This window comes from Candidatus Aramenus sp. CH1, assembly GCA_022678445.1.
Lineage (GTDB): Archaea > Thermoproteota > Thermoprotei_A > Sulfolobales > Sulfolobaceae > Aramenus.
Map to the genome: position 1 here is coordinate 111,254 of JALBWU010000002.1, position 56,825 is coordinate 168,078.

General features: G+C 49.8%; 56 protein-coding genes and 1 pseudogene. 29 read left to right on the forward strand and 28 right to left on the reverse strand.

What is annotated here, in order from left to right:
* Positions 1–17: 17 nt before the first annotated feature.
* Positions 18–356 carry a DUF2173 family protein gene (locus tag MPF33_02225; protein ID MCI2414062.1) on the forward strand — a complete coding sequence of 113 codons (339 nt, stop codon included), beginning with the start codon at positions 18–20 and terminating at the stop codon, positions 354–356.
* A gap of 19 nt (positions 357–375) precedes the next feature.
* Here MPF33_02225 and MPF33_02230 read toward each other — a convergent pair whose 3' ends face one another.
* The 4 genes from MPF33_02230 to MPF33_02245 all read right to left on the reverse strand — a co-directional run bounded on the left by MPF33_02230 (position 376) and on the right by MPF33_02245 (position 4,757).
* On the reverse strand, positions 376–1,467 hold the full coding sequence (locus tag MPF33_02230; GenBank protein MCI2414063.1) for an S-methyl-5-thioribose-1-phosphate isomerase: 1,092 nt from the start codon (positions 1,465–1,467) through the stop codon (positions 376–378).
* Positions 1,468–1,616: 149 nt separating this feature from the next.
* A complete protein-coding gene (locus MPF33_02235) occupies positions 1,617–3,179 on the reverse strand; it encodes an APC family permease (protein ID MCI2414064.1) in 1,563 nt (520 codons plus the stop codon).
* Between the two features lie 356 nt (positions 3,180–3,535).
* Entirely contained in the window at positions 3,536–3,715 is a 180-nt protein-coding gene (locus MPF33_02240) for a hypothetical protein (GenBank protein MCI2414065.1), read from the reverse strand.
* Positions 3,716–3,758: 43 nt separating this feature from the next.
* On the reverse strand, positions 3,759–4,757 hold the full coding sequence (locus MPF33_02245) for a hypothetical protein (GenBank protein ID MCI2414066.1): 999 nt from the start codon (positions 4,755–4,757) through the stop codon (positions 3,759–3,761).
* A 417-nt stretch (positions 4,758–5,174) separates the two neighbouring features.
* On the opposite strand from MPF33_02245, the gene MPF33_02250 reads away from it, so the two are divergent.
* From MPF33_02250 to MPF33_02285, 8 genes are all read left to right on the forward strand, one after another.
* Complete coding sequence (locus MPF33_02250) at positions 5,175–5,453, forward strand: helix-turn-helix domain-containing protein (GenBank protein ID MCI2414067.1); 279 nt, start codon at positions 5,175–5,177, stop codon at positions 5,451–5,453.
* Positions 5,450–6,310 (forward strand): hypothetical protein, encoded by an 861-nt coding sequence (locus tag MPF33_02255; protein ID MCI2414068.1) that lies wholly within the window; start codon positions 5,450–5,452, stop codon positions 6,308–6,310. Before MPF33_02250 ends, MPF33_02255 begins: the two co-directional genes overlap by 4 nt.
* A gap of 67 nt (positions 6,311–6,377) precedes the next feature.
* Positions 6,378–7,295, forward strand: a complete 918-nt coding sequence (locus MPF33_02260) for an ABC transporter ATP-binding protein (protein ID MCI2414069.1) — start codon at positions 6,378–6,380, stop codon at positions 7,293–7,295.
* Positions 7,282–8,064 carry an ABC transporter permease subunit gene (locus tag MPF33_02265; protein ID MCI2414070.1) on the forward strand — a complete coding sequence of 261 codons (783 nt, stop codon included), beginning with the start codon at positions 7,282–7,284 and terminating at the stop codon, positions 8,062–8,064. The genes MPF33_02260 and MPF33_02265 overlap by 14 nt, the downstream gene beginning before the upstream one ends.
* Before the next feature lie 44 nt (positions 8,065–8,108).
* Positions 8,109–8,330, forward strand: a complete 222-nt coding sequence (locus MPF33_02270; GenBank protein ID MCI2414071.1) for a hypothetical protein — start codon at positions 8,109–8,111, stop codon at positions 8,328–8,330.
* A 271-nt stretch (positions 8,331–8,601) separates the two neighbouring features.
* Positions 8,602–10,569: a hypothetical protein gene (locus MPF33_02275; GenBank protein ID MCI2414072.1), complete on the forward strand. Its 1,968-nt coding sequence runs from the start codon at positions 8,602–8,604 to the stop codon at positions 10,567–10,569.
* A gap of 6 nt (positions 10,570–10,575) precedes the next feature.
* The gene (locus MPF33_02280) at positions 10,576–11,085 is read left to right on the forward strand and encodes a hypothetical protein (protein ID MCI2414073.1); all 510 of its coding nucleotides are present in this window, start codon (positions 10,576–10,578) and stop codon (positions 11,083–11,085) included.
* Between the two features lie 451 nt (positions 11,086–11,536).
* A complete protein-coding gene (locus MPF33_02285) occupies positions 11,537–12,685 on the forward strand; it encodes a hypothetical protein (protein MCI2414074.1) in 1,149 nt (382 codons plus the stop codon).
* Here MPF33_02285 and MPF33_02290 read toward each other — a convergent pair.
* From MPF33_02290 to MPF33_02310, 5 genes are read right to left on the reverse strand one after another with little or no spacing between them, the layout of a single operon-like run.
* The gene (locus tag MPF33_02290; GenBank protein MCI2414075.1) at positions 12,682–13,206 is read right to left on the reverse strand and encodes a hypothetical protein; all 525 of its coding nucleotides are present in this window, start codon (positions 13,204–13,206) and stop codon (positions 12,682–12,684) included. The genes MPF33_02285 and MPF33_02290 overlap by 4 nt on opposite strands.
* Positions 13,203–13,910, reverse strand: a complete 708-nt coding sequence (locus tag MPF33_02295; protein MCI2414076.1) for a hypothetical protein — start codon at positions 13,908–13,910, stop codon at positions 13,203–13,205. The genes MPF33_02290 and MPF33_02295 overlap by 4 nt, the downstream gene beginning before the upstream one ends.
* Position 13,911: 1 nt before the next feature.
* Complete coding sequence (locus MPF33_02300; GenBank protein MCI2414077.1) at positions 13,912–14,766, reverse strand: ABC transporter ATP-binding protein; 855 nt, start codon at positions 14,764–14,766, stop codon at positions 13,912–13,914.
* A 42-nt stretch (positions 14,767–14,808) separates the two neighbouring features.
* Positions 14,809–15,150 (reverse strand): hypothetical protein, encoded by a 342-nt coding sequence (locus MPF33_02305; protein MCI2414078.1) that lies wholly within the window; start codon positions 15,148–15,150, stop codon positions 14,809–14,811.
* A gap of 56 nt (positions 15,151–15,206) precedes the next feature.
* Entirely contained in the window at positions 15,207–16,667 is a 1,461-nt protein-coding gene (locus MPF33_02310; protein MCI2414079.1) for an MFS transporter, read from the reverse strand.
* A 177-nt stretch (positions 16,668–16,844) separates the two neighbouring features.
* Between MPF33_02310 and bluB the strand changes: the two genes are divergently transcribed.
* The gene (gene bluB / locus MPF33_02315) at positions 16,845–17,525 is read left to right on the forward strand and encodes a 5,6-dimethylbenzimidazole synthase (GenBank protein MCI2414080.1); all 681 of its coding nucleotides are present in this window, start codon (positions 16,845–16,847) and stop codon (positions 17,523–17,525) included.
* Here bluB and MPF33_02320 read toward each other — a convergent pair.
* The 4 genes from MPF33_02320 to MPF33_02335 all read right to left on the reverse strand — a co-directional run bounded on the left by MPF33_02320 (position 17,522) and on the right by MPF33_02335 (position 23,668).
* Positions 17,522–18,352 (reverse strand): MBL fold metallo-hydrolase, encoded by an 831-nt coding sequence (locus MPF33_02320; GenBank protein MCI2414081.1) that lies wholly within the window; start codon positions 18,350–18,352, stop codon positions 17,522–17,524. The genes bluB and MPF33_02320 overlap by 4 nt on opposite strands.
* A 41-nt stretch (positions 18,353–18,393) precedes the next feature.
* On the reverse strand, positions 18,394–19,347 hold the full coding sequence (locus tag MPF33_02325) for a hypothetical protein (protein ID MCI2414082.1): 954 nt from the start codon (positions 19,345–19,347) through the stop codon (positions 18,394–18,396).
* 204 nt (positions 19,348–19,551) lie between these two features.
* Positions 19,552–22,356, reverse strand: coding sequence for a DEAD/DEAH box helicase (locus MPF33_02330; GenBank protein MCI2414083.1), 2,805 nt, complete (start codon positions 22,354–22,356; stop codon positions 19,552–19,554).
* 64 nt (positions 22,357–22,420) lie between these two features.
* The gene (locus MPF33_02335; protein ID MCI2414084.1) at positions 22,421–23,668 is read right to left on the reverse strand and encodes a PQQ-binding-like beta-propeller repeat protein; all 1,248 of its coding nucleotides are present in this window, start codon (positions 23,666–23,668) and stop codon (positions 22,421–22,423) included.
* 260 nt (positions 23,669–23,928) lie between these two features.
* Between MPF33_02335 and MPF33_02340 the strand changes: the two genes are divergently transcribed.
* Positions 23,929–25,503: a hypothetical protein gene (locus MPF33_02340; protein ID MCI2414085.1), complete on the forward strand. Its 1,575-nt coding sequence runs from the start codon at positions 23,929–23,931 to the stop codon at positions 25,501–25,503.
* Positions 25,504–25,551: 48 nt separating this feature from the next.
* On the opposite strand, the gene MPF33_02345 is transcribed toward MPF33_02340, so the two are convergent.
* On the reverse strand, positions 25,552–25,806 hold the full coding sequence (locus tag MPF33_02345; GenBank protein ID MCI2414086.1) for a sulfurtransferase TusA family protein: 255 nt from the start codon (positions 25,804–25,806) through the stop codon (positions 25,552–25,554).
* Positions 25,807–26,037: 231 nt separating this feature from the next.
* Here MPF33_02345 and MPF33_02350 point away from each other — a divergent pair, with 231 nt between their 5' ends.
* From MPF33_02350 to MPF33_02360, 3 genes and pseudogenes are all read left to right on the forward strand, one after another.
* Positions 26,038–26,415 carry a hypothetical protein gene (locus tag MPF33_02350; GenBank protein MCI2414087.1) on the forward strand — a complete coding sequence of 126 codons (378 nt, stop codon included), beginning with the start codon at positions 26,038–26,040 and terminating at the stop codon, positions 26,413–26,415.
* A 108-nt stretch (positions 26,416–26,523) separates the two neighbouring features.
* Positions 26,524–26,849 (forward strand): annotated as a pseudogene (locus MPF33_02355) (transposase).
* Positions 26,850–26,981: 132 nt separating this feature from the next.
* Positions 26,982–27,242, forward strand: a complete 261-nt coding sequence (locus MPF33_02360) for a transposase (GenBank protein ID MCI2414088.1) — start codon at positions 26,982–26,984, stop codon at positions 27,240–27,242.
* A gap of 80 nt (positions 27,243–27,322) precedes the next feature.
* Here the strand turns inward: MPF33_02360 and MPF33_02365 are convergent, their stop codons facing one another.
* From MPF33_02365 to MPF33_02375, 3 genes are all read right to left on the reverse strand, one after another.
* Positions 27,323–28,051 (reverse strand): glycosyltransferase, encoded by a 729-nt coding sequence (locus tag MPF33_02365; GenBank protein ID MCI2414089.1) that lies wholly within the window; start codon positions 28,049–28,051, stop codon positions 27,323–27,325.
* Between the two features lie 104 nt (positions 28,052–28,155).
* Positions 28,156–29,154 (reverse strand): hypothetical protein, encoded by a 999-nt coding sequence (locus tag MPF33_02370; protein ID MCI2414090.1) that lies wholly within the window; start codon positions 29,152–29,154, stop codon positions 28,156–28,158.
* 43 nt (positions 29,155–29,197) lie between these two features.
* A complete protein-coding gene (locus tag MPF33_02375; GenBank protein ID MCI2414091.1) occupies positions 29,198–30,244 on the reverse strand; it encodes a glycosyltransferase family 4 protein in 1,047 nt (348 codons plus the stop codon).
* A 95-nt stretch (positions 30,245–30,339) separates the two neighbouring features.
* Here MPF33_02375 and MPF33_02380 point away from each other — a divergent pair, with 95 nt between their 5' ends.
* Positions 30,340–30,750, forward strand: a complete 411-nt coding sequence (locus MPF33_02380) for a hypothetical protein (GenBank protein MCI2414092.1) — start codon at positions 30,340–30,342, stop codon at positions 30,748–30,750.
* A gap of 39 nt (positions 30,751–30,789) precedes the next feature.
* Here MPF33_02380 and MPF33_02385 read toward each other — a convergent pair whose 3' ends face one another.
* From MPF33_02385 to MPF33_02395, 3 genes are all read right to left on the reverse strand, one after another.
* Positions 30,790–31,710: a thiamine pyrophosphate-dependent enzyme gene (locus MPF33_02385; GenBank protein ID MCI2414093.1), complete on the reverse strand. Its 921-nt coding sequence runs from the start codon at positions 31,708–31,710 to the stop codon at positions 30,790–30,792.
* Positions 31,697–33,586: a 2-oxoacid:acceptor oxidoreductase subunit alpha gene (locus tag MPF33_02390; GenBank protein MCI2414094.1), complete on the reverse strand. Its 1,890-nt coding sequence runs from the start codon at positions 33,584–33,586 to the stop codon at positions 31,697–31,699. The genes MPF33_02385 and MPF33_02390 overlap by 14 nt, the downstream gene beginning before the upstream one ends.
* Positions 33,587–33,679: 93 nt before the next feature.
* Positions 33,680–33,883 carry a hypothetical protein gene (locus tag MPF33_02395; protein MCI2414095.1) on the reverse strand — a complete coding sequence of 68 codons (204 nt, stop codon included), beginning with the start codon at positions 33,881–33,883 and terminating at the stop codon, positions 33,680–33,682.
* A 65-nt stretch (positions 33,884–33,948) separates the two neighbouring features.
* Here MPF33_02395 and crn1 point away from each other — a divergent pair, with 65 nt between their 5' ends.
* Positions 33,949–34,539 (forward strand): CRISPR-associated ring nuclease Crn1, encoded by a 591-nt coding sequence (gene crn1, locus MPF33_02400; GenBank protein MCI2414096.1) that lies wholly within the window; start codon positions 33,949–33,951, stop codon positions 34,537–34,539.
* Here the strand turns inward: crn1 and MPF33_02405 are convergent.
* Positions 34,532–36,073 (reverse strand): 4-hydroxyphenylacetate 3-hydroxylase family protein, encoded by a 1,542-nt coding sequence (locus MPF33_02405; GenBank protein ID MCI2414097.1) that lies wholly within the window; start codon positions 36,071–36,073, stop codon positions 34,532–34,534. The genes crn1 and MPF33_02405 overlap by 8 nt on opposite strands.
* A gap of 168 nt (positions 36,074–36,241) precedes the next feature.
* On the opposite strand from MPF33_02405, the gene MPF33_02410 reads away from it, so the two are divergent.
* Genes MPF33_02410 through MPF33_02420 form a run of 3 tightly spaced genes read left to right on the forward strand, consistent with a single transcriptional unit; the run spans position 36,242 to position 39,690 of the window.
* The gene (locus MPF33_02410) at positions 36,242–37,528 is read left to right on the forward strand and encodes a glutamine synthetase family protein (GenBank protein MCI2414098.1); all 1,287 of its coding nucleotides are present in this window, start codon (positions 36,242–36,244) and stop codon (positions 37,526–37,528) included.
* 40 nt (positions 37,529–37,568) lie between these two features.
* On the forward strand, positions 37,569–38,582 hold the full coding sequence (locus MPF33_02415; protein ID MCI2414099.1) for an amidohydrolase family protein: 1,014 nt from the start codon (positions 37,569–37,571) through the stop codon (positions 38,580–38,582).
* Between the two features lies 1 nt (position 38,583).
* A complete protein-coding gene (locus MPF33_02420) occupies positions 38,584–39,690 on the forward strand; it encodes an ArgE/DapE family deacylase (protein MCI2414100.1) in 1,107 nt (368 codons plus the stop codon).
* On the opposite strand, the gene MPF33_02425 is transcribed toward MPF33_02420, so the two are convergent.
* Positions 39,676–40,986: an APC family permease gene (locus tag MPF33_02425; GenBank protein MCI2414101.1), complete on the reverse strand. Its 1,311-nt coding sequence runs from the start codon at positions 40,984–40,986 to the stop codon at positions 39,676–39,678. The genes MPF33_02420 and MPF33_02425 overlap by 15 nt on opposite strands.
* Before the next feature lie 608 nt (positions 40,987–41,594).
* Here MPF33_02425 and MPF33_02430 point away from each other — a divergent pair.
* Positions 41,595–41,894 carry a transposase gene (locus MPF33_02430; GenBank protein MCI2414102.1) on the forward strand — a complete coding sequence of 100 codons (300 nt, stop codon included), beginning with the start codon at positions 41,595–41,597 and terminating at the stop codon, positions 41,892–41,894.
* Between the two features lie 83 nt (positions 41,895–41,977).
* A complete protein-coding gene (locus MPF33_02435) occupies positions 41,978–42,403 on the forward strand; it encodes a PaaI family thioesterase (GenBank protein MCI2414103.1) in 426 nt (141 codons plus the stop codon).
* Between the two features lie 37 nt (positions 42,404–42,440).
* On the opposite strand, the gene MPF33_02440 is transcribed toward MPF33_02435, so the two are convergent.
* Both MPF33_02440 and MPF33_02445 read right to left on the reverse strand, forming a co-directional pair.
* Entirely contained in the window at positions 42,441–43,247 is an 807-nt protein-coding gene (locus MPF33_02440; protein ID MCI2414104.1) for a hypothetical protein, read from the reverse strand.
* Between the two features lie 47 nt (positions 43,248–43,294).
* Entirely contained in the window at positions 43,295–43,948 is a 654-nt protein-coding gene (locus tag MPF33_02445; GenBank protein ID MCI2414105.1) for a DUF72 domain-containing protein, read from the reverse strand.
* A 74-nt stretch (positions 43,949–44,022) separates the two neighbouring features.
* Between MPF33_02445 and MPF33_02450 the strand changes: the two genes are divergently transcribed.
* Positions 44,023–45,354: a hypothetical protein gene (locus MPF33_02450; GenBank protein MCI2414106.1), complete on the forward strand. Its 1,332-nt coding sequence runs from the start codon at positions 44,023–44,025 to the stop codon at positions 45,352–45,354.
* A gap of 60 nt (positions 45,355–45,414) precedes the next feature.
* On the forward strand, positions 45,415–45,921 hold the full coding sequence (locus MPF33_02455) for a hypothetical protein (protein MCI2414107.1): 507 nt from the start codon (positions 45,415–45,417) through the stop codon (positions 45,919–45,921).
* A 1-nt stretch (position 45,922) separates the two neighbouring features.
* Here MPF33_02455 and MPF33_02460 read toward each other — a convergent pair whose 3' ends face one another.
* Positions 45,923–47,116 (reverse strand): radical SAM protein, encoded by a 1,194-nt coding sequence (locus MPF33_02460; protein ID MCI2414108.1) that lies wholly within the window; start codon positions 47,114–47,116, stop codon positions 45,923–45,925.
* Positions 47,117–47,431: 315 nt separating this feature from the next.
* Between MPF33_02460 and MPF33_02465 the strand changes: the two genes are divergently transcribed.
* Positions 47,432–48,004, forward strand: a complete 573-nt coding sequence (locus MPF33_02465; protein ID MCI2414109.1) for a zinc-ribbon domain-containing protein — start codon at positions 47,432–47,434, stop codon at positions 48,002–48,004.
* On the opposite strand, the gene MPF33_02470 is transcribed toward MPF33_02465, so the two are convergent.
* Both MPF33_02470 and MPF33_02475 read right to left on the reverse strand, forming a co-directional pair.
* A complete protein-coding gene (locus tag MPF33_02470) occupies positions 47,989–49,113 on the reverse strand; it encodes a hypothetical protein (GenBank protein ID MCI2414110.1) in 1,125 nt (374 codons plus the stop codon). The genes MPF33_02465 and MPF33_02470 overlap by 16 nt on opposite strands.
* A gap of 27 nt (positions 49,114–49,140) precedes the next feature.
* Entirely contained in the window at positions 49,141–49,743 is a 603-nt protein-coding gene (locus MPF33_02475; protein ID MCI2414111.1) for a YkgJ family cysteine cluster protein, read from the reverse strand.
* Between the two features lie 449 nt (positions 49,744–50,192).
* Between MPF33_02475 and MPF33_02480 the strand changes: the two genes are divergently transcribed.
* The 5 genes from MPF33_02480 (at position 50,193) to MPF33_02500 (ending at position 55,742) form a co-directional block, all read left to right on the forward strand.
* Positions 50,193–51,056 (forward strand): xanthine dehydrogenase family protein subunit M, encoded by an 864-nt coding sequence (locus tag MPF33_02480; GenBank protein MCI2414112.1) that lies wholly within the window; start codon positions 50,193–50,195, stop codon positions 51,054–51,056.
* Positions 51,040–51,525, forward strand: coding sequence for a (2Fe-2S)-binding protein (locus MPF33_02485; GenBank protein ID MCI2414113.1), 486 nt, complete (start codon positions 51,040–51,042; stop codon positions 51,523–51,525). Before MPF33_02480 ends, MPF33_02485 begins: the two co-directional genes overlap by 17 nt.
* A 2-nt stretch (positions 51,526–51,527) precedes the next feature.
* Positions 51,528–53,777, forward strand: a complete 2,250-nt coding sequence (locus MPF33_02490) for a xanthine dehydrogenase family protein molybdopterin-binding subunit (GenBank protein ID MCI2414114.1) — start codon at positions 51,528–51,530, stop codon at positions 53,775–53,777.
* Positions 53,778–54,246: 469 nt separating this feature from the next.
* Positions 54,247–54,987 carry a hypothetical protein gene (locus MPF33_02495; GenBank protein MCI2414115.1) on the forward strand — a complete coding sequence of 247 codons (741 nt, stop codon included), beginning with the start codon at positions 54,247–54,249 and terminating at the stop codon, positions 54,985–54,987.
* Complete coding sequence (locus MPF33_02500; GenBank protein ID MCI2414116.1) at positions 54,984–55,742, forward strand: FprA family A-type flavoprotein; 759 nt, start codon at positions 54,984–54,986, stop codon at positions 55,740–55,742. Before MPF33_02495 ends, MPF33_02500 begins: the two co-directional genes overlap by 4 nt.
* Before the next feature lie 145 nt (positions 55,743–55,887).
* Here MPF33_02500 and MPF33_02505 read toward each other — a convergent pair whose 3' ends face one another.
* On the reverse strand, positions 55,888–56,643 hold the full coding sequence (locus MPF33_02505) for a sulfite exporter TauE/SafE family protein (protein ID MCI2414117.1): 756 nt from the start codon (positions 56,641–56,643) through the stop codon (positions 55,888–55,890).
* Positions 56,644–56,825 lie beyond the last annotated feature (182 nt).

Genomic DNA, 56,825 nt, shown 5'->3' on the forward strand with positions numbered 1-56,825 from the left:
GTATACTTAGACCTAAAATGGCGTCCAAGCTAGACCGCCTAATGCAACTAAAGGGAGCTATAGCGGCAGGAGAGTTCACAGCAGACGGGAAGCTAGTGGAGTACAAGGGACAACTGAGCAAGGAATTGGCAGAGATGGTTGCCATGATGTGCGCCGCCAACAGCCTAATGGGGAAGATGCAAGCAGAGGGCTTCACTAAGTTCAGCGGAATGAAGTGGACCCCGTTCCACGGCTGGGCAGTGGCTGCAGGAGACTACGCCGTGTGCGTCATGGGCAACTACGGGGTTTTCGTGGAACTGGAGAAGGCAGACTTCAACGAGATTTTCAAGACGTTAATGGTAGTGGCGAGAAGCTAAGAGAAGCTAAAAACCTTTTTTACCTTTCCACTACCTTTCTGACGTTTTTGTCGAAGGGCGAGTAGATTATCCCCTTTTCCGTTATTATGGCGGTAACGTACTTCGGAGGGGTAACGTCAAACACCGGGTTGTAAACTTTCACCCCCTCTGGCGCTATTGGCACTCCCCTCACAGTCCTGACCTCGTTTGGATCCCTTTCCTCTATTACCACATCCTCTACCCTGCTCTTTAAGTCGAACGTGCTGGTGGGAGCAAGGGCATAGAAGGGTATTCCCAGTTCGTGGGCTATGACCGCCTCTTTGAATGTACCTATCTTGTTGAATACGTGGCCGTCGGCCAGTATCCTGTCCGCCCCCACCATCACGCTGTTCACCATCCCCTTGTACATGACTAGGCCCACCGCGGTGTCCGCGATCAGCGTTACCGGGATACCCTCGGCCATCAGTTCGTACACAGTGAGTCTGCTACCCTGGAGCCACGGCCTGGTCTCAGGGGCTATTACCGAGACCTTCATACCTAGGGCGTGAGCTACCTTCACGGGGGCTAGCGCGGTGCCCAAACCCGTGCCAGTAGCTAGACCTCCTGCGTTGCACTGGGTCAATATGGTATCCCCCTCGTTTACCTTCTCCAGACCGTAGAGTCCCATCTGCAACTCTGCCTCGTACTCCTCGTCGTATATTTTCTTAGCCTCGGCCTTCATGAGGTCCATGAGTTCCCTTACGTTCTTGACCAACCCGTTCTCAACGGCATTCCTAGCTACGTTTAACATGCGGGAAGTGGCCCAGCTCAAGTTGACCGCAGTGGGTCTCGCCCTGTCTAAGGTCGCCTTGGCCCTCGACAGGGAAGAAAGTGCCTCCTCTAGGGTAGAGGAGTTGAGTAATGCCGTAACCATACCGTAAGCCCCAGTGATGCCTATCGCCGGCGCCCCCCTAACCTTCATCTGCCTTATTGCGTCAGCCACTTCCTCTGGCGTTCTGGTCTCTACGAACGCCTTCTCAAAGGGCAAGGCTGACTGATCCAGGAGGACAAGAACGTTCCTCTGGTCGTCCCAGTTCAAAGGTACAAGCTTTGGTCTGTACATTTCCTTTAATTCCTTGAGTGATATCTTCATGTGGAAAGATTAACGAGAGTAGGTAAAAATCTTTCCGAGCACAAAAGCACGGTAAATGAGGTGCTTGGATAATATAACCTTCTCTCCAGAACTGAACGAGATAAAAGCGGGGGATTAATTGAAAAACGGGTTCCCTTGAAACATTTTTACTACTTAACTTCTTGTCTCCTTTCCTCTTCAACTATGTTGACAGTCTTCCCTATCTTGTTCCTTATTTCCGGCTTCTTCTTCCATGTCCACAGCGAGTAGGCTATCGTGAAGGCTAAGTACACCGTGGAGGCAATGACTGCCTGCGTGTACGGGAAGACTGGAGGCCACACGCTGGTGTACAGCACGAAGGCGAATATGCCGGTGGCTACGGTTGGGAAGGCGTAGTGCTGAATTAGGTGGATGGCGCCTTGTTCAGTCCAAAGTGCCCTCTCCTTTAGCCTGTAGAAAAGCACCGACACCGAGGTGTTCATGGTCACGTGGGTCACCACTAGCCCCACTAGGGCCATTGTGGTCAAGAATCCGAACGCATTCTCTAGGGCGTTGATTACTTGGGTTGAAGTCGCTGGTAGGCTGAGCATCTGAACTGGGCTTACGCCAGAGAAGTAGCCTGCTATGAAGCCCGCTATTACCGCAATTACGGTGGAAGACACTCCGACGAACGCCAATGCCTTAGTGGGCGTGACGAACTTCCTGTCCACGTACGCAAAGAACTTGGGGAGCACCCCGTCCCTAGCCATGGCAAAGTAGACCCTACCTGCGTTGGACTGCATTGCGACGCTGTCGGAGAACGCCGAGTTGAAGGCAAAGAGAGCCAGCAGGAGCCCTCCAGCGATACCCATGTACTCGGTGTACACTATTATCCCTGGAATACCGCTGTTGGTGAAGCTCATCATGTTGTCCACTCCCCAGCCCACGGTTAGCGCGTAGGCTACCTCGGTCAGCACTGCCCCGACTATGAACACCCCCATCATCAGTGCCTTCCTTATGGACTTAGAGTGTTTCGCCTCTTCCCCTAGGGGCGCTGAACCGCCATAGCCTATGAAGCTTGTTATCCCAAATATCATGCCCAAGCCCAGCGCTGCCAGGGGCCCTCCCAACGGGGCGAACTGGCTACCGTACACTTGGTTCCACGCGAACGGGTTGAAGACGTTGATTGTGTTATCAGGGGCCTTCAGGATAACTATCAAGCTAGTCGCGGCCAAGAAGGCAACTTCTGCGAGCGCCGCGTACCTAATGTACTTCATCTGGGGCCTTATGCCGACCATCGCCAACGCTATCGGCGCCATTATGAACACTACAATAAGCGGTATCCATACCCAGCCAGGGAGGGAGATGCCCCAGAAGTGGTTGAGCACGCCGGGTAGTACTATCCCTCCCACGTAGATGGGTATAGCTGCTGTACTCACTATCTGGTACATCGGGTACATTAGTCCAACTACCATTGCAGCCCTTGGGCCAAAGGCAGTAGCCACGTAACCATAGTAGCCCCCAGCGCTAGCGTGTCTCTTGGCTAGGTGGTATAGGGTGTTGACCTCAAGGTACATCACTGCCATAGCCAGCAGGAACGCCAACGGCGTCAGCACGAACGCGGCGGCAGCAGCTGACGTTATGAACGCCACTGTGTCGCAAGCTGGAGCCATTGCGGCTATCTCTTGTCCTAGGGCCTCCAACGTCCCGACTACTCCCTTTTTGAGCCTTGGAACCTCTTGCTGATCGCTCATATATTTAGGGTAACCCTAATAATATAAAAATTTGTCGCTAGCGGAGTCTAAGCAAACAGAGACTATGGAGAATTGGCTGTGCCGTAAAGCTCGAAAGTTTGCCGTTAAGTTTATACATAACGGTGTTCTCTCGGAGTGGAAAACTCAGCTGTACCAACCCTACTCTTTGAAATAAGAAATGTTACAGAAGCTAAGGTCTTTGGGTCAGGAAGCCTATAATGTTAAAGAAAGAGGGTTAGAAGAATAGCCTTATTCTCAAGCCCTTATATTATGGAGATTGCTCACTATTACGTACTTATCTTATCATAAATTGATACTATTAGTTGACAAAGATTAAAGTTACATTAAACGTGCTATTATTTTCTTAATTTTAACTTACCAACGAACAGTAGCACCTTCTTTCCCATTAACTCGGTTTCAATAGCGTAAAATGGTCTCATTTCGATTAGCCTTTCTCCCTGGATTTCAACCCTCTTAACCTTAATCTCTTTAGATCTGTACCCCTTTTCTTTTAGTTTATCAATAATATTTTGCATGTTATTATATGTGTGTATGAAGGTTTTAAAAAACTTTTTTCCTTTAGAAAACTTCTCTCGCGGTCTGGATCAGCCGATAGGAAGATACGTGTAGTTGCGACGCCAGGGCTTGTATGCCAAGCTTAGTGCCTATCACGTTTAGTCCACCTAAGTATGCACCGTAGACGTCGCTGGGGGGAGGCATGGCCCCAGCCATGAAGCCGAAGTCGGTAGCTAAGGAAGTGGAGTTTGCGTAGTAAACTTGTACCGCCTTGTCTCCAGCTAGGAAGAAGAACGGGGCCGCAAACTGGGGGTTCTCTATCGTAAACGCAGTGGCATTAACGCTGTGTACCTCGACTCCAGCTGAGGGTAAAACGTTGTTAGTCTCAGTAGAAAAGCTGTCTATGCTGAGCGAGACACCGCTGACCAGGGTGTAAGGCCATACGAACCCCAAGACATCTGTGGCCACGACCATGACGCCGCTCACTTTCATTTGGACGCCGTTATTGCTTACGGTAGCTATGGTCACCCCGTTGAGCTGTATTACCCATTGCCCGTTGCTGTAGAAAACGGTCTCGTTTATGGGGGAGGACGCACTTAGGGTAAGCCCTCCGTATATGACGTAGATTACTCCGTAATAGATTGGCGCGTTTGGCACAAACCACACATTGACGTCTGGGACCACTGTACCGTTACCCAAGTTGGCCGCGCCGTCCTGTATCCACATCCAGTTTACGGGTAGCGTAACTGGCGGAGGAATGAAGTAGTTGAAGTATGGACTCACCAAGCTGACGTTTAGGTAACCAGACACGTTGACTGGGACGTTAAGCATGTACGCTACCGTGTAGTTTCCGTCAGACACTCCGGAGAACCCCCTTGTCCATAGGGCAGTGTAATTTGAGAGCCCCGTGACCGTGGAGTAGCCTCCCACCGCCCAGTCGTAAGTCATACTTGAGGTGGCGGGAACGCTCAGGAACTCCGAGGAGGAGGCGAAGATCCCGTCCTCGAACATTTCCCTACTCCATACAGCTTGAGCTAAGTAGACGACTAGCGTACTCGACACTAACAACAGTACAATAAGGGCTTTTAGAAAGACATTTCCGCGCTTCCTTGGTTTTCCAGACATTACGTTATATAAAACGATGTTATATTTAAATTTTATGTAAATAGATAAGATATAAACATTGAAAATATCGATTTTTTCTATCATGGGAAAAACCATGGCAGAAAGTAGCCTCAGTCTCCTAATACAACTAATAGAACAACTACTAAATACGATATTAGGACTCCTAGAGACCCTGCTCCAGGCCCTAATCCAAGTCTTCGCAGTGTAAAAGGCATAAGGTTTTTCTTCTTTTTATTCAACTTCTTTTTAATTCCCAAAGTATTTCTGATTGTCTTTAGTTATCTGAAAATATACAGTTTTCTACGTTATTAAAAGTTTTTATATCGGTCATATTGAATGTAGAGTAGATGCCAGATGAAATGTAAGTTCTGCGGGTCATCTAACGTCATAAAGTACGGAAAGCTGAAGACTGGCAAGCAAGTTTACTTCTGCAAGGCCTGCAGGAGGTACTGGGTCGAGAACGCAGTTTTCCACAAGTACCCTGAGTCTGTTAGGTCAAAGGCCTTAAGCCTTTTCCTGCAGGGCGTGCCAGTCAGGGAGATCTCGAAGGAGTTCCTCATCCCACGCTCCACGATATACAAGTGGATAGAGAAGTACTGTAAGGGGGACGGGGAAAAAGGGGGTTTACAGTGAAGAGATGGCTCCTTTCCCTCACTCTCCTATTACTTCTCACCCTCCCCCTCCTCGGAGTGAGGCATTCTGCAGGTCTACCAAGTGGATCGGAACTGACCTATCAGGTCTCCTTTTCCCTCAACGCATTAGTTGTAAGTCAACAGGGAACTGGGGTTGTGACCCAGCATGTCTTAGGGGGCACCAACTTCACTTTACTGTTTAGTACCTTTGGTTACGGGAGTATTTACTCGCTAGCGAGCAAGGACAACGTTAACCTAACGTCTTACTTCTTGATGGAAATGTATAACGGGACTTACAATAAGAGCGTTGGACTGGGTAACGGTTTCCCCATGCTCTCCTCTAGCGAGCTGGAGTCCTTAAAGACAGGCAACTTCCAGGAAAACGGCTCTGAGGCAACTGTGGTTGCGTGTAATTACACCACCTCCAAAGGTACCTTCCCCGTCTACAAGATCACGTTAGTAAAGAGCGAGGCCTTGGGGACAGGGAACATAACGCTCTGGGTTAACGCTTCCAACGGCGTAATCATGCAGGAGTACATCGAGGTCTCCACTTTTCTGGGCTCTGCTACCATAACCGCGAAGCTGGTGAACTGGAGCATACCACAACCCAACGCCTCCCAAGTGAGCTCTAGCACTACAGTTTCGAACACGACCTTCACTACGTCCAGCGCCACCATGACCTCTACGACCTATACGCATATCCCAGTCACGACTTCCAGTGGTCCCCGGCCAACCTCCTCCACCACCGAAAGCAGTGGCTCTGCTACTACCTCAATTCACAGCGTTCCTATCTATGTACCAATAGCAGTAGTCGCCGTCGTAGTTGTCCTATCTGTGTTCCTCCTAAGGAGGAAGTGACTCGATCGCCCTAGGGAGTTCTGACACCGGTGAAAAGGTTTTTATGCAGTAGGTGACAGTACAGGGTATGTCCTTCTCTGTAGAGGTAGACAGCGTGACGAAAAGACTTGGGAAGTCCGTTGTCCTCGACGGCGTCTCCTTAACTGTTGACAAATCTGGATGTTACGCGGTCCTTGGTCCAAATGGCGCAGGGAAGACTACCCTTTTCAGAATACTGACGACTCTGATTTACCCGGACAAGGGAAAGGTCCTGATCAACGGAGAGGACGCGTTCAAGGACAAGGAGAAGGCGTTAGGGAACTTGGGGGCCCTAGTCAGCGTCCCAGAGCCTCCGGACTTCATGAAGGTCGGGGAATTCATAGAGTTCTCCGCAAAACTGAGGGGAAGGAAGGCAAAGCTCAACGAGCTAAACGAGAAATTAGACCTTCCCGACCTAAACAGGAGGTGCGGTAAGCTTTCCAAGGGACAAAAAAGGAGGGTGTTCTTGGCAGCGTTGATAGCCCAAGACCCGGACATAATAGTTTTGGATGAACCCACTGACGGTCTAGACCCCATTGAGATCTTCAAGGTAAAGGGCGTCATTAGGGAGTTGAAGAGGGACAAGATCATTCTCTACTCTTCTCACATCATGTCGGAGGTTGTGGACATATGCGACTACGTCTTTATCATGAATAAGGGTAAAATAGTCTATAAAAGCACAATAACTAACCTAGAGAGAATGTTTAGGCCCACCTCGTTGAGGGTAGAGTTAGAGTACCATATATCAATCGACGAGCTGAAGGCCACACTTAACGGCCTTGTCAAGTCGATAAAGGAGGACGGCGACAGGAGGTATGAGGTCGAGTTCGATGGAAACTCAGAGACGAGGCAGAAGATATTGAAGATCCTAGTGGACAACTTTCAAGTTAGGAGCTTCTACGACTCCACCTCCTCGCTTGAGAGCGCCTTTGTGAAGGTTTTGGGTGTCTTTAATGGCGGGAGTTAAAGACCTCTTCTACTATAACCTGTTGTTTTACGCAAGGACGAGGAGGTTCCAAATAATGTTGCCCCTTTCAGTGGTCGTGGCGTTCCTCAACACAATCTTAGTCGTCTTCAAGGTAGTCTCTAAGCCCCCCTCCCCTTACTTGTTTACGGAGGCGAACCTGGGTTATTCCGAGATACTGTTCATCCTAATTGCTTCCATGTTTGCAGGAGACCTCGTCTCAAGGGACTTCTCTAAGGAGGGGCTGTTTATCCTCACCCAACCCTTTGAGAGGTGGAAGGTGTTTGCGGTGAAGCTCATAGCCTCGGCGTTTGCCTCAATAGCGGTAGCTTTAGCCTATTTGGCCGGTTCCTTTGCCTCCACTTACGCCCTGTACAAGTTCGTGGTACCTACGTGGTCCGAGATAATTGGGATCTCTATCCTGGCAGTGGTTTCCCTTGTCTGCTTCGTCTCTTTTTTCAGCGCGTTGGTGAAGAGCCCAACGATCTCAATAACGGTATCCATATTTATCCTCCTTATAGCGTTCCCCTTAGTGCAGTCGATCATGGGCGACGTAAACAGGGAACCCTTCTTCCTAGTCACTTACGCCCTAGAGGTGATCACTAACTTAGCCCAAAGCACATATCCACCGCATGCGGTGCCCGTGGCGGGAGACAGCGTCACTTACAATCCGACAGTTCCGGAAAGCGTGGCGATATTCCTAGCCTACTTGGCGTTAGGCGCCCTCGCGTCGTTGGTAATTTACAAAAAGAAGGAACTAGCAGAGGCTTAAAACGTTTTTATACTTGAAGATGAAGTATATTTGGGTAGGTGTTCGTGAAGATAAATCTAGCCTCCCTGCTGGAAAGTAAGGGGATTAACGCAGAGGAAATAGACGCTAAAAGGCTTGTCATAGAGACCAACGACGGTAGAGTGATCTATGCTGAGGAGCCATCCATAGCTAAGACGAGGTTTTTCGGAATGGACGTACTGTTAGTTCTTGCTGACCTAGACGAGGGAAAGAAAGAGAAGCAGGAACAAGCAAATAGCTCAAAATAATTTAACTACTATGTCTTCTTTTTATAAAGAATATTCTATTCCCTATTCGCTTTTGATAATCTCTAGGATATAAACATGAAGAAGATATAAGTTTTTAAAAAGTATACATTAGATTATTTGTTTAGAAAAATTGAGATATATAAGATTTATTTAATGTAAAATGCCGAAATAAGGCGTAAGCGGTAAACCCCGATAAATACAAGGGTGATAGGTTTTTAAAAAAAGTTTTTATATAGAGAGTTTGATCATAAAAATATAAGGAGGTGTCAATATGAACGTTGGACTGAAGGGTTCTTGGAGGAGTGGTCACTCCAAGAGGGAAGGTATTAGTTCGGTTGTGGGAATGTTGATCGTTCTCATTATCCTCATAGCTGTCCTCATTCCGTTTACTTATCTCGTGCTCTCCCTTCCTTCCTCCCAGTCGACTGCAGCAGACAACGCCCAAGCAATTAACTCCGTAGCAACGTCCCAAAAGAACGAAGTGGTTGTAATAGAGTCGAGTGAACAGTTGAGCACTGCAAGCTTCTTGGCGACGAATCACCCCGTGTACTACGGGTTAGTTTACTCTCGGGAGGGAGGGATCTTGTACGTATTACTGTTACAGAACGCGGTGCCCTCCCCACCTCTTGAGATTAAAACAATCCTAGGGTACAACGGTGCTAGGTGGGTAGTTGTTAAGTCGTTAAACGAGGTGGTAAACGAGACAACCGCTGATCACACCTTTAACGGGTTTAAGGCAGCTGCAATTAATGTAGGATCAGATTACGAGGAGCTGATGGTGGAGACAAACTTCGGGAACTTAATCCCCGTGACTCCGTATGAGAGCATACCCTTGCCGTTAGCCAAGGAGACCGCAGGGATAGTGTACTTACAGCCCAAAAACTTCATCGTGGTCCAACAGCCAAAATTAGTACTACTAAGCCAAATACCTGGGATTAGCTCGAATAAGTTGGAGGATGGTGTTAGCTTGGTGTACTTGGCTAAACAAATAGGCAACTCCTTTACTGTTTCATGTGCTGAGATAGTGGGCTTGAATGGAGAATTCCACTACGTGGGATATTACCAAGGGGTCATAAGTAGCAATCCTCTTTCTTTTTCCCTTTACTACTTTAACGGCACGTTGGACGGTAGCTGGCAGGTTCCTCCATACGAGAATATTATATCTCCTAATGGATCCTACAACGGTTCGATAACTCTACCGGCACCATTCTTCGAAACTCCTATTAATGTGAGTGTGAAGGGGTACGTTAATGCAGTAGTCAACGGTTCCAATGTGACACTAACCGACTTCTTAGGTAACGTGACCTTGAGCAATAAAACAGTACTAGTATTCAATGGAAGTAATAAGATACTAGAAATCTTTCCTAATGGTACAAATTCAACTTTAACTTATCGCGGTAGCTACGAGATAAACGCTACAAACATGACCTCCATTGAGGGGAAGGGTCTCATAACGTTTACAAACTCTCAAGTTCCAGTCTATTCTTTTGGCTTATATTTAGGCGAGGAATACGTCACTGCTATGATCTCTGGCTACCTAAATGGCTCCATAACGATAAGTAACAATAACAACTTCATTTACCCGTATGGTGAGGGCGAATTCAACGGTCCTTTCGAAATTCAGACGAACTCCGTGTTTGCCGCCGCCGGTTTTTCCGAGTTTAGCGGGATCATAAACGCTACTATGTCCCCAGACTACATACCCTTTGGATATTCAGCCACCCTCTCCTTGTTCATCAACTCCACGTCAGAGAATAATGGCTACATTAAGAGCTACAATGGTTTGGAACCGTGGGTTGAGGAGCCCCTAGTTATCAGGTTCAACTTCGCTATAGCTAACCCGTCTAACTACTCTCTAAAGGTCTACTATGGATACCTCTTCTTTAAGGAGCAGTTTGTACTCGACTTCCTGATGTCCTCCGGGAGTAAAACTGGACAGGAGTCCGGCTACTTCTTAGGAGATGTCCAGTTTAACTTGCCCAATGGTCCGCTTCTGATACCTCCTAGCGGGTTAGTCAATGAAACTGTGCAGATAGCTGTACCGCTCCAGATCAATTTCTTCAACCCACAAGCGTATTCCGCCTTCAACGAAAGCATCAATAATGAGAACCAGTTCGTAATCTACCCGCAATACGAGGAACTAACCATAGAGTTCTACACCAATGTCGGCTACCTGGCCTCGTCCACTTTCTACATACCGGTGCAGCAGCCTATAACAGTCCAAGCCCAGCAGGGGTGAAAGTACATGGAGAGCGCGATCTCCACGTTCATACTGGCCATCGCTACTGTCGTAATAGGTGTAGTACTATTCGGCTTAATCTCCAGTTACGTAGCAGTCCAAGCTACCACAACTAACGAGATAAAGGAGGCTCAAGCCCTAGCGTCGACCCTCCAGATTAGGGAACAGATATCCTACGGTGAGGCTATCGTAGTTCCCTACCTTCCTGGGTACAGCAGGCTGATCTACGTAGTCGCATTTAATGTGCCACAGAATTTGACGACAGCGGAGTCCCTAAGCCTAATAACCCCCTCAATGGGAACTCCAGTTGAGGTAAACTACACTTCCGGTGTGTCGACCTCGATAACCGTGTACTCCACTTCTGGAAAAGAGATATACTCTGGCCCCGCCTTGCTTTACAACACGACCTCTAATTCCGTTAGTATAATATCCCTTCCTACCCACGGCTACACAGTAGTCTGGTTTATGGTAGACATAGACGGGAAGCTGTACAGGATAGGATACCTAGAGCTCTAAGACAAGGCATGTTTTTAGTCTTTCACGTTATTTTTAGTCTTTCACGTTATTACTAGAAGGTATTTTTAGATTATAGTGGCTAATAAATGGTATCCAAGATATCTACACCGCTAACATTGTTATCCTATTAAAAAATATAGAAAAATCTAGTTGTCTGTTCTTTACTCATAATTGTGTATAAGAATCAAACATTAGTTTGCCAACTTTTCTCAAGTGTATTTACGTAAGTATTTCAATCTAAAAGATACTAGATCTTCTAAATTAGAACTTATTTTTACCATACTTTATATCCTTAATTATCAGAATATCTGGTTCTTAGTTCTATGTTATCTCGATATTATTACGTGATCTAATAGTTGATAATTTAAGCTAAATTTGCTGAAGTATAACACACGTAAGGTCAGATGACAAGACTTTTTACTTGGGTACACTAGTCTTATACGTATCACTCATGGGAGGAGAGGATCACAACTTAAGGGCAGTTTCCCTGATCAACGACGGCGAAAAGAAGGTAAAGCTGGGGGAAGTTACTGAGGCAGAGCAATCCCTAAAGAGGGCCCTCTTGGAACTAGACGAGGCAATAAAGGAAGAGGACAGCCCGAAGTACCACTACAACAAGGGCGTAGCTTACCTAAACCTAGCAAGGGCCTACTCCTTGACCGACGAGGAAAAGGCGATGGAATCCCTGGAAGAGGCACTAAGGGAGTTCGAAGTCGCCTTGAAGCACTCTGATAAAGGGGTCTTCCACAACGGCAGGGGCACCGCCCTTGCGGAAATGGCCAGGCTCAGGAGGAATAAGGGCGACGACGTTGCCCTCCTTCTCGAGGAGGCGATAAGGGAGTTCTCAAAGGCAATACTCATGGAGCCGGAGGAGCCCAGCTATAGAGTAAACTTGACCAACGTCGTGTCCTTCCTCGCCGAGTCCAAGGCCCTTTCCGGAGACCTGGAGGAGACAGAGAGGCTCCTCTCCAAGGTCGTTGAGGAGTACGAGAAGACGTCCACGAATGACCCAGACTTGAGCTACGCTAATGCAGTTACCTTAATGGAGATGGCAATGGTGAGAAAACAACTGGGAAAAGTGGAGCAGGCGAGGAAAGACCTTGAGGTCGCCTTAGCTGAGCTAGACAAGGCCATAGCCAAGAACCCCATATCCTCAGACTACCACAACGCCAGGGGCAACGCCCTCCTACTCCTGTCAGAGGTACTACCACAAGGGGAAATTGAGAACGCCCTGTCGGAGGCCGTGAAGGAGTTCGACGAGGCGGTCTGGAACAACCCCATGTACCCATTCTACCACGTTGGAAAGGCAAACGTACTGGTCAAGCTAAGCCAGCTCTCTGCCGTAAAGGCAGAGGACTACTTGAGGCAGGCCATCTCAGAGTACTCTGAGGTCCTTCAGATAGCCAAGGACAACCCGGACTACTTGACCCTTAGGGCAAAGGCCTACCTAGAGCTTGGGAAGGCCACAGGGGACGCCAAGTACGTAGACGAGGCGGTGAAGGATCTGGACAGGGCGAGCAGGTACTCTACGTCTCCAGAGATAAAACAGCTTAGAGAGGAGGCAATTAAGCTAAAGCTAGGGCTGAGGAGGAAGGGCTAAGGCCTCCTAGCCCTCTCAAAAAGCATTGTGGTCAGCCCTAGGACTGTGAGCACCAACCCCAACGCCTCCACTAAACTGGGATTCTCCACTAGGTTCATCCTCGTGACGGACATCTTCACGTAGATGGGGTAGGTAGCGTTCCTGGACTCGACTAGCTTCTCCTCGTGGATCACTTTCTGGACAGTGACGTTACCGCAACTCAAGGACTCTGTGACGTTTATAACTTTGGTTACGTTCATGGAGTACAGTTCCTGGTAAGGTAATATGACCCATTCCCCGGGCGTCAATGGGATCACGGAGTCCAGCTTCACTATCGACTTTTCCCCGTTATGTACTACCTCGACGTAGGCGGAGACGTTAGTGGCGTTCTCTATAAGCTCAAGTTCCCCATAGACAGTTGGAGGAACGTTTAAGGACAGTTCCTTTGACAGGACTTGCGTGTTCATCACGTGAGCGTTAATGGAGGCTAAACCCAAGGAGAGGAGGGCAATGCCAAAGGCAAAGGCTAAACTCCCCTTCATACCTCTAACCCCCTGAACTTAAGGAAGGAAAGCACGAAAGCCAATACCGCTACCAACCCGTCCACGGCTACCCCTACCTCCACCTGCTGGTAGAGGTCCTTGCCTAAGGCGGTTATTATCCAAGGTACAAACGGGTTGGTGAAGGAAAGAGCAAAGATCTTCCCGTACTCTCCTTGGAGGGCGTAAAAGTACTCCCCAGCACCGCCGAACACGAAGACCCCACCAAGGACGAAGATGGACATCAAGGTGGACACTCCTGGGCTCCTGAATATCAAGGTGAGCAGTAGGACTAGGTTTTCGGCGAAGAAATATCCAACTACGAAGGTGAAAGCCAACAGGGGTGGGACTGGGACGCCAGAGAGAAGGGAGTAGAGGGCAGTAGTAAAGGCCCAGAGCAGTATGGGCACCACCACGTCAGAGAAATAGATGAACGCGAAGAGCTCCTCCCTCCTCACGGGGGTCGTAAGGAAGGAGATTATGCTCTCCTTGTACAGATGATCTCCCGTGACAAAGATCACGTTCCTAAGGCCTAGGGAGAAGGCCAAGGTCTCGGAGACACTGATCACCGGGACCATGGACAGCACAACCCCCAAGAGGGAGAACCCTCCCCTCTCGTAGAAGGCACTCAAGAAGACGTTTGATACCAACATAGTTGGCAGTACAAGCTCTAGCGTGGGCTCCCTGTACCTCTCCTTAAAGACCATGTTAAACACTTGAAAACCTCTTGAACGCCTCATCCAAGGAGTACCTCCTCACGTTTATTACGTTTACCCCTGCGTCGTCTAACTTGTCGACTATCTCCCTCATCCTCCCCCTTACCTTCAAGTATCCCCCTTCCATCTCCCCTTGGCCAATGACCTTTATCGCTTTCTCCGGGTTGTCGACCAGCAGGTAAACCTCTTCCTCCTCTCCTGCCATTGCGTCGTTTATTCTACCCGCAAAAGTGATCCTTCCCTCGTTTATGAAGACGGCGTGGGTGATGACCTTCTCCAGCTCGGAGAGTATGTGGGAAGAGATGAAGAACGTCACCTCCCTCCTGTTTAGCCTCTTCACTGCCTCGTAGAACTCCATCCTAGCGCTTGGGTCCAGGTTGGCCGTAGGTTCGTCTGCGACTATGAGCTCGGGTTCCTTCAAGAGGGCTGAGGCCAGCTGTACCCTCTGGGCCAGCCCCGAGGAGAGCTGGTTGAGCCTCTTGTTGAGGTGGGGGCCCAAGTTGAATTCCTCTATGACATCCCTTGGGTCCTTACCGTATATCCTTCCAATGTCGTAGAGGTACTCCTTGACCTTTGCCTCCTGCGGGTGGTGGATAGTGGTGAAGACCACGGAGAACCTCTCGTAAAGCCTTGGGTTGTTCCAGGGATCCTCCCCAAGCACCTCTACTTTTCCTCCTGACTTCCGCAAGAGCCCTGCGATGACCTTTATGGTAGTGGTCTTGCCGGCGCCGTTGGGCCCTATAAAACCTGTTATTGACCCTTTCTCTACTCTGAAGGTGACGTTAATCACTTCCCTCCTGCCAAAGACCCTCGCGAGGTTCTCGGCAACAATAACAGCAGTGACCATTATATAGAAAAACTTCCCTATGTATTAATTGTTTTTCCCGGATTAGATTTCCATGTGTTCCCTCTCTTCCTCAAGGATCTTCTTCACCTTAGGGTCGTCGGGGAAGTTCTTAACGTAGAAGTCTATAGCTCCCGTCTCTACCTTCCTTATCACCTTCCTAGTGACGCCCATCCCGAAGAGGGAAACGACCAAGCCGAAGGCTAGGAGGGCAATGTAGACCGGTCTCTCCAAAGGCGACCTCTTATACTTCCTGAAGAACTCCCAGTGCGACATCTCCTGTAAGTACGCCTTCCTTAACCTCTCGTCCTTGAACCTCAAGTAAAACGCCTTGGCTAGTCCGGTAGCTCCTGCCTCTCCCAAGAGGCCGAGGAGATACTTGTCCATAAACAAGTTAGGTGGCTCAAGTTAAAAGCTCGCGTAAATCCTTATTGAACTAAGATTCACTGGTTTATCCTTATGCCCTTGATCCTTATGTCCCTAGTCATATCCCCTATAACTGCCATCATCAATCCAGCGATCCCAGATAACAGGAAGGTCAACTGGAAGGCTAGGTCGGAGGGCAACTGGTACACCATGTACGTCTGGTATTCTCCCATCTGGACAGGGATCACAATACTGGTGTAGTATGTGGAGAGCAACGAGCCTGCAATTGACGGGCCAAAGGCACCACCCATCAGCCTAAATACGGTATTCATCCCAGTGGCCACTCCAAGTACCCTTCTCTCCACCGAGAAGGTCAAAATGTTTATGAGCACAACGTTGAGCATCGCCGCTCCGAGGGTTGCTAAAGACGCCAACACCTCGAGGGTGGCAAGCCCCATGGAACTGCCGCCACCAGACGCAAAGGAGAGGACCAAGTAAAACGCTCCCAGAAAAAGGGAGGAGAGTACTATTACAAACTTGGTCCCCGAGTTGACTATGAGCCTCGAGGCAAAGAGCGCCCCTACCATCTGCGTTAGGGCAACGGGCAACATGGTTATCCCAGTACTGAGGATGTCCAGCCCAAAACCAGTGGGGTTTGGCAATTCCAGCAGATATGTTATTGCTTGATAAGCCATGAATATCCCGAACCCCGCCACAAACGCGGCGAGGTTTGCAGCAAACACGTTTTTCTCCCTCAATAACCCCAAGGATATCAAGGGATACTGTATCCTGGTCTCGTAAGCTGTGAAGGCAACGAACAGGGCCAATCCAAGCCCCATGGTAATCGCGAAGTCAGGTGAGGTCCAGCCCCACGTGGGAGCCTCAGAGAACGCCAACGTCATCAGGGCCAACGAGGCGCCTAGCAGACCGGTGCCCACGAAGTCTATCTTGGTGTTTGGGTTAACGTACCTGCTCTCCCTTACGTACTTGTACGTTAGGAAAGTCAATAGCACTACAAATGGTATCACTAAATGGTAGTTGTACTGCCAACCTATGTCTTGGGCCACAGTTCCTCCTATTGGCAGGCTTATTGCGGAGCCTATCCCGAACATGGCGCTCACTATTCCTTGTGCCCTTGGCACTAGGTTTGGGGGAAACTCCTCCCTAATAAGGCTAAACGCTAATGGGAACATCCCTAACCCAATACCTTGTATCGTCCTGAACAAGACGAAGAGCGGGAAGTTGGGGGCAAAGCCGTTAAGGGAGACTGCCACAGTGTAGAGAACCATGACATAGACCAAGATCCTCTTTTTTCCGTATATGTCGCCCAACTTACCTAGTATCGGGTTGGCAACTACTCCGCTTATTAAGTACGCTGTTAGCACCCAACTCACTGTAGCTGAGTTTACGTTGAAGTCTTGAGCTATGGTAGGGAGCGACGGTATCAACATTCCCTCAGTGTACATTACTGCAATGGCTATTGGGGCTAGGATAAGGAGGGCTCTACGGGCGTACTTGAGGTCATACTCCTCGGGCATTAGATATATCTCTTTTAGGGGTACATATAAAGTTGAGCTAAAGGGTTTGCGTCAGTGATATTTTTTAGGGTCTCTCCCGACGTGTAAGAAGTCTGGTAATTTCCCAGATCGTGACGGTGTTCTTTCTTGGTAGCAATGGAATCGTAAAGTTAATATCTGGACACTCTATCCAAGAATATGGACATCTACGAGGTCATCAAGAAGAGAAGGGACGTAAGGAGCTATTACAGGAAAGACCCAATACCGGACGAAGTTCTGGCTAAGGTCTTGTACTCGGCCCACTTGGCTCCGTCAGTCGGTTACTCACAGCCATGGAACTTTATCGTGATTAGGGACGTGGAGACCAGAAAAAAGGTGAAGGCGTTGGTGGAAAAGGAGAGGGAGAGGTTCAGGGAGATGCTCCCTGAGGACAGGAAGAAGGTGTTCGACAAGATAAAAGTTGAGGCCATACTGGACACTCCCTTAAACTTGGCAGTAACGTGCGACCCAACGAGGTTCGGGCCCGTAGTTCTGGGGAGAACGACAATGCCAGAGCTCTGCCAGTACAGTACTGTTCTAGCTATCGAGAACTTGTGGCTGTCTGCGACGGCTGAGGGCATAGGAGTAGGATGGGTAAGCTTCTTCAGAAAGGAAGACGTGAAGGAGATCCTGGGAATACCAAAGCACGTGGAGCTAGTGGCCTATTTGACCATGGGGTACATCACGGAGTTCCGCGACAAACCAGAACTGGAGGAGAAAGGGTGGCTTACGAGGATCCCCCTTGAGGAGCTTGTGTTCCAGGAGAGGTGGGGACAGGGTGCTGAAAATGGGATAGTGGAGGGCATAAGGAGGGCTAGGGAGTTCTTCAACGGGCTCTAGAACCTCAGCGTGGTGCCCACTCCTGCGTCGAGGTACCTTTCGCCCGCCAGTACCTTCGCCAAGTTCCCACTGCAGTGTGCTGGGGCTATCTTCTCCACGTTAAGCGAGGCCATGACCCTTTCTACTTCTTCCTTAGTTGAGGAAAGGAGGTGGAGCCCACCCACAATAGCGTGCACCTTATCTGCCTTCGTCACCTCAATAGCGTGTCTGGCGATGTTCAAGACCCCCGAGTGTCCACAGCCGGTTATTGCCACAACTCCCTTTCCCGCTACGTTCACGTAAAGGGCTACGTCATCTCTGAGCTCGTCAAGGGCAAGCCTGTCGTCGCTGGACTTGAAAAGCCCCTTGTTGTACCTGGGGAAGCCGTAGTTCTTCACTTCTCCACTGAAGTAAACGCCTTCCGCTATCTCCAGTGGCTCCCTTGTTGGGAGTAGTCTGAACTCCCTTTCCATCTCCTCCTTAGAGAGGGGGATTCCTATGTACTCGAGCTTGTTCCTCCAGTTCAAGAACTTCCTCTCGAAAATACTGGGATGTGCAACTACAATCTTTCCTCTTATCTTTTCCCTGAGCTCCTCGTTTGCTAGTCCCCCAGTGTGGTCCAAGTGGCCGTGGCTGAGAACTATGTAGTCCACCTTCGAGAGGTCTATTCCCAGCTGTTCGGTGTTCCTCAGAACGGGGATCCCGGAGTTACCGACGTCGTAAAGCACCTTCACCTTCTCCGTCTCGACGTATGCTGAGAACCCCCACTCCCCCAACAACGGCGGGATTATGGTAGAGGAGAAATTGTCGCTTAACACAGTTATGGTGAGCCTTGAAACAGAGCCCATGGTATTATTTAGCCTTTTGTGAATAAAGGTATTTCGTTTCTCTAAGACGAGTCGTTAAGGCTCTTTAGTGCTTCGCTGACGATCACCTTGAACTCTTTCACGCCCTCCTCATTCTTCACTGTCAGATTTCCTATCCCCACGTCCTTCGGGATGTCGCCCAAGGAGACGGCAATGAGGGCCTTGGGCTTAAACAACCCCATGATCTTGTCTAGGCTGTCCGCCACGTCTATGTTATGTACTACGACTCCCCTGCCTATGCTCATGTTCAAGGAAACTCCTTCTTTCACCACGAGGAGACTGGGCCTAGTTAAGTAGAGGGGTGGCTCTATCCATACAGAGAACTCACCAAAGGGTGAGGAAAAGCTCAAGTTAGGCTCCTTCCTGTTCTGCTCGACCCAAACGCAAGGCCTTCCACCGAACTGGGAAATTATCCTGTCAGAGCCCACCGCTTCCATAATAAGCGACGCCAGCCATAAGCTGAACACCCACCTCTTCACTACGCTCAAGCAAGTCTCGCTACCCTTATATTGTATAACGCAACCTATAGGGCACCCAGTCTCTATGGACTCTATGATCCTTTTTCCCTTACCCATGAGGACTGCCTTGTCCTCGAAAACTCGCTTCACGTAGTCCGCCATGGGCATGTACTTGAAGTAGTACTCGGTGAGGCTCCTAACCGTGGTGTCTTCCACGTACACTCTGTTGCAGAACTGTCTGGGATCAGCCTTCTTACCGCTCATGGGCTTTGGCGCTCCCTCCTCGTTGAAGTCCTCGCTGGAGTATACCTTTGCATATACGAAGCCCATGTTTGAGAACGAGAACTCCACTACTTTCTTGCCCTTTAAGTCCCCGTCGTCGAAGAAGTAGTATTCGTAAAATAGGTCCCTTGACCGGGTCCTGGCAACCGCGTGGAGGGGCCTCAAGTACTCCCCGTCGTCCACGTACAAGTACTGTGGGTTTCCTGTGCTCTCTGAGTTCCTCCTAATTTTTATCATAAATTATAATATATTTACTACGAATATAAACGTTTATGAAGGCCTTGAGAGGCGTCTTCTCGACGTGGCTTCGCTAATAAAGGAGGATGTAGCGGGAAAAAGGAGCGATTGATACAGAACCGAGAGCTAAGAACAGTAGGCCACCGCGAGGTTCTAAGGAGCCTAAAACACGGGGGCGTTAACGCCTTCTCCTCAGCGACGCTTCTAAAGGAAGTTCCTTAGCCCCTGTAGCACCATAGCCCTTTCCCTAAACATCTCCTTAATTTCCTTATCGCCAACGCTCACGCCAGGGGTGAGCAGGGCGTTGAGGATCTCCTTTGACCTTGGGGAAAAGTCAGAGGGGGAAACGTCATAGCCATAGTTGTTTTTGATGGAGGCAGGCACGTCTATCTCCGTTATGAACTGGGCCATGTATTTGTTCATTTGGCTCTTAACGCTTATACCGTTCGTTATTATCTCGTTAATTTCCATTCCCAAGAGCACCGTAAAGACCTTGTCTACGAACTCCTTCCTGTCCCTAAACGTTAAGGTAACCGTCTTGCCTAGCTCGCTGAAGTTGTAAGTTAACGAGTAGATGTAGTTACCGTTACCGTCAACAACGTAGTCCACGACGAGGGTGGTGGGGCTTATTAAGACCTTCACGTCCCTGAAGAGCACTTTTGCGTAACCGAATAGTTTCATAGCGACGTCGATAGCCCTCCTCCTAGCTAGGCTGAAGTCGACGCCACCCCTTACAGGGAACACGGTGAAGAACACAGTCTTGAAGATCTCGTCTACCTTGACCGTCTGAAGGAAATTCGAAAACGTAGGGAAGTCGAGTTTTTTCCCGGAGACTGTGAAGTTCCCCTCCCTCATCTTTGAGAGTAGCCCAATTGGCTCCCTTTCCCAGACCTTCACTAAGTTTCCGACTATTGAGTAGTTTAGCAGATCTACCTTAATACCATACATGAGCCTGAGGGCTGTGAGGAAGAAGGCGAACCCCTCTTCCAAGTAGTTCACGTCGCTGAACTCGTGCAAGTAGGCGTATGTGTGGTACTTGTAGCCGTTCCTCCTGGGGAACACCCCGCAGTTTAGGCTTATCACCTTATAGGCGTAGTCGTTCTTGCCCCCGACGTTGACCATTTTCCTCGACTCCACGAACCACCTCACCTTCTGCGGTACCTCGTTCACTTCCACGAAACCCTCTCCCTGGAAGTAGATCGTGGTCTCCACCCTGGACAGTACCTTTGCCAGCTCCACGTCTAGCTCGAAGTTTGGCTGTATTCCCCAGGAGTAGAGAGTCACGGAGTACTCGTCAATGGCAGTACGAACGCACTGGGGCTTAACCTCACTTGGAGGTACCTCTATGACCTTGTAGTGCCCCCTCTCAGTCCTCTTAACCGACTCCACCAAAGCCCTCTCCCTAACGTCAATTGCGCCCACTTGGTAGTACTCGATTAAATCCCTGAAGGAGGCCTTTTCCACGCTACTCGGCACCCCTTTCACGACAAGGACCACGTCGACGTTTTTTGCCCCTACCTCGTAGAACTTGAGCTTTTCAAATTTCTTGCGGGCTTTGTTCACGTCAGCTAGCTGGAAGTGCTCTAGGACCCTCTCTTCGTCCTTTGTCAGCGGAAGGCTGAGAACCCTCTTGACTACTCCCAAGTAGAGAGTTACGTAAGCTGACTCGGGGTTGAACACGGTAGCCTCAGGAGGTAAGCTGGACCACGCTAGGAGGGACTTAGCCCCAGATATGAGCCTGGGGTCGAAGCCCAAGGGTATTATAACGCTCTCCGAGTAGCCGAGGTTCAAGTCCCTCCCTACCCTACCCTCCCTCTGTAGGAATTCCCTAACTAGCCTCGGAATACCCACGTGTATCACCCTTTTTGCCGTTCCCACGTTTATCCCCTGCAACAGCGTTCTTACGGTGCCTACCATGGTTGGCTTTCCCTCCCTAAGCAGCCTCTCAACTGCCAGCCTCTCACTCTTCTTCCTCCTGGAGTGGTGCAACGGGATGCCCAAGGGAGTGGCGGTGGCTTCGGCGTCGTTTATGGTTGGGAAGAAGACAATTGTCGTCTCCGGGCACTTCTTTAACTCCCCTAACAGCTCCTCCACTTCCGGCTTGTCCTTGAGGAAGGCTTCGTACAAGTCCGACTTTAGGTCGTTGAGCCCCGCCTCAACTGAACGGTAGTAGAGGTTGAAAGCCCTCTCCACAAGTTCGTCAAAGCTACCTACACCAAGGGAGGCAAGCTCTCCCCTGTGCTTTGCGAAAACTTCCCTCAGCTTCTCCTCTTTGCCTACTACTATGTAAGTCCTCCTTTCAACGCTGAACCCCTTTCCGCTGACCACTACAGCGTTGCCTAGGAAGTTGGCTAAGTCCTGTGGGTTGGAGAGGGTTCCGCTGATTACCACCAGCTGGGCAAAGGGGAAAAGGGTCTTGACTAGGCTAACTAGGAGGGAAAAGGAGTGGCTCTCGTAGAAGTCAACCTCGTCCAGCACCACGACATCGTATCTGGGCAGGCTCTCCCTCGCCTTCAGGAGGGAAAAGAGCATCTCGGGGTTGGTTATGGTCACCAACGCCCTATCGAGGCTGTCCTTAACCCCCTTGGACGCACTCGTGTCGCCGTCGTACCTCACCACGTCGCCGTACACTGCCTCCCCCCTCTCGTGGACGTCGAAGTTGTAGCACTTGTAGTACTTTGCTATCCTGTGGCTCTGATCGTTGGCTAGGGCCTTCGTGGGATAGAGGGCCAAGACCCTTTTCTTCTTAGCTAGGGCGTAGAGGAGCCAGGCCTCCGTCTTTCCGCTACCGGTGAAGGCCGTCAAGACCACGTTCTTACCTTGGCTTAAGGCGTTGAAGCACTCAAACTGGTGCTTATATAGCTTGAAGGTTAGACCGCACGCAGAAGGCCTGCCTACTACGTCCTCAAAGGTCACGTTCTCCCTGACCGGTGGAACTCCCTTCTGTATATTGGCTATAAACGAAATCTTCAGCTTCCTCAGGACCTCAGCGGTATCGCAGTTATCCATTGGTTCGTATTTTGCCATAATCAGATAAAAACCTTATATCGAACACTTTTGCGGTGGTAATACGTCAGAGGACTACGTTGATTGGGATCGCTTGTACTTCGCCGTTAACTCCTACTACTACCACGGAGTTGTCGGTCACAAGCAGGTTACCTGCGCCGGGCATTGCCTTAAGTTGGATCTCCTTGATTAGGGTTCCGTGCTGGGATAAGACAAAGAGCGTCCCAGTCCCGTTTTGGATTAGAACCATCCCGTCCACCACGTCAACGTTGCTGGGAGTAGGTCCAGTGTGGTACTTCCAGAGCACAGCCCCGTTGCTGACGTTAATTGCGTAAAGGCACCCGGTTGAGGGTGTGTCGTAGTAAGCAGCACCTCTGTATACGACCAAGGGAGGAGACTCCATGTTTGGGGGTAAGGGGCCGTAGCCAGCGAAGTTCCGCCATATCACGTTGCCGTCAGTAGCGTTAATGCCGACAACGTAGTTCATAACCTCAGTGCAGTTGACCACTACCGTGTACCCTGTCACAACTACACCGTCGTAGTAAGCTGGAGACGAGTCGTCAAGCCCATGTATTGTCTCGTTCGGGTACATCAAGGTAAAGTTTACGTCCCATATTGGTTTCCCAGTGGTTACGTTAAACGACCAGAACACGTAGGGGTTAGCGGAGCCGAAGAAGATCTGGTCTTCAACTAAAAGCGGGGAGGACATACTGACGTATGAGCCTATGTAGTATTTCCAGACCACTTTCCCGCTCAAGTTCAACGCAAATACACAACCGTTCCCGTTTGCCTCCACAATCTCCTTGTCATAATAGGCGGGGGTCGGCATGTCCTCTCCCAATGTAGTGAAGTTCCACAATACCTGTCCGTTGGTGGCGTTCAAGGCTACTATCGCATTTACCCCAGTGCCCCTGATAGAGGAGTTTAGAAACTGGTTGTTCCCAAGGCCCACTATTACAACGTCTCCTATCACGAGCGGTTGGGTCATTATCTGGTTTGGGAAGACGTCCTTCCAGACCACCTTCCCGTCCTGGAGGTCTATTGCGTAGACGCAACCCAGGATCTGGCTCAGGCTCCTTGTAGTTACGTTCATAGGCCCAGACGTGACCACGATCAAGTAGTGCCCAAAGACAGAAGGCGGCACAACTATTGCCCCGTTGACGTTTACGGTAAAGTAACCCGTGTAGACGTTAACGGAGTACACGTGACCTGGGTAGCCCTCGAACTCAGTGGTGTCTTCAAAGCAGGCTTGACGTCCTTTGACTTTAGAGAATTCTGCCTCTAACCTCGGATAAAGTGACGATAGTGATATCAAGAAAATAATCGCAACAATTAAAACGAAAAATATTTTCGATTTCACACTATAGAATCGCTAAATAGGGTTTTTAATTTTTCTTAGTGGACTTATATAAGAATAGTAATTTCATTCATAGCTATAAAAATTTAATTTCATTACGGCCATACTTTATCTAGGATTAATAAAGACGTCAGTTAAACTTACGAGCATACGATGTTGTTGACAAAAACAGATCAGTGCAGTAAGTCTTAAAAACATTTTTACTGAATAGTCCGACCATGGAGAAGTTCAGTAGGCTTTTGCTGTTGGCTATCCTTTCCATAGCTTTGGTAACTGTGGCAGCAGTAGGCGACTTATCCTTTAAGACAACTAACACGTTATCGGCTATCGGTCAAGTATACCAGGCTTCACAGTACAACAACGGTGTAATCCTAGTAACGGTATCTTCTTACTCGACGGCGTCCCACGTCTACTACGTTACGCCCTCTTCTGCGTCTCAACTACTCTCCTTTACCGCCCCTAGCTCGAAATACGAGGTATTTACAAACGTGATGGTAAACAGTTCTACAGCTGTCGTAAACACGTTCTACGTCCCAGTGTCCTTCTCGTCCTTATCTCAGTTCTATAACGAAACCACCACTACGGTAACTGTGCTCAGTGGCACCTCAGTAGTTTCGTCCACAAACTTCAAGGGCTTTACTTTCGCCTATCCAACTTCAGAAGGCCTAGTCTACGTTACTTACGAACCACAAGGCTTTAGCGAGGTTAAGACGCCTTCCGCCACCTACACCTTCCAGGGGTACGTGGCATACGTCTATACCTATGGAAAAGAGCTCATAGTTGTCAACGCTAGCTCTCCTCCCTCAATACTCCAAGTGGCTACTGGTCTTGGAAACGAGTTGCCTTCAGCAACTGTGTCAATGGTAGGAGGATGGTCGGTCAACGTCCAAGGGTACCAGGGGTCTTCGATGTATGGGAACTACTTGGTCGTGTCGAACAAGTCTTCAACTTTTGTCATAGACGTTCAGGACGGGAAGATAATCTATTCTACTAACGTAAACGGGCTAATAATAGAGGACTCCACGCTGGTAATTGGTAGCTCCCTATACCAAATAGTTGGAGAGAACGCTGGCAGTACAGGGTCCACTCTAGTAGTGTTCAACTTGACCACCGGGAATTACACGACATTCAAAGCCATGTATCCTGGGTATTACCTAGAGGGGACGAACTTCTACAATGATTACATTATAGTTTCGGGCGTCCAGTATTCGTCTCATTCCCTGGCCGTCATAATTCTAAACTCCTCTGGAGCGATGGTATACGACAACATTACTTCAGAGATCGACGCCCAACAGTTTGGCGCAGTAATAACAAACGGGTACCTATATGAGTTCATTAGCAAGGAACAGGAAAGCGGGGTCGTAACTAGTATAGAGGTATTGCAACTAGTCCTTCTTACTACCTCCACTTCTTCGACCTCCACAACGACTTCAACAACAACTACAACCTCCACCACCTCCACTTCGACCACAGCCACCTCTACAACCACCACTTCAACCACCTCCACGACTTCCACCAGTACTACTACAACGAGCAGTACTACAACGACGTCAACCTCCACAACATCCACGACTTCCACCAGTACTACTACAACGAGCAGTACTACAACGACGTCAACCTCCACAACATCCACCTCCACAACCGTTCCACCGAGCTCCACAACTTTGCCTCCCACTACGGTGCCTAAACCAACCACAACCACGACCTCTTTGAATACCCTGCTTGTAGTAGGGGCAGTCATCGTAGTGATAATAGTAGTGGTCCTAGTTGCCTTCTTATTGAGGAGAAGATAAGGGAAAGAGTTTTTAAATTAGGTTCATAAAAAAGGTTGCACTTTTTCGTTACTCCTTTAGAATCCTTACTATGAATTCGTTCTCTCCTCGCTTTATTGAGGTACAAGGATATCCCCTACTTTTACATATGTTTTGAATAGAGGAGTCAAGAGGTTCCTCGTCGCTTATGACCTCTAGTACTTCACCGCTCTTTAACTGGTTTAGGGCCTTTACGACCTCTATTTGAGGCTCTGGACATGCCTCCCCCCTTAAGTCAAGCACTTTCGCAGGTTTAGAATTTCTCAACTTGTCCTCTATTGTCATAATACTACTTCTTTAGAAGCGAGTCTTAAACCTTCTTCATTTTTAAGAAGTTTTTAAGAATTTCTTGATAAAAAAGAACTACAAACCTCGCCTGGCGGGGTTAAGGTTTTAAACAACAAAGACAATTTCCTTTTATGACGCTTTCTTTGGTGAACTAAAGATGAGGGGCGGGAGCCTATTACCCCCGCAATGAGGGAAGCGTCAAAACCGCAGTTGTGAGGCTCTTCCCTAGTGGGTAAACAGAGGAAATTGAGGAAGTTGGCGGACGCAACAGCAAAGCTGTGGAAGGAGACAAACTACGAGAGACAACAATTCTTTCAGCAAAAGAATGTCAACTTTAAGGAAACGTGGAGGAAGTATTACGAGAAGTACAAGACTTTATTGGAAAACCAACGCTCAAGCTGCTTTCAGAAGAACAACTTGGTCGTCCTTCTTCTCGTCATTAAAACAAAAACCGTCATTCGCGAATCACTTCTCACCACCAAGCTATTGGAAGGCGGTAAGAGGAAGTTGATCCTAGTAGTTAGGCAAGATCGTTACGAAGTTGACGAGGAAAGGCACGTCATCTCTCTGAAGGATTGGGAAATGAAGATGCCCTTTGAAGGTTAAGGTGGTTTGGAGTACAAGGACGTTTAGAAATTCGCGTTGAAGGCAACAACTTTTACGCCCACATTTCGTTGACGTTGGTAGGACTGTAGCAAAGAAAAGCGTAAGCCGATGAAGGACTCTCTCGTCGTCCACGGTTTGAGGAGAGAGATTCAAGTTGAGAGACCTAAAGGTAACAAGGTTGCGTCAATTGACATTGGCCTAAACGCGTTGGCTACTGTTGTTGTTGAGGACGGTACTGTTCTCTTTTATAGGGGTTCCATCGTTAAGAGCGAACTTCTACTTTTCAGAAAAAGATCGCCGAACTCGACAAGTTAAAAAGCGAGACAGAAAAGGTTCAAGAAGTGAAAGCTAGGGAAGAAGTGCTGAGGGAAAGGGAAAGAGTATTTGCAAAGTTGTACCGTACGCTTCTTCACTACTACAGAACTTTAGCCTCTCATCTTGCTAAGTCCTTGTGGAATCTTGGCGTTTCAACAGTGTATTTGGGCTATCCTTACTTCATCTCTCAAGATAAGGGTAACAAGTTTACTGCGAACATTTGGTCTTATCGCAAGTTGGTTGATGCTATAGTGAACAAGTTTTACGAATACGGCATAAAGACGTACCTAGTGATTGAGTACAATACTTCGCGGCTCTGCGCTTACCATGATGTTAAGGTTGATAGAAGGCCTAGGGGAGTCGTAAAATGTCCTTTTGGTCATAAGCTTCACAGCGACGTCAACGGAGCGTTAAACATTGTGAAACTTGGAGTGAAGAAGATTGTCGACGCGTTGAAGAAGCCTTTTTCTTTTCTCTTCACATCACGGAGTATCTCCCATAAAGGGGAGTAACGCCTTAGACCTATGCAGAACCCTCGCATGGCGGGGAGGGGTCAGTTTTTCTAAACTAATCTCGCAGACGTCCTTAGGGTCTACCTTAACTTTCTTAACAAGAAATCCTGAGTTCTCAGGAACCACCTTGTGTAGAGAACCCTTTTTAACGGCGAGTAGTATACCCTGAGCTTTACCAGGGAGAGAAACATAAGGATTATCACCTTTATTAAGCTCCTTGATATCTTGCTATCGCTTTCGTCCACTAGGTAGCTTACCTCAACCTCCTTGATCTTGTAGCACCTCCTCCTAAACGCGTAGATCAGATTCACGTCAAATACGAGGTCGTTTATTATGAGCTCGTCGAACACCGAAATCGCCTTCTGCCTGTTCAACAGCTTCACCCCGCTCTGAAAATCCGAGAGCTCCCTTAGGGAGGGAAATAGGAGTTTAGTTAGAAGGATAAACCCATCGTGGAGTAACCTCCTCTTCTTTGACATCCCTACGATTTTCCTCCTAGCCAGTACTAGGTCCGCGTCTGTAAGGAGTATCTTCTTTAGATCCTCTCCCTTTACCGGCATATCAGCGTCAATTAGGAGAACTTTCTCCATAGAGGAGCTCGTTATACCCTCCTTCAATGCCCTTCCCTTACCTAGTCTATCCCCGTACTCCAGTACCTTTACTCCGTACTTCCTGGCTATGTATGGCGTGTTGTCTTCGCCGTCAAAGACCACAATTATCTCCGAATGGGGCAACATCTCCTTTAAGGAAGTTAGAGTTCTGTCAATCCTCTTCTCCTCATTGTACGCTGGGATGACAATAGATATCATTTTATTGGGATTTTTCTATTCTATTAAAAAGGCTTTGCTCTTCCTTCTTCATTTCTTCAGATAATAGTTTGTCCATGGAAAGATTCACGTATATGAACTAATAACTACTGAGAACTCTCGTCCTTCCTTTTCGCGCTGATCTCCTCCACTCTTCCCAAGATCTCTGGGCCCAAATAGGCGGCAAGTGCAAGTGACACGGCTCCCGTGAGCGAGGTGAGAAGCACTGTAAAGTCCTGCTTAACGATCGAGAGCGCGGATATGGTACCTAGAAAAGCAGCTGCAACCAAGAGCGAGTACTTATCGTACTTGGAGGCTATTATTAAGGGGACGATCAGGGGAGGGAACACCGCTATTAGGTACCCAATGCCTATGGAGATGAGCGTTAGCTTTGGCGTAAGCGATTTCCACACTAACGGAATCACCATGGCTGGTATCAAGAGTAAGGCGTACTTAAACCCCTCAAAGTACAAGGCTATCATAGAGAATGGGAGGACAAAGGGGTAGAATAACGCAAAGCCTAGCGAGAGGAAAATGGCTGGTATCTGGGAGTAGGGGTAGAGGAGCACGGAAAGGGTAGAAAACGCGGAGAGGTAGCCCACTTCCTTCAACTTTAGCCTATCCCCAAGTATTGCCCCGAGAACTCCCGAGAGCAAGTAAAAGTAGGTGACGTCGTAGAACTGGGGGTAGAAGCAGCTAGCTATTAGGAAGGCTAAGGCTGAGATAACTACGCCCCTGTATTCTATGGAGGAAATCAAAACAAGGGTCATAGTTAATACCAAGAACTCTACCAACGGGGAGTAAGCCATAGATGGAAAAGCGATGCTGGCCGAAAAAAAGGTCGAGGTGGACACCTTGTTGAACTTGACGCTTAACAAGAGGAGTGGATACGAAATTATAACAACTAGTGCGTATAACTTATAGGCTGGGTGAACGGCGGTAGCCACCAAGTAGACTGGAATGACTGCAGGGATAGTTCTCCACTCCCTAAACCACGAAAGCACTCCAAGTAGCGCGAACGTAGAGGAGAGGAACTCCGGGAAGCTCAACAGGATTGACAGAGCTACGCCCGCAGTGGCCAGTATCGACGTAACACTAAACTTCATACAATTGGATGCGAACGCCTAGATATAAGCGTTGGGGACCTCGTCATTCCTCGTGCACTTTCCTCAAGTAGCTGTAGTATGCGTCAGAAGTCTTGTCCCAGTCGTAGTTAAGGGACTCCTCGTAACTGCTCCTCCAGAGCTCCCTCACTTCACCGCTTTCCACGACCTCCTTTACCCTTTTCGCCATACCCTCTACGTCCTTGTACTCCACGAGGTAACCGTTTACCCCTTCCTTTACTACTTCCGGCAGGGATCCGCGCTTATACGCTATAACGGGAGTCCCGCACGCGTTTGACTCCACAGTCACCATGCTCCAACCCTCTATGAAAGAGGTGACCAAGGTAATCCAAGCTGACTGATAGAGCTTCACTTTCTCCTCCTCAGATACCCTGCCTAGGAATACACCTCCTATTTCCTCCACTTCCCTCTTGACTTCGCGCTCGAGCTCCCCGCCTCCTGCTACTACGAGCTTCATCCTAGTCCTCTTGGCTATCTCTACTGCGTCCAAGGGGTTCTTGTACTTCTTCATCCTACCTATCCACAATAGGGTAGGCTCTTCTGACTTCTTGCCCGGTCTGAACTTCTGGTGGTCTATGCCATTCAATATAGTCGTGATCTTCTCTGGGTCTACGCCCAGCTTCTCTGATAGATCCCTCTTTGTCGTGTTGGACACGGCAATTACTCTGTCGTACTTCCCGATGTCTCTCTCAAGCGTTGTTACTGTCCACGCCTTGAACTTGTTGAGTTCGTAGTATACCACCTCCTGGTGTACGTGGTGCACCAAGGCTATAGCCTTCTCGTTGACGAGGAAGGAGTAGAAGGGGACAGCGTGTGCAATGCTGTCCACGACTATCTCGTGATTCATAGCCTCTTTAATGGAGTACAAGTGCAGGGTTAGAGGGTTTCCCCTTCTCTTTATCCTTATGCCCTCTATCTCGTCTTCCCCCTCCAGCCCCTTGACTCCCTCAGAGAGCCAGGTTACCTTTACACCCTTCTTCACTAACCTCTTGCCGACTTGGTATAAGACCTCCTCTGCGCCTCCAGCCTTGGGGTGCTTAGGGTCCCTGTGGTTTACTATTAGTAAGTCCACTTTCCTCTCTTAGCAGTCTAGCTAAAAACGGTTACAGTAGGTCCAGCTCTTGAATAGCCTTATTAAGTTAACAACATACTTTGGTTGATCTAAAAATGAAAGCTTCTTCGGCTATCGCAGCCTTAATCGTGGTCGTCGTTTTGCTCGGGGCCGTGTACTACTTATACGAGCAGGGCTACTTCTATACGGTCTCGGTAAGTGGGATTAACGTGGAGTACACCAATAACTTCCTCATAAAACACGTTAGCGTCAAGGCAATAAACACCCAGATCTCCACACACGGAGGAGGTACCTTCCAGATCACCTTGACCTTCACCGATAACGGCTTCCTCCCTGTCAAGCTGACTTCCGCAAACGTCTCAGCCCCCTTCCAATTGTTGTACACATCGCCCCCATTCCCCATATCCTTAAACCCTGGAAACAACGTCAGTATAACCTTCTCCATTAAGGCCCCAATGGAGAGCTACACCGGTACCCTGACGATATACGTGAACGGTACTGTGTAAGAACGCCCTTGTATGGGGCCTTCTGAGGGAAAAAGAAAGTTAGACCTCTTTTTCCTTAAGTATGTCATCAATGATAGTGGTGGGAGACCCCCTGTCCTCTATCCTAGCCTTAGCTGGTATAACTTCCTTGTAGCTCTTGGCTGACTCTGCTATCCTTTCCTCGAACGTGGGAACTAGGTCGTTCCTGTAGAACACTCCTATGGGTATCCTCTCGCCCCACTCCATGGACTTCAGCATTGCCTTCGCCATCTTCTCTCCCTTTTCCTCCTCCTTCCTGACCACGGGGTCCCAGTCAGGCAGGTTGTCTAACTTGTAAATCCTCTTGTCAAAGTACTCCTTGGTGAATATGTCGTTGTAGGTCGGACACGGCTGGAGGACTTCAATTAAGCTCAGCCCCTTCCTAGAGAACGCCATCTTCATGAGCTCCTTCAAGTGCTTTACGTCATACGCGTAGCCTCTTGCAACGAACGTGTAGCCAGAGGATATGGCCAAAGTTATTGGGTTTACGTCGTCGTTGATGTTTGATTTGGGCAGGGACTTTGTCTTAAGCCCCCTCTTCAGTGTTGGGGAAGCTTGTCCCTTGGTGAGCCCGTACACCCCGTTGTTGTGCAGGATTACTGTCAAGCTGACGTTCCTTCTGCCAACGCTCACGAAGTGCCCTACGCCAATACCTAGGAGGTCGCCATCCCCTCCGTTCACTATCACCGTGAGCGAGGGGTTAGACAGCTTTATGCCAGTGGCAAAAGTAATAGCCCTACCGTGTAGCGTGTGGACTCCAGTGATGGGGATCCTGAAGAAGTGGGGAGTCTTGCCAGAACAGCCTATCCCTGAGACAACTACTACTTTCTTCGTGTCCAGCTCCAGCTCCTGGATTGCTTGCTGTTCAGCGTTTAATATCCCGAAGTTACCGCAACCGGGGCACCAGTCGTTCCACTCGGGCTTCCATTCACGCTCCGCCATTTAGCACCACCCTCTTCTCTCCCTTCAAGGCCTTGAGCAGGCCCTCCTCTACTTCGTCCCTTGCCATGGGCCTCCCGTTCCACTTCAACACGTAGTGGGTAGGCTCTATCCCCGTCTTCTCCTTCATTATCTCCCCAGCCTGGCCCTCGTAGTTCCCCTCCACGTCTATTACTACCTCCTTGTCCTCAAGTAGCTTCTTTAGTAGGCTGGACGGGAAGGGACTGAACATCCTCAGCTGGATCACTTGTACTTTCAGCCCTTCTTTCCTCTTTAGCTCCTCAATAGCGTCCAGAACTGCGCCCTTGGGTGATCCCCAAGTTATTACCGCGATCCTCGAGTCCTCTCCAAACAACTTTATCCTCTCCTCCTCTGATATATCCCTGTCAGCTGTCTCCAACTTCTTCATCCTCTTCTGGTACATCTTAGTCCTGTTAACTGGTTCCTCAGATATGTGACCCACCACGTTGTGCTCGTCTCCAGTGTAGAACATGAAGGCGTCACCTAGCACTGCCCTAGGGGATACGCCGTCGTCCGTGAAGGTGAACCTCTGGTAGAAGTGATCGGAGGGAGTTATTAGCTTACCCCTGTCTATCCTGATCTTCTCCAGACCCAGTTCCTCAACGTCGATTATCGAGTAAGCGTTAGCCAAAGCCTTTTCTACTAGATGGATAACGGGGGTCTGGTACTTCTCCGCCAAGTTGAAAGCCCACACGGCGTCCTGGAAAGCCTCCACGTGATCCCCTGAGGCTATGACTATCTTGGGAAACTCGCCGTGCCCAACGTTCATGGCGAACTTTAGGTCAGCCTGGGAAGTCCTAGTAGGTAGACCCGTTGAGGGACCTCCCCTCATGTAGAAGGTGACCACCACTGGCACCTCGTTCATCCCAGCCCAGCCCAATCCCTCTGCCATGAGGGAGAACCCTGGGCCAGAAGTCGCAGTTGCGGACCTAGCTCCAGTTAAGGCTGCGGCAGTGGCCATGTTGATCGCGGCCAGCTCGTCCTCAGTTTGTACTACCACTATAGTCCTCTTCCTCTTGTCTCCCGTCGCTGGGTCTGCGTACCACACTTCCTGGTGTGCCTCTATGTAGGTGCTCTCGTCGCTAGCCGGGGTTATTGGGTAGTAACTCTGGAACTCCAAGCCGCCGTAGATCTTGCCCATGGCGACTGCTGTGTTCCCGTCCACCTGAATTCTCCTCTTGGCCGTCCCTGGGACGGGTAGGCTGAGCTCGGGTTTTACCCGCGAGAAGGTCGTCTCCACGGCTATTTCGTTTAACTTGAGGAAAGTCTCTTGCCTGAACGTCCTCTCTATTGCCCTTGTCAAGTTCTCCTTGGGTAGGCCCAACAAGGCGTAGGACACGGCTATGGCGGTGGTGTTCTTGGCCCTCTCCGCGACCGACAGGGGGATCTTCAGTTTGGACGCCACTTCTCTTATTACTTCGTCGTAGTCCACTGGGATTAGCTTAACCCCGTTAGACTCCATGTACTTTAGCGCTCCGCTCACGCTCTTCTCCAGTCCTTCCTCCTCAAGCAATTTTCCTACCCTTTCAGCGACCTCTGGCTCTATGCTCTGGACGTTGTCCAAGGAAGTGTTTACTACGCCAGTGTTGTAGATGGCTATCCTAGTTACGTCGGTGAAGTGGTGGAAAATTGTCTCCGCGTCAAAAGAGGCCAAAATGTCCACCTTGTTTGAGATGCTCCTAGCCCTCACATCACTGATCGTCAAGTTGAAGTAGCTGTGCCTCCCCTTGATATTGGAGTAGTACTCCCTGTTGCCGTAAATGTAAAAACCGAGCGAGGCTAGGGCGTTGCCAAAGACGTTGGCTGAGGTGTCTATCCCAGACCCCTGTGCCCCACCTATCATCCATGAAATTCTCATGATCACTCAGTATATAATAGGCGTTTGAGTATTTAAAATATAGATAGAAATAAACAAATGTTTACTATAAAAGTTTAAACAGGCTATGTGCAGTTATGATGAATCCTTGTTTTCTTTTCCCTCTTTTTCCTCCCTTTCTATCCTCTTGACCTCCCCCCACGTGTAGCGTACCCCTGTACCCACCATAAGCCCAAAGCCAACTATGCCCAAGAATGCGGAGATGGGCCCCCTCGTCTTGAGAGAAGCTATTACCATTACCAGCCCCATAAGCTCTAGTATTACGTACAAAAACCGCATACTAACAAATGAATTTCCACACCAAATAAATCTAGTTTTAAATACTTAAGTGAACACATACTTGTATGAAGCTGATCTCAACACTGGGGACCAGTCCAGGAGGTATTTTTGAGACCTACGTGAACTTGATGTTAGGGAACTACGATGCGGGAGGGGAAAATGCGGGCAGAGTGCAGATACAGGAGATATACGTCATCAGGACCAACGACCCTGACGTGGACTTCGCGTGGAAGTTGCTTAAGGCGATCTTCGTCTGTTGTAGGGCAGAGAAAAACGGCCAGGGGCAGGTGACGCTCGTCGACATACCCTTAAACGTCAACGACATAAACAGCAGGTCGGACTTTCAAACGTTCAACAACGCCGTTAAGAACAGGATAAACGTCGGCGACTACGTTGACGTGACGGGAGGTAGGAAGTCCATGAGCGTGGCCGCTGCCCTAGCTGCGTTAAGCCAAAGGGCTCACGTGGTAAACACCATCATACCCCAAGAGGAATTAAACAGGATTCAAGGGCTTGTGAGGAAACTGAAGGAGAAAAAAGGAGAGATAGAGTCATTGGGCAATAAAGGACTAACTCAGAGCACAAAAAAGGAGTGCGAAAGCCTAGGTATATGCGAACTGGTCTCAAACAAAGCTAGGACTATTCTCCTTATTTAGATTTCTGTTCCTGCCTTTTTGTAGGTACTTCCTTGACCAGCTTCTCCGTCTCCGAGGGCCTCCACGGCTCCGCGTTAGTGCCAAACTTGGCGTTGTTCTTCATCCCTGCTAGCCTCTTTGCCACTTCTTCAGCGTAGTTGAGGTCGTAGAGCCTCGAGAACATTATACGCTGTGCTGCAGGGCTCCCAGCGCCGTGTACGGACTCTATCATGAATGCTACTCCTAAGCTCACGTTCTCGACCAACCTCACCATCCTTAGCCTATCCTCAGCTGTGAAGCCCTCTATTCCTTGTAAGTACTTAGCCAGCAACTCCTTTAGCTTGGGGTTCTTGAGGTCCCACTCGCTCGGTGCTGTACCCAAGATGCCTCCTGCGATGTCTATTGCCAGCTGGGTTATCTGGGACGGGAACCTCGTCACTAGGTGCTTGGTCACGTTTGCCTGCATCGGGTTTACCCACCAGCAGTTGTGGCAGAGCTGTACCGCGTTCAGACTGGCTGCTATCCCAGCTGCGTACATGGTCTCGGTCAGGAATATCTCCTCGTTGAGCTTGTCCTGCACGTGGGAGGCCTTCTCTACGCCTATCTGTTTTGCCAAGTTGTACGTTGCACCTATTATGACGTCTCCAAGTCCCGCCTTACACCCTCCGTAACCCTGCCTGTGGTAGGCTGCGAATACCTCTACCAGCTGGCTCGTGAACTCCCAGTCCCTCAGCAAGAACACCCTTTCCATTGGGACGAAAACGTCGTCGAAGATCACTAGTCCCTCGTGGTTGTAGTAGTAAGGCAGGCCGTCTATCTCCCCGTTCTCGAACCTCCTAGCGTCGTTCAACTGCCTGCCCACGATTATCTTTATCCCCTCAGTGTCCGTGGGTATGGCAAACGCCACTGCGTAGTCCTGGTCCTCTGGTCCCATTGCCCTAGTAGGAAGTACCACTATTTCCTCGCTCGCTGCAACTCCAGTGATGTTTGCTTTTGCTCCGGACACTATTATTCCGTCGCTCCTCACTTCCTTGACCCTCACGTAGGCGTCCCTGTTGGGTTGCTGACTAGGCTTCAACGTCCTTATTCCCTTCGCGTCTGTCATTGCCCCAGCCAACGCTAAGTCCTTCTTCTGTACCGTCTTCAAGTACTCCACGAACTTCTCCTTTGGCTCGGTCTTACCTTTCTGGGCCATTATGTTGGTCATGATCCAGAGCGTGTTCAGTGCGTCAAACCCCACACACCTCTGGAAGCACGCCCCAACCTTGTGGCTTATTTTCCTCAGTAGCTTTACCTTCGCCGCCAAGTCCTCCGGCGACCTATGGATGTGGTTAAACCTGTTTACCTCCTCGTTTATGAACGGGCTCCACGCCCTAGCCAACTCCTTGGTGTCCTCATCCCACGCAGCGTCGTACGTGGCCTTAAAGGCCATTACTGAGGGCTTTAAGAAGGGATTTGTGGTTACGTCCTTTACCTCCTGTCCCATTACGTAAATTTCAGCCTTATGCCTTACCTTGATAGCTTCCAGATACTCCTCTGGTCTACGAACTGTCATGTAGACATCTCTGTATTTAAAGTTTTTAAACTTTTGTATAAGCTCTCTTTTTTCTGAAAAAAGTAGGACGAATTAGGAGTAAATAAGAAAAATATAAAATAATATTATTTTCAAATAATTTTGTTCTTCACGAATAAGGTTTATAAATTTTTCTGACAAAAATAGGCTATGTCAGTGGAGAGGCGACTCAAAGAGAGCAACGTAAACGTACTGAGGTTCACTTGGGTGGGACTAGACGGCTACATTAGGTCAAAGGGGGCATACGTGTCGCACGTAGACGAGCTATTGAGGACTGGGATAGGGCTCACAAAGGCCATGTTCAGCTTCACTCCCATGGACACCCTGTCGCCTTACGGCTCCTTTGGCCCCCAAGACGAGGACGTCTTCCTCGTCCCTGACTTGTCCACCTTGACAATTTTCCCGCCTTCAGCAATGGTAATAGTCGACGTGTACAGCCAGGGAAAGCCTTGGGAGCTTGACGCGAGGTCGAGGCTTAAGAGTAAGCTGGAGAAAGTACTGGAGGACTACGGGCTCGCCTTCATGTCGTCGTTTGAGGTGGAGTTCTACTTGGTAAAGGACAGAAAACCCATGGACGACGCCAAGTGCTTTGACTCGTCAGCCTTCTACCACAACCCAGTGATAGACGAGGTGGTCAAGACGCTCACGAACGTCGGGATCGACATTTTAAGGGTTATAAAAGAGTACGGGCCAGGACAGTACGAGCTGGACGTGGCCCACAAGGACGCGCTGAGGGCGGCCGACGAGTTCGTCATAATCAAGGAGGTGGTCAAGCAGATCGCTACCAAGTACGGGGTGGAAGCGAACTTCATGCCAAAGCCCTTCAACAAGCTTGCGGGCTCCGGGCTCCACTTGAATATTAGCGCGTGGAGGGAGGGGAAGAACGCCTTCTACGACCAGAGGGACCCCTATGGGCTGAGCGAACTGGCGTACAACTTCATCGGCGGTCTCATAGAGCACGCGAAGTCTTTGACGGCAATAGCGGCGCCAACGGTAAACTCGTACAAGAGGCTGGTCCCAGGCTCTTGGGCTCCAACTAAGATCGCGTATGGCTACAACAACAAGTCAGCGATGGTCAGGATTCCCACGTCCTATCCATCAATGCAAGCCGTGGACAGAAGGGTGGAGTACAGGGTGCCTGACCCCTCTGTGAATCCCTACCTCCTCACGCTCGCAGTAATAGAGGCCGGCCTTGACGGAATAGAGAGGAGGATTAACCCGGGGAAGCCCTTGAACGAGAACGCCTACCTGAGGAAGGACGTGGAGAACATACCGAGGAACTTGAGGGAGGCGTTGAACTCCTTGGAGAAGGATTCCTACCTCATGGAGAGGCTCGGTAGCCTGGCCAGGGAGTTCATAAACGTAAAGATGGCCGAAGTGGAGGAGTACGAGTCCCTGGTCACCGACTGGGAGTACGAAGTGTACAGGAAGATCTGAGATGATAGACTCCCACTGCCATTGGTTCTTCCCTAGGGTGATGGATGAGAAGGAATTCATCATGGCCTCCGCGGAGTCGTGGAGGGAAGGGGAGGTAAACGCCGACGTCGTGGAGATGAACAGGTGGAGGCCATTTTACCTCCTTTTGAGGAGGGAGATGCGGAAGTTCCTGGGGGAGGACTTCATCTCCGAGAGGAACAAGCTCATCAGGGACGACCCCGTGACCTACTTGAAGAGGTTACTGGACGACGCCAAGGTGACGGGACTTGTGATAGACGAGGGCTTTGGGGAGAAGAGGGGAGAAATCCCGGTGAGGTATAAGCTACTGTTCAGGATCGAGAAAGTGGTGAACGAGCTGTTCTCCATGCCCTTTGACAAGGCAATAGAGCGCTTTGAGGAGACCCTCAGGAGGAAGGTGAGGGAAGAGGGCTACGTCGGCTTCAAGAGCATCATAGCATACAGGACGGGGCTGAAGGTGACGTGCGACGAGGGGAAGGCAATGGAGGACTTCCTGTCGAGGGAGGAGGATTGGTTCGGGAGGAAGGCCAAGGGCTTTAGGGACTACCTCTTCTGTAAGACCATGGAAATAGCCAAGGAGGAAGGGGTACCCTTCCAAGTGCACACGGGGGCCGGGGACAGGGACATTAAGCTCGAGCTAGCTAGGCCCTCGTACCTAACGGACCTGGTGAGGAGATACGAGGGGAGGATTGTGTTTGTCCACTCCGGCTACCCCTACCATAGGGAGACGAGTTGGATGAGCTATCTCTTCCCCTCGGTCTACCTAGACCTCTCCCAAGTTACCCCCTTTGCCCCCCTCGGGGGGTTAAACGCTCTGGAGGAAGTCCTCGAGGTCGCCCCATTCAACAAGGTGATGTACGGAAGCGACGCCTTTGACCTCCCCGAGATAGCGTGGTTAGCTGGGAAGGTCTTTCCCAAGTACCTTAACAAGGTTTTGGACAAGATGGAGGAGCTGGAAATAGTGGACGGCGAGGAAAGGAAGGAGGTAGAGGAAATGATATTAACCAAGACCGCCGAGAGGTTATACAAGTTCTGACATGGAACTCGAAAGGCTAGTATCGGAGCTCGTAAAGTTTAGGACTTACTCAAGTCAAGAGTTGAGGGAGTGCGCCTCGTTCATAGCCGAGTACTTCAAGGACCACGGCTACAGCCCAAGGATAAAGGAATACGAGCCAGGGTATCCAGTGGTCATAGTGGACAACGGGAAGGGAGGTAGGCAAGTCCTACTCAACGGCCACTTTGACGTCGTCCCTCCCGGGGACTTAAATAGGTGGAGCGTTGACCCCTTCTCCGGAGTCGTGAAGGGAGGGAAGGTGTTCGGCAGGGGCTCTGCGGACATGAAGGGAGGGCTTGCCGTGCTGATGGAGGTATTCGCTGAGGTAGCAGAAAAGGTCGACTACAGTCTGGTCTTCACGGCAGTACCAGACGAGGAGACCGGGGGACAGAGGGGGGCTAGGCACCTCTCAGAGGAGTTCAGCCCTACCTTTGTGATTGTAGGCGAGCCGACCCAAGGGATGGTGAACGTCGGGGAGAAGGGGCTGTTCCAAGTAAAGGTAATAGAGAGGGGAAAGAGCGCCCACGGTAGCACCCCTTCTCTGGGGGAGAACGCCATAATGAAGCTGGTGAAGGATCTGGAGGCACTCGAGGGGGTAACCAAGATCGTCACCGAGTTGCAAGAGGTGTTGGAAGCGTCAAAGGCTTTGGCCAAGGTGGATCCATTAATAGCAAAGGAGTTGCTCCACGTCTCGTTTAGCCCTGGGGTAATTAAGGGCGGAGCCAAGGTAAACGTGGTCCCAGACTACGCTGAGGCAGAGGTGGACGTGAGGGTGCCACCAGGAGTCCCACTAAAGCGGGTAGAGGAGTACGTGAGGGGCTCAGTGAGGGGGGAGGTACAAGTAATCGACTCCTCAGAGCCTACCATAAGTAGGGGAGAGCTCGTCGAGAAGTTCAAGAGGGCAGTGGGCGGGGAGGCCTACATCTCGACCTACGCTACTGACGGTAGGTACTTTAGGTTCAAGGGAGTTCCCACGGTCGTTTACGGCCCGGGGGAGCTTAAAGTTTTGCACTCCTACGACGAGTACGTCAGCGTGGAGGAGCTAAGGCTTACCGAGAAGAGGGTAAAGGAGTTCCTACTGGGCTTCTGAGCCTCTTTTTTCCTCCTCTGGCCCGCTCCTCACCACGTCCAGGGCCTCGGCGTAGAAGAAGCCCAGTATTATCCAACCGAACATCATATTCTCTATGTAGGGGCTCACGCCACTTACTAAGGATCCCACGAAGACTGCAAGGGATATCAAAGTGGCTATTGCTCCCACAGTTACCTCTATAACGTGTTTGACCAGCCTCTTTGACGCTAGCCTTATCAAGGAAAGGTCTGCAGATGAATGGATGAAGATGTTTGAGAGTCCAGCTAGGGCTCCAAGTGTTACGAACGTGTCGTATATTCCAAAGTACTTGGTCATGAGGGTAAGCACCGAGATAAAAATGACTGAGACAAACAGCTCTGCCATAAGGGGCTTTCCCTTAACCTCCTTTGCGAGAACCCTAGGGAAGATCCCGTCCTCTGCCATTGCCTTTATCGTCCTGGAGTTGGCCAAGATATAGCTCACTCCTCCAAGGGTTCCGTCGTTGAGGGAGATGAACGCCATTACTACTAGGCCCCCTAGGCCAAAGCTACCTAATAGGAACTCCACGAGGTTCCCCGTGAAGTCAATGGCGCCCAACGAGAAGAAGAAGAGAGTTGCTAGCCCTCCTCCGACTAGGAGAACTAGGATCGACGCCTTCCCTATGTCGCTGCTTTTAGCTTCCCCTCCTAGAGGGGCAATCGAACCGTAGCCCGTGGGTATCCCAAGCCCAAAGAGCACTGCCTCGGGCAAGTTGGGCGAGAACTTGACAGGGTCGTAGAAGTGCCAGTGAGAAACGAAGAGGAAGTACACCGAGAGTAGTCCCAACGCAGCCATCTCCACTATTGACATTACCATGGCGTACTTGGACGACACTTTTACTCCAGCGATGACAATAGCAGAGGCAAGGGCGGATATGACTAGGGCAAGTAAAGCTTGGTTAAAACCCGTAATGGCGTAAAGCACGTATGCCCCTCCAGAGAGCAAGGTACCTCCGTAGGAAAGGGCGTAAAGAAGGTATATCCACCCGGTCTCTAGTCCCATCCTAGAGGTGAGGCCGTAGTAGGCGTAGACGTAGTACCCTCCTCCTCGCCTAAATCTATTGGCGAGGAAGTAAACGACAAGGCCGTTAAATAGGACGACGAAGGTAGCTATTAGCATGGCAAAGGCACCCGCAGTGTGGACCTCCGATATCATCACAGTGCCGAAAGTTAGCAGAGATATGATTGGGGCTTGGCCTCCAAACGATATGAAGAAGAGGTCGAGGAGGCCAAGCCCCTTTTCGGTCTTCTTGTTGCTCACCGCTTTTTTGGCTTCCACAGTCTAATTCTACGTATAAGGGAAATAAGCGTTTGCAAAAAACGAAAAATGCCTTAGACTACAAAATGTCATAAGAAGAGAAGCGACCAGAGCGAGATTTATACTAGGAGACGATATGCAGTTCTCGTTCCCTTTGCAAAAAACGAGCTCGGAAAAGTCCCCGTCTGCTGGGATTGAATACGCGTAATGTGGTGGAAGGGAGTCTTTTCGAGGAGGGACGAGAAAATTGGTAAAAGCCCACGTTTAGGCCTCCGAGTAGAAAGTCACGCATCGTTTATGTGTTGACCATGCATCTAGTACGGGAAGACGTCTTAAAGGGTTAAAAATACTTATCCTTATCAGTTAAAAAATAAATACTAAATTCAGGAGAGGATCGCGAACTCGACAAGTTGAAGAGCGAGGCTGAGAAGGTTGATGAATTAAACGCTAAGGATGAGGTGTTGAGGGAAAGGAAAAGATTATTCACTAAGCTTTACCAGGCTTCTTCACTACTACAGAACTTTAGCATCTCACCTCACCAAGACTTTGTGGTCTCTTGGCGTCTCCACAGTTTACTTGGGCTATCCTTACTTCATTCCTAGGATAAGTGTAACAAGTTTACTTCAAATTTGGTCTTTTCGCAAGTTGGCGCGTTAGCGAACAAGTTTTACGAGCACGGCGTAAAGACGTACCTAGTTGTTGAGTACAATACCTCGCGTTTCTGCGCTTACCATAACGTTAAGGTTGGCAGAAATCCCAGGAGTGTCGTTAACTGTCATTTTGGTCGTAATTGTCCTTTTGGTCGTAAACTTCACAGCGACGTCAACAGTGCGGTAAACATTGTGAAACTTGGAGTGAAGAAGATTGTCAACGCTTTGGCTCTTTCCTTTCTCTTCACATCACGGGGTATCTCCTTTAAGGGGGAGTAACGCCTTAGACCTAGGCAGAACCCTCGCAGGGAGGGGAGTAGGTCAGAGTTGACCTTTTTTCCTTCCCCTCATACTTTTCGTTTATGGACGTTCACAAAATTTTACAACACGAAGAACCCTTCTTCAAGTTCTTGGGCCTAAAGGTCCTAGAAGTGAGGGAGGGCTTCGCGAAGTTGGAGCTGGAGTACAAGGACGAGCTGACCAGGAGAGGGAGGGTGCTCCACGGCGGAGTCATAATGTCGTCCATTGACTACGCTGGGGGGATCGCTACAATGACGGTCAACAACGGAGTGGATCAAGTCACGCAGGAGCTCAAGGTGAACTTCTTGGAGCCTATGTACAAGGGGCCCTTTACGGTTGAGGCTAACGTAGTGAGGAGGGGCAGGACTGCGGTGGTGGTCGAGATAAGGTTCATGGACTCCGAAGGAAGGCTGGGGGCAATCGCGTTGGGCACGTGGTACATCTTGAGGGAAAAGAGAGTCACGGGGAATAGGGAAGGAGAAGCGTAAAAAGCTTTGACAAAAAAGATTAAGCCTTGAGCGCCCCTTAGAACAGGAAGATGTATATTAGCCTCGTAAACGCGTGGGCAAGGAGGAACATAGCTTCGTAGCCTGAGTCGCCTAGGCTTACGTTAGTGGAGACCAGGGTCATGGACAGAGTTGAAGTGCTCACTACGGTGTGCGTCTTGGTCGTCCCCATGAAGCTGTACGTAGTGGTAGTGGTCTTAGTGGAGTTGCTCGTCAAAGAGTACAGGATTCCGGTGATGAAAGTCTTGGCTAGGGTTTCCTGATGCCCCTCACTGTCTACTACCAGGCTAGCTCCTAGGAACGACGCGTTAAGTTTTGACGTGTAGGTCTTGGTCAGTTCGTACTCGTGACCTAAATACGTGTTGTCATTGAAGGATATCATTACTAGGCCCACGGGTCTGTAGTTAACGTGATAGGTTACATTCAAGAAGCTGGACGTGAAGTTATCGGTGAATGCTTTAGTGAAGTTAAGGAGTTGGGTCAAGTTGAACTTCTCTATTGAGCTGACGAGGCTCTCGTTGCTGTAGTACGTAAACGTGTAGTTGACGCTGTGGAAAGCCGAGTAGCTGAACATCCCGGACACGTTTACCTCCTTTGTGCCCACTACCTTTATCTCGTTTAGGTACTTACCGGAGGACGCCAGCGTTGAGTTTATCAACAAGGTCCCGACCAAGCTAGTGGTGGAGTTGTAGTCTTTGGAGTGGGTTTGCGACACGTAGACTACCTTGTACTCTAAGTAGGAGTATGCACTCCCCGTCTGGGAGAACGCTAACGGAGCCAGCAACAGAGGTACTATGAATAGCAAGACTAGGAGTGACTTGCTCATATCTCTATGTTAAGGGGCACAGGTTATAAACGTTTGCCAAAGACCTCTTACATACCGCGTAAGATCTCCACCATCTCCCTAGCGTTCTCTAGCATGAAGTGGTCGTTGTTGAAGAAAACGTAGATGTCCTTTGGCTTGAGTTCAACGACTTTCTTTGCCACCTCTACTAGTTCCTCCCTCGAGTACTGGTAGTTGTACCACTCCTCCCTACCGTGCATCCTCAAGTATACCTTGCCTGTGGTGTTAAACAAGTAAGTCCCCATGGGGGAGTCTATCGACACGACCGTGCAGTCAAGGGGAGGCATGTTTTGGAACCAGCTCTCGTGTCTGAACTCCACTGCCATCCTTTCCCCAAGAAGGGAGGCGAACTTCTCCACCCTCTTCACGTTCTCCTCGGTCATCTTGAAGCTGGGTGGCATCTGGAACAAGTAAAAGTCGGGCTTCAGCTCCTCCATCAGCGAGAAGAACCTATCCCAAGGTTGCGTGTCGCTCAGCCTCTTGACGTGAGTGATGTACTTGTGGACCTTCACTGCCCACTTTACGTTGTACTTGCTCCATCCCTTAACCTGGTTCTTGAAGGGGAAGCGGTAAAAGCTCATGTTCAGCTCCACCGCGTTTAGCCCAGAGTTCTTAACGTACCAGTCCAAGCTGTTGCCCTCGTTCCAGTCGTACGTCCAGCCGGAGGTACCTACAAATATCATAGGAGTTATAGGAAAGGGTAGGATAAACGCTTTGTTGACCAAACCGTTATTACCTTTCCCTCGAGTTTAGAACTATGGACTGGGAGAGACTGGGGGAAAAGTTCTACAGTTACGACGAAGAGGTCAAGGACGCCGTCTACTTTGTGCTCAAGTCCAGCGAGAGGGAGGACAGACAGTCTAACGTGATATCCTTCTTCACTGGCGTCGGGAGGGCGCTGGACAAGCTAGACGCCGAGTGGATTAAGAGGTTTGCGAGCGAGTGCGATGACTATCCACCAATATGCGAGGGGATAGCCAGGGGGATGGCGGGGCTCACGTCTTTAAGCCACGACAGGGTAGACGCGCTCCTTTCCTCTAGAACCAGTGCAGTGTTCGTCCTCTCCAAGGTGGACTTGTCTAATCCCTCGTTAAAGGATCTGGTATTGGGGGCAATAGACAGGGTCAAGGACGAGAGGAACCTCGGAGAAGTGGGGAGGAATTTCGGCCAGAACTTCCACAAGGCGTTGAAGGAGGTGAGGGAAAAGGTGGGCGTCCTCCTCTCAAACCCCTCCTTCGCCTACGAGTTCCTCAAGGTTGTCAACTTCTCCTACTTCTCCGATATCTACAACTTCTCTGGGGAGGTCAACGAAGTACTGGGGGAGAGGATACTACAGCTAACCGACTTCCAGAGGAGGAAGCTGTTGCAGAAGAGCGATAGGTGGCTGGGAGCTGGCGTGGGGAAGGTCTTTGACTCCCTCCCCTTCGAGCTGAGGAAGGTCGTGATAGAGAAGTTCAGCAACTACAGGGAGTTCGCGTTAGGACTCATAAGGTCGCTGGACTTGAACGACCTCTCAGACGAGGAACTGCAGACAGTGATGTCCTCCTGCCTAAAGGACAGCGACCTCTCCTTTCTCTTGGGCAACAGCCTAGGCAGGAACTTCCCTTCGCTTAACGAGGACTTGAAGTCCCTTGCAGAGGAGCTCTCCTCAAAGAGCGTGGACGTGGCTAGGGGTCTGGGAAACGGATTCTCAGTCCTTTTCACGAGGTTCTTCGATTTCTACTTCTCAAGGGACGTGAGCGAGGAGGACGAGGTAAGGGTGATGCAGATAGCTTTGAACAACGAAAACGTTGCCAAGGAGATGCTAAGGAACATGAACTTCCTCGCGGTGAGGAGGAAGGACTTGTTGCTTAAGCTTATACTGAAGCACGTGGAGTTCGTGGACGACTTCTTGAAGGCTGTGGGCAGGAGGATAGGAGAGTTCGAAGTAGAGGACGTCTTTAAGCTGAGGGACCACCTCAGGGTAATAGGGAGGCTCTACTGCGAGAACATTCCCTCCCTCTCCCCAGAGAAGAGGAGGAAAGTGCTCGAGAAGCTAAATGACCCTGAGTTCTATCAAGGCTTCGTTGAGTGTAACAGACTCTCTTGATTTTTATCGCCCTCCAGTCCAACGCTTAAGAGTTATTTTCTACGAAGGGAAATAGATCTTATGTGCGATTACAAGGTCGTGGAGATAGAGAGACCTGTGAGGAACGTCAGTAAGGTGGCCCTTATACCCAGGGAGGAGTTCAACAAGTTCTCGCAGGAGAACTACTTGAACGTGCTGAGGTTCACCAAGGAGAAGCTAAACATGAGCAAGAGCTACTATTATTACATCCTGGAACGCCTTAAGGAGTTGGGACTGATTTTCGAGAACGCCATCAACTTCAAGGCAGTCATACCCTTCCTAGTGGAGGACGGCTCCCTCAAGGTAGACAAGAGCATGATGTACGTTACCGGTAAGTACTTGATCTTCATGGATTCAGGCTCTTCGCGTTTTTCGTGTGGTAGCTGTCCAGTGAGGGCCCTCTGCTACTACGGCCTAAAGAGGGTGGCAAGCGAAATAGGGTTTAAGGTAAAGGGGAACTGCACCTTAAGCGTCTTGTGGGAGAGGGCAATAATCACTGTGTTTAACAACGTGATGTCGAGGGCAAACTCGCTGGCCTTGGACTACTGAGCTACACGAAGTGCCTTATTAGCTTCACTACCTCCTCGTAGCTCTTCCTCCTGCAGTCTATCCCATAGAACCCCTTGCTTTCCAAGACCGAGAAGAACCTACAGCCACCCACGCACATTGGTAGGAACTCGCAGTTGTCACACTTCCCCCTCCACACGTTCCTGGCCTCTCTGCCCGTGAACTTTCCGTTGAACTCCACAGTGCCGTCCTCCCTCAGCTTACCCTTAACGTAAAGGGGGTTCCCAGTGAAGGCCCAGCAGGGGTAGACAAGGCCCTCAGGATCCACTACTATGTCCTCGTCTACGTGGGCTACGCATATCCCCAGCCTAAACACCTCTTGCGGTATCTCAAAGCCCTCCTCCTTGGCTATCTCCCAAACCCGAGAGAGCACCTTCCCCTCCTCTTCCTTGGGCATGACGTTCTCCCAGTACTCGTTCCTGAAGACGTTCTCGTGTACTATGTGGGGGTCAACCCTTACCTTGGTAATGCCCTGTTTCTTGAGGTGGGCGAAGAGGTCCCTTACCTCCTCGACGTTCCTGTAGTCCACGTTCACCCTAAGTACCACGTTGGTGTGGTCTTGGGCGTAGGCTAAGTTCTTGACTATGACGTCGAACGAGCCCTTCCCTCCGACGAAATACCTCCTCTTGTCGTGTACTTCTCTAGGGCCGTCTAGGGTTATTTGCACGTGGGATAGACCTAGGGAGTTCAACTTGTCCAGTACCCAGGGCGTCAGGAGGGAGCCATTGGTCACGACGCTAAAGGAGTAGTTCAGGTCTGACAACTGCTTGGAGATCTCCTCTATCCTCCTCATCTCTAGGAGGGGCTCTCCGCCGAAGTATGTGACCCTTACCCTGCTCTTTGCGTTCTTCCTCACGTAGTTTACGAATCCCCTCACCACCTCGTCCCTCACTCCGCCTTTCCTCCTGAAAGCCTTCTGGAAGCAGTAGACGCAGTCGAAGTTGCAGTCGTAAGTCAATACTAACGTGGGCTCTAGGACGTCCTTCTTCACTAGCTTTTCTGGGTCAAAGTCGCCGTCGCTAAAGCCCTCCTCCACTACCTCGCGGAGGTTTGGCGGTATCTCTCCCCTCCTAAGGGCGACCATTTCCTCCTTAGACACCCTGATGGCGTAACCGGTTAAAGTGTTGAAGACCACGTTATAATCGTAAAGAAAAACGTTGAATTTAGAGAGTTTCACTCCCCTTCCACCTCACTGTCCCCATGAAGGGGAGTAGTTGCACCTTCCCATTTTCCTCTCGATCTTGACTACTTTTCTTTCCATGGGAAAGAGATACATGCTGTGGATAAAGGCATATCACTAAACAGTCCAAGGCGAGAAACGTGAAACCTTGTTAAATCTGAGCGAGACGTTAGTTTGACCTTTTAATCGACGCATAGACAGAAGGTGGTGGCCTGAATGCTATGCAGGGTATCGTAAAGTATCTGGGCTTTTACGTTTGGCTCCGATTTCAAACCCTTCGTATTTAAACCTTCGCTGGTACTATAAAACATAATGTCAAACCCTTACCTCTACAACGCCGTCTGTAGGCCAGTTGGTTTGGGCTCAAAAATAGTCCAACTGAGGGTAGGCCACCAGCTAGACATGAAAGCGTTGAGCAAGGACCTTAAGGTGCTCTTTAGATCCCAGGGTTTTACAGTGTACACAATCTACAGTCCTAACGTGTTAGTCCTGCAGATCCACGCTTTTGGGGTGAGGGGGCACTACTACACAGTGAAGGTATGTCAAAGCGGTGGCGTCGTCCTAGTTGAGGCTGGGATAACTAACGGGAGGGTGCTGTTAGAGGAGGCAGGAGTATCTTCCGCAATAGGGACTATTTCCGACCTACTTCTGCACGACAAGCTGGTAGCGTTAATATCTGGGGCCTTTGCAGGGGTTGACGTGGCAAGCGTGTTGGGAAGTTACCAACAGGAGGAGGCGATAATACAACAAGTAATTAACACCATATACTCTTATGGTGTTCAGCCAAGTAATGTTCAGGCAAACTCTCCCCGTTGTCCCAACTGCGGTCAGGAGGTTAAGGAGTACTTCAAGTTCTGTCCAAACTGCGGTTACAGGCTAAAGTAAGAGCGAACAAGCAGGAGAAGGAACTTGAAGAAGTTCCTCCTGAGGTTTAGCCTCTTTAAGTACTCTCCCTTGGTCTCCGCGTTCTTCCTTAAGACGTAGCCGGCGACCCTTGCAAACTTAAATCGGAGTAACCCCCTGTTATGGAGCCAGCACTGGTAGAGCACTTCGTAGTACTTAGGGGTACTGGGCAAAGGGATCAAAATAGACTTAAAGCCAATGTACTCAGTCACCTTCTCTTCCTCTACGTATATGGTAGGGTAGATGAAGTTCTCGTTGAGCTCCTTAAGTACTTCTCTCTCAATCTCTTCTACCCTGCACGAGCTCCGCTTGCTAAGGAGCGCTGGAGACCTCCAGTTTCGTTCGTTTAGCCCCAGGATCTTCCTTACCGCCTGGAGGTCCACATTAGCTGAGGACTCCTGGGTTATGTGGGAGAAGTAGACCTCTCCGTACTCCTTTGCAGTCCTCAGGAGGACTTCGAGTCCCTCGCCGTAAGAGAAGAGGTCGTTGGAGATCAAGTTCACCCTCCCCCTTCTGGACTGAACCCTCAGCTCTTCCTTCACCACGTTCATTGGTACCCTTCTCTCGCCTCTTATTACCTCTACCTCCGATAGGGAAGAGGGCGACTTTATTGGAAAGAACCTCTTCGCCTTCTCTCCGTAGACTACTTTGGGGAACTCCCCTTGACGTAATAGCTTTGGAAGGGTCTCCTCAGCCTCTCCCACGAATACCGTGTCCACCCAGTCTGGAGGGTCTAACGCCAGTTCCCAGCTCCCTGGTCCCCCAACTATAACCTTAAACTTCCTTCTCAACACCCTTAGCCTCTCTGAAAACATCCGGAAAGCCTCAACGTGGAATGGAGGATCTCCGAAGACCTCCTGAAGCCCCCTGGAGACCTCTGTCATCCCAAGCGGGTCGTTGACGTATACCCCTAGGACTCCGCCAGGGAGATTCTCTAGGGACTCTGGTCTAACCACTTTAGCTCCTGCTATTGTCTCTATCTTCCTAACTCCGTAGGGCGGGTACTTGTTCTTTCTGTAAAAAGGTGGAATTAGCCTCCTTGGAAGTGAGGAATACGAGTAAAAGGTGCCCTCGTCAGCTGTGATGAACACGTCAGTTACCCTATGGGAAACCCTCGTTTATTTTCTTTTCTCTCCGCCGAACCTCTTTACCAGTTCCTCCAGAAGTTCGAGGGGAGAAGGTGCCCTGCCCAGACCTCTTTCCATTTCCCTCGTTACCTCGTCCACTACCTCTTTTACCTTCTTACCTGCGATACAGTAGTCGGGGACCATGAACGAAGGTATGCCTCCAGCGTAGTTGTCAATTACCTCCTTTTGCTCGTCTTCCGTAGAGAAGGGAAAGGAGAGGCAGGCATAGGGCTTGAAGTTGTGTATCTTGCACTTCCAACCGTCTTGGTAAGGGCAAGGTCTAGGCAGAAGGTAAAACTCGCCCTGCTTCTTCAGTTCCAGCTTTGGCATCCTAAGTTTCATCTCCTCGTAGTCAAAAGGGAAGACAGGGACTGGGTTCCCCGACCTGCAGCACTTCCCGCCGCACTTCCTGCAGTACTCACTCACGTCTATCAAGGAGTTCATGGCTATTTGATATACTACAGAGTAAAGGGCGGGCTTCACTTGCGGGATACCTAGGTAAGGTCTCAGAGCGTCAAGTAAGTCCCGAAAAGCTTTAACATCTCCCTTCAAGGAGGACTTTGTGAGTTTGTTAAGAAAAATGACGTCGATCATAAAGTGAGAGTAGGATTTTCAAAAAATAAACCTTGTTTCAAAGCTGAAGAGCCAATCGAGTCCACCTATTTCACGATAGTTTTCCGAGACTAGAACCTCGTCTTGTCAAAGCCTCGATTTGGGAGCTCGTTGTTTAACGTTGTTGTAGATCAACGCCTTCACGATTACCAACCGTGATCATCTAGTTTACCTTCACGGTCAAAGTAACGTATCTCAGAGTCTCCACGTACCTCCTAACAATTATAGCTGATTATAAATATTTATAAATAAACATAATATCTTTTATTACATAAAAAAGGTTACTCTGTAAATCGTAAAGTAAACTAGGCATCTCAATTTCATGTTGCAAGAAATTTTCGAAAATTTCTTGAAAATTTAAATAGAAACTCCGCTTTTATCTAAAACATTTCTCTTTATCGGCTTAAATCGATACTTCGCAATTACTATATATGTACCCGCCGGAATTTACGTATGTGAGGGCGGACAACTTAAGTGAAGCCCTCGACTTTCTCTCTAGCCACGAAAACTCGAGGCCGTTGGCGGGAGGACAGAGCCTTCTTCCAATGCTGAAGCTCAGGGTAATACAGCCAGACTACGTAGTGGACATAGGTAGGCTCAACGAGCTGAAGTACGTGAGGAGCGTGGTGGAAGGGTTAAGGATAGGGGCTCTAACAACTTACAACGAGTTGTTGAAGAGCGACCAAGTAAAGGTATTGGCACCCCTCCTTTACCAAGCCGTGAAGACAGTTGGGGACTTCCAAGTGAGAAACGTGGGGACCCTAGGGGGCTCCGTGTCCCAGGCTGACCCCGCCTCCGACGCTCCAGTGGCGTTAACAGCCTTGGAGGCGGAATTCACGTTGTCCTCAAAGGGAGGTAACAGGGTGGTCAAGGCGACGGAGTTCTTCCAGGGTCCCTTCACCACGTCGTTGAGGAGCGATGAACTGGTGACAGAGATCTCGGTGCCAGCCCTAGACGGCTACGTTGTCAAGTACAGGAAGGTTGTCAGAAGGGCAGGGGACTACGCGTTGGCTTCAATGGCGTTGGCGGTAAAGCTGAGGGGAGGGGAAGTGGAGGACATGAGGCTTTCCCTTGGAGGCGTGCACGACAGGCCTTTTAGGGCGTTTGAGGTGGAGAAGATGGTGATTGGCAAGAAGCTCGACGAGAGTCTGGCAAAGGAGGTAGCGGAAAAGGTATCCTCTCAGATCAACCCTCCCTCAGATCACAGGGGTGGCCCATGGTACAGGAGGGAGGTAGTGAAGCTCATGGTCGAGAAGGCCTTAATGGAGGTGAAAGCAGGTGTTGGTGGTCAATAAGGGGGAGAAGGTCAAGGTAAGGATAAGGGTAAACGGCGTGTGGTACGAGAAGTACGTAAGCCCGAGGATGTTGCTTGTGGACTTCCTGAGGGACGAGCTCAACTTGACTGGCACTAAAGTGGGTTGTGATACGACAACGTGTGGGGCATGTACCGTCCTCTTGAATGGAAAGTCCGTGAAGTCGTGCACTGTTCTGGCAGTGCAAGCTGATGGAGGTGAGGTCACTACGATAGAGGGGTTAAGCGTGGACTCCAAGTTACATCCCATACAAAAGGCTTTCGAGGACAACTTCGCCCTCCAGTGTGGTTTCTGCACTCCCGGGATGATAGTACAGAGCTACGCCCTACTGAAGGAGAACCCGAATCCCACGGAAGAGGAGATAAGGGACGGGATACACGGCAACATATGCAGGTGTACTGGTTATCAGAACATAGTTAAGGCAATACAGGACGCCTCTAGGAGGATGTGAGGATGAGCTACGTAGGTAAGCCCGTAAAGAGGATGTACGACGACAAGTTCGTCACAGGCAGGAGCACATACGTCGACGACGTGAGGGTGCCGGCGCTCTACGCTGGCTTTGTCAGGAGTCCCTACCCGCATGCCAGGGTGAAGAGGGTAGACGCAACAGACGCGCTGAAAGTCCCTGGAATAGTCGCGGTGTTCACGTCGAGGGAGATAAACCCCCTATTGAAGGCAGGAGTTGGTATCCTTACGCCATACTTGAACCCCAGCGCCTTTAGGTTCAAGGAGAGGAAGGCGTTCCCAGAGGACAACAAGGTCAAGTACGTGGGCGAGCCAGTAGCCGTAGTAGTAGGGGAGGACAAGTACGCGGTAAGGGATGCAATAGACAAGGTAGTGGTAGACTACGAGCCGTTAAAGCCAGTCCTCAAGATGGAGGAAGCAGAGAAGGATGAGGTAATAATCCACGAGGAGCTGAAGAGCAACGTTGGTTACAGGATACCCTTTAAGGCGGGGGACGTGGAGAGAGCGTTCAGTAAGGCCGACAAGGTCATAGACGTGGAGGCGATAAACGACAGGCTAATTCCCAACCCAATGGAACCAAGGGGGATCTTAGCCAACTACGACGGCACGACGCTTACGGTGTGGTATTCTACCCAAGTGCCTCACTTCGCCAGAAGCGAGTTCTCCAAGGTCTTTGGCGTCCCTGAGAACAAGATAAGGGTGATAATGCCCGACGTGGGAGGTGCCTTTGGAAGTAAGGTCCACATAATCCCCGAGGACCTCTCTGTCATTGCCTCCTCAATCCTCCTGAGGAGGCCAGTGAGGTGGACTGCCACGAGGAGCGAGGAGATGATCGCCAGCGAGGCGAGGAGCAACGTGTTCAGGGGACAAGTGGCGATCAAGAAGGACGGTACAGTGCTCGGCATTAAGGGCAAGCTACTTCTCGATCTGGGGGCTTACCTCACCATAACTGCAGGGCTCCAGCCAATGATAATACCCATGATGGTCCCAGGGCCGTACAAGGTGAGGGACGTAGAGATAGAGAGCGTGGCAGTGTACACTAACACTCCACCCATTACCATGTACAGGGGGGCAAGCAGGCCAGAGGCGACCTATATCATAGAGAGGATAATGAGCTACGTGGCTGACGAGCTGGGCCTAGACGACGTTACCGTGAGGGAGAGGAACCTCATCGACCAGCTGCCCTACATGAACCCATTTGGGTTGAAGTACGATACTGGAGACTACAAGGGGTTGTTAAAGGAGGGATTAGAGAGACTAGGTTACTTCGAGCTGAAGAAGTGGGCCGAGGACGAGAGGAAAAAGGGAAGGAAAGTAGGGGTCGGAATGGCGTTCTACCTTGAGATATGCAGTTTCGGTCCATGGGAGTTCGCTGACGTAAAGATCAACGAGAAGGGAGAGGTCACTGTCATCACCGGCATAACCCCACACGGACAGGGAACGGAGACGGCTTTGGCGCAAATAGTGGCTGACGCGTTCCAGATACCCATAGAAAAGGTGAGGGTGATATGGGGAGACACGGTAGTGGTTGAAGGGAGCTTCGGCACTTATGGCTCTAGGTCTGTCACGATTGGCGGTTCAGCAGCGCTAAAGGCGTCGCAGGTGATCCTGGAGAGGATAAGGAGGGGAGTGGCAAAGCAGATGGGAGTGGACGTGCAAGAGGTTGTTCACGAAGATGGCGGGTTTAGGCTCAGGGACGGCAGGAAATTGAGCTGGGAGGAGGCAGTGCAACTAGCGTTGAGGAGCAAGGAGAACTTGACGGAAAAGGTGTACTACGAGAACGACGTGACCTTCCCCTACGGCGTCCACGTAGCTGTAGTGGAGGTAAGCGACGAGGGAATAGCCAAAGTCTTGGAGTACAGGGCATACGACGACATAGGGAAAGTCGTGAACCCTGCGTTAGCTGAGGGACAGATACACGGAGGAGGTACGCAGGCTGTAGGGCAGGCGTTGTACGAGATGGCGGTACTGAACGAGAACGGTGGGCTTTCAATAACCTACGCCGACTACTACGTGCCAACTGCCGTGGAGGCACCAAAGTTCACCTCCGTGTTCGCCGAGAAGTACCATGCCTCCACTTACCCCACGGGGACAAAGGGAGTAGGGGAAGCTGCACTGATAGTTGGCCCCGCCACCATAGTCAGGGCACTGGAGGACGCGGTGAAGGCCAGATTCACCAAGACTCCCGTCACACCAGTGGAGATCTACAAGGCTATGAAGGGGATAAGGGAACGTTAAAGGGCTTGACGAGGGTTTATTCCAGGATTTTTTAACCTTTTAAGAGTAAACTGCCTTGACGCCTTATGGAGCTAACATCATAACTCCTAATACGTTATTCCCCTCCCCACCTCTTTAATGGATGTCTTGTTCTTACGTTCTCTGGCCTCTACAACTGTACTAAAACCTTGATATGTCCATTCTTATGGGTTTTCTCGCGCATCATTTTAACCATAATTTTAATGAAAAACATAAAAACCTTACTCAGTATTTAAAGGTGAAGCTTAATATTTTTCTGTCATGAGGCTGTTTGAGTCGAAGAAATACCTCGTGTTATACCACATTCCAGGGATTGAGTTCCTCAGCGTAGTCTGCAACAGCGTCCTAAGTACCATATGGGCCATAACTAAACTGTGTTAAAGTTCTCGACGGGATATCTTTATATGCAATTGATAAATAGAAATTAACACGATAATAATTATTAATGATTGTGTCGACTGTCTTAGGCTCAAAGAACTTATACCCGGCGTTCCAGTGGTTAAGCGACGTCGGCAACGTCATATCAGTAATTCCTAACGTAGTAAAGGTCGAAGGGAATAAGAGAGTAGAGCTCAAGTTTACTAGATTATTATTCTTCTCTTTCGAGTCCACGTTTGACATTTCTTACAGTGTAGTAGGGGAAAAAATGGTGGAATACAAGCTGGTCGACCAGAAGGGGAACCAGATTAAGATCTTCTTCGTGGAAAAGGACAATGACAAACTCGAAATCCTCATTTCGTATGACGGGGAAAAAGCGTGGATAGTGAGGAAGGGCCTTTCCAAGATCTTAGAGGAGATAAAGAAGGGGCTAGAGAATGAGTTATCGAGAGCAGAGATAAGGTCCACTGCAGAGGATTACTCCCAGAAACTGGGCAAGATATCTAACATCTCCAAGATAATTATGAAGTCCAAGCTAGCTAACACGGAGGTTATCTCAATAAAGGAAGGGGGACTTATAAGTTACCTTGAGTCCGTGATCTCCCAGTACTCTAAGTACCCTGTCATATATGTGTCAGGGACAGGAGAAGCAACTTTTAGAGTGCTATTCATACAAGGAGAGCTTAAGGGAGTCTACGTAATGATTCACGAGAACGAACACTTCGACGAGGAGTTCCTCAACAGGCTCTCGGGCGAGTTCAAGGTTAACGTATACGTTGCCCTGTCGCCGCAAGTTTTAGAGGTGATAAAATGACCAAGGTGCACCGTCCTTACGTATTATACGAGGAAGGAGACCACAAGTTCGTTTGGTTAGGCCTTGACGAGTCGGAGTACGAGAAAGGCATCCTAACAAACCAGTACTTGATAGTAGATGGGGACAAGGGCGTTCTCCTGGATCCTGGCGGGTATTTCGTTTTCGAAAGAGTTTATGAGAACGCAAAAGAGTTCGTCAAGCCGGAGAACGTTGTGGCCATCCTCTACTCTCACCAAGACCCAGACGTCATCGGGTCGCTTAACCTTTGGTTAGACGTAACCCCTAATGCCAGGATTTACGTCTCGGCCCTCTGGGAGAGGTTCCTCCCCCACTTAGGGACTGACAAGATAAACGTCACGGATATACCGGACGAGGGGATGGAGATTCCAATAACTGACGGTTTCAGCGTTACAGCTGTTCCTGCCCACTTCCTCCACTCTCCAGGGAACTTCCACTATTACGACAAGAAAGCTAGGATCTACTTCTCTGGAGATGTAGGAGCCGCGGCCTTCCCTCCGGGGAAGTGGTACTTGATAGTTGAGGACTTCGAGGAGCACAAGAAGCTCATGGAGCCCTTCCACAGACGCTACTTAGCTACTAGGAGAGCGCTGGAGATATGGCTAAAGAAGGCGAAAAAGCTCGACATTGACGTCATAGCTCCGCAGCACGGCTCTGTCTTCCTCAAGGAGAACGCCAAGAAATTCTTAGATTGGCTGGATAGCCTAGACAAGGTAGGAGTAGATCTCATGAGTTGACGCCATGAGTTTTCATTGACTCTTTAGAATGAATTAGTTTTTTGTTTAACGTGATGAAGCCGCGCTTTACCTACGGGTGAGGAGTCCCTGCACTCCTGATAAATAAGAAGACAAACCTCGCCCTTTAGGGCGGGGAGTAGGTCAGCTAGATCACCTTGACCAGTTCACTGATCGACGTTAGTACGAAGACGCTCCCTAGGAATGCGTAGATTAGGGAGGGCTTTGCCCTGTTGGCGAACTTGGCGAAATAGTACCCGGAAGCCAGTGCCACAACCCCTATTACGACAGACGCGTACAAGTTCACCCTCCCCGAGAGGGCGTAGGCAATAGTCCCGCTTAACGCTGAGAGGAGCATGGCTAAGGTCGCCGTGCCTATCATCTTTTTGACGTCAATAGAGAAGAGGAGCATCATCACAGCTATGAACATTATCCCACCGCTAGCTCCAAGCGTCCCAGTGACTATGCCCACCAGGACTGCCAGTACAGGCGCTACAGCGTAAGCAAGCCTTCCCAAGTCCAGTTTGTTCAAGTTTAGTCTAGGGTTTCTGGACCTTCTAAAGGACATGTATGCCATGACAGAAGTGAAGACAGTAAATGCCCCCTCCAGTGCTCTCTCCGGCACTACGAAGGCTATCTCGGAGCCCAGTTGTGCCCCCACTACTGCCCCCGCTCCCAAGAGGGCAGAGAGCTTCACGTCAACGTTTTCGTGTTTAAAGTACACGAAAATGACCGACAGAGTGGTTATGACGTCCACGAGGAGGCTGGAACCAACGGCCTCCTTAAAGCTTAAACCGAGGTATGACAACGCTGGGACAACAATTAGCACGCCGCTTGAACCAGTTATCCCAGTAAGGGCACCAACAGCCACGCCTATGAGTATTAAGACGTAAAGGGGTACCATACCCAAGATGCGTCAATCTCGTCTTTTAGAGTTTTCTTCCCTGTATTGATTACCCAGCGTAGTTAGTCGTAACTTCTACTCTGACAAAGACGTAGTATCTCTCTTGGGCCTTTCCTCGTCTGTGGAAGGAATCCACAATCTCACCTACAGCCCATTTCTGTGGAAATCTTTTTATTCTAGTT

Coding starts and splice junctions, on each gene's coding strand:
- MPF33_02445 (MCI2414105.1), bottom strand. CDS start 43,948: ATGATATTTGTAGGTACCTCCGGCTGGACGTACGACTGGAACGAGGGC.
- MPF33_02465 (MCI2414109.1), top strand. CDS start 47,432: ATGTCAAACCCTTACCTCTACAACGCCGTCTGTAGGCCAGTTGGTTTG.
- MPF33_02240 (MCI2414065.1), bottom strand. CDS start 3,715: ATGCAAAATATTATTGATAAACTAAAAGAAAAGGGGTACAGATCTAAA.
- MPF33_02265 (MCI2414070.1), top strand. CDS start 7,282: ATGGCGGGAGTTAAAGACCTCTTCTACTATAACCTGTTGTTTTACGCA.
- MPF33_02230 (MCI2414063.1), bottom strand. CDS start 1,467: ATGAAGATATCACTCAAGGAATTAAAGGAAATGTACAGACCAAAGCTT.
- MPF33_02295 (MCI2414076.1), bottom strand. CDS start 13,910: ATGGTCTTTAAGGAGAGGTACAGGGAGCCCACGCTAGAGCTTGTACTG.
- MPF33_02385 (MCI2414093.1), bottom strand. CDS start 31,710: ATGGCGGAGCGTGAATGGAAGCCCGAGTGGAACGACTGGTGCCCCGGT.
- MPF33_02420 (MCI2414100.1), top strand. CDS start 38,584: ATGGAACTCGAAAGGCTAGTATCGGAGCTCGTAAAGTTTAGGACTTAC.
- MPF33_02500 (MCI2414116.1), top strand. CDS start 54,984: ATGACCAAGGTGCACCGTCCTTACGTATTATACGAGGAAGGAGACCAC.
- MPF33_02260 (MCI2414069.1), top strand. CDS start 6,378: ATGTCCTTCTCTGTAGAGGTAGACAGCGTGACGAAAAGACTTGGGAAG.
- MPF33_02410 (MCI2414098.1), top strand. CDS start 36,242: ATGTCAGTGGAGAGGCGACTCAAAGAGAGCAACGTAAACGTACTGAGG.
- MPF33_02280 (MCI2414073.1), top strand. CDS start 10,576: ATGGAGAGCGCGATCTCCACGTTCATACTGGCCATCGCTACTGTCGTA.
- MPF33_02475 (MCI2414111.1), bottom strand. CDS start 49,743: ATGATCGACGTCATTTTTCTTAACAAACTCACAAAGTCCTCCTTGAAG.
- MPF33_02300 (MCI2414077.1), bottom strand. CDS start 14,766: ATGGTCACTGCTGTTATTGTTGCCGAGAACCTCGCGAGGGTCTTTGGC.
- bluB (MCI2414080.1), top strand. CDS start 16,845: ATGGACATCTACGAGGTCATCAAGAAGAGAAGGGACGTAAGGAGCTAT.
- MPF33_02370 (MCI2414090.1), bottom strand. CDS start 29,154: ATGAAGTTTAGTGTTACGTCGATACTGGCCACTGCGGGCGTAGCTCTG.
- MPF33_02455 (MCI2414107.1), top strand. CDS start 45,415: ATGTGCGATTACAAGGTCGTGGAGATAGAGAGACCTGTGAGGAACGTC.
- MPF33_02275 (MCI2414072.1), top strand. CDS start 8,602: ATGAACGTTGGACTGAAGGGTTCTTGGAGGAGTGGTCACTCCAAGAGG.
- MPF33_02480 (MCI2414112.1), top strand. CDS start 50,193: ATGTACCCGCCGGAATTTACGTATGTGAGGGCGGACAACTTAAGTGAA.
- crn1 (MCI2414096.1), top strand. CDS start 33,949: ATGAAGCTGATCTCAACACTGGGGACCAGTCCAGGAGGTATTTTTGAG.
- MPF33_02290 (MCI2414075.1), bottom strand. CDS start 13,206: ATGAAGGGGAGTTTAGCCTTTGCCTTTGGCATTGCCCTCCTCTCCTTG.
- MPF33_02330 (MCI2414083.1), bottom strand. CDS start 22,356: ATGGATAACTGCGATACCGCTGAGGTCCTGAGGAAGCTGAAGATTTCG.
- MPF33_02325 (MCI2414082.1), bottom strand. CDS start 19,347: ATGATAAAAATTAGGAGGAACTCAGAGAGCACAGGAAACCCACAGTAC.
- MPF33_02450 (MCI2414106.1), top strand. CDS start 44,023: ATGGACTGGGAGAGACTGGGGGAAAAGTTCTACAGTTACGACGAAGAG.
- MPF33_02310 (MCI2414079.1), bottom strand. CDS start 16,667: ATGCCCGAGGAGTATGACCTCAAGTACGCCCGTAGAGCCCTCCTTATC.
- MPF33_02340 (MCI2414085.1), top strand. CDS start 23,929: ATGGAGAAGTTCAGTAGGCTTTTGCTGTTGGCTATCCTTTCCATAGCT.
- MPF33_02415 (MCI2414099.1), top strand. CDS start 37,569: ATGGATGAGAAGGAATTCATCATGGCCTCCGCGGAGTCGTGGAGGGAA.
- MPF33_02235 (MCI2414064.1), bottom strand. CDS start 3,179: ATGAGCGATCAGCAAGAGGTTCCAAGGCTCAAAAAGGGAGTAGTCGGG.
- MPF33_02405 (MCI2414097.1), bottom strand. CDS start 36,073: ATGACAGTTCGTAGACCAGAGGAGTATCTGGAAGCTATCAAGGTAAGG.
- MPF33_02345 (MCI2414086.1), bottom strand. CDS start 25,806: ATGACAATAGAGGACAAGTTGAGAAATTCTAAACCTGCGAAAGTGCTT.
- MPF33_02305 (MCI2414078.1), bottom strand. CDS start 15,150: ATGGACAAGTATCTCCTCGGCCTCTTGGGAGAGGCAGGAGCTACCGGA.
- MPF33_02440 (MCI2414104.1), bottom strand. CDS start 43,247: ATGAGCAAGTCACTCCTAGTCTTGCTATTCATAGTACCTCTGTTGCTG.
- MPF33_02380 (MCI2414092.1), top strand. CDS start 30,340: ATGAAAGCTTCTTCGGCTATCGCAGCCTTAATCGTGGTCGTCGTTTTG.
- MPF33_02395 (MCI2414095.1), bottom strand. CDS start 33,883: ATGCGGTTTTTGTACGTAATACTAGAGCTTATGGGGCTGGTAATGGTA.
- MPF33_02505 (MCI2414117.1), bottom strand. CDS start 56,643: ATGGTACCCCTTTACGTCTTAATACTCATAGGCGTGGCTGTTGGTGCC.
- MPF33_02390 (MCI2414094.1), bottom strand. CDS start 33,586: ATGAGAATTTCATGGATGATAGGTGGGGCACAGGGGTCTGGGATAGAC.
- MPF33_02365 (MCI2414089.1), bottom strand. CDS start 28,051: ATGATATCTATTGTCATCCCAGCGTACAATGAGGAGAAGAGGATTGAC.
- MPF33_02225 (MCI2414062.1), top strand. CDS start 18: ATGGCGTCCAAGCTAGACCGCCTAATGCAACTAAAGGGAGCTATAGCG.
- MPF33_02250 (MCI2414067.1), top strand. CDS start 5,175: ATGAAATGTAAGTTCTGCGGGTCATCTAACGTCATAAAGTACGGAAAG.
- MPF33_02490 (MCI2414114.1), top strand. CDS start 51,528: ATGAGCTACGTAGGTAAGCCCGTAAAGAGGATGTACGACGACAAGTTC.
- MPF33_02285 (MCI2414074.1), top strand. CDS start 11,537: ATGGGAGGAGAGGATCACAACTTAAGGGCAGTTTCCCTGATCAACGAC.
- MPF33_02435 (MCI2414103.1), top strand. CDS start 41,978: ATGGACGTTCACAAAATTTTACAACACGAAGAACCCTTCTTCAAGTTC.
- MPF33_02320 (MCI2414081.1), bottom strand. CDS start 18,352: ATGGGCTCTGTTTCAAGGCTCACCATAACTGTGTTAAGCGACAATTTC.